Annotated in this window: 42 protein-coding genes and 1 other RNA gene (2 of these 43 running past the window's edge); 10 read left to right on the forward strand and 33 right to left on the reverse strand. The window is 72.1% G+C overall.

What is annotated here, in order from left to right:
• From OG927_RS12585 to OG927_RS12595, 3 genes are all read right to left on the reverse strand, one after another.
• Positions 1-308: the beginning of an extracellular solute-binding protein gene (locus OG927_RS12585; RefSeq protein ID WP_330320168.1), read on the reverse strand. 997 nt of this gene lie to the left of the window's left edge; the window shows 308 of its 1,305 coding nt (coding positions 1-308); it begins with the start codon at positions 306-308; its stop codon lies off the left edge, out of view.
• A gap of 278 nt (positions 309-586) precedes the next feature.
• On the reverse strand, positions 587-886 hold the full coding sequence (locus OG927_RS12590) for a DUF3039 domain-containing protein (RefSeq protein ID WP_079099505.1): 300 nt from the start codon (positions 884-886) through the stop codon (positions 587-589).
• 30 nt (positions 887-916) lie between these two features.
• The gene (locus tag OG927_RS12595; RefSeq protein WP_056798587.1) at positions 917-1,516 is read right to left on the reverse strand and encodes a YqgE/AlgH family protein; all 600 of its coding nucleotides are present in this window, start codon (positions 1,514-1,516) and stop codon (positions 917-919) included.
• A gap of 298 nt (positions 1,517-1,814) precedes the next feature.
• Between OG927_RS12595 and murA the strand changes: the two genes are divergently transcribed.
• A complete protein-coding gene (murA, locus tag OG927_RS12600; RefSeq protein WP_014155976.1) occupies positions 1,815-3,155 on the forward strand; it encodes a UDP-N-acetylglucosamine 1-carboxyvinyltransferase in 1,341 nt (446 codons plus the stop codon).
• 403 nt (positions 3,156-3,558) lie between these two features.
• Here the strand turns inward: murA and OG927_RS12605 are convergent, their stop codons facing one another.
• From OG927_RS12605 to OG927_RS12665, 13 genes are all read right to left on the reverse strand, one after another.
• Positions 3,559-3,840 (reverse strand): HU family DNA-binding protein, encoded by a 282-nt coding sequence (locus tag OG927_RS12605; protein WP_003968811.1) that lies wholly within the window; start codon positions 3,838-3,840, stop codon positions 3,559-3,561.
• 379 nt (positions 3,841-4,219) lie between these two features.
• Complete coding sequence (locus OG927_RS12610; protein WP_330320169.1) at positions 4,220-5,653, reverse strand: NAD-dependent malic enzyme; 1,434 nt, start codon at positions 5,651-5,653, stop codon at positions 4,220-4,222.
• Between the two features lie 429 nt (positions 5,654-6,082).
• Positions 6,083-8,458 carry a HelD family protein gene (locus tag OG927_RS12615; protein WP_319102394.1) on the reverse strand — a complete coding sequence of 792 codons (2,376 nt, stop codon included), beginning with the start codon at positions 8,456-8,458 and terminating at the stop codon, positions 6,083-6,085.
• Positions 8,459-8,594: 136 nt separating this feature from the next.
• Positions 8,595-9,461: an anti-sigma factor family protein gene (locus OG927_RS12620; RefSeq protein ID WP_209470405.1), complete on the reverse strand. Its 867-nt coding sequence runs from the start codon at positions 9,459-9,461 to the stop codon at positions 8,595-8,597.
• On the reverse strand, positions 9,458-10,045 hold the full coding sequence (locus OG927_RS12625) for a sigma-70 family RNA polymerase sigma factor (protein WP_056798600.1): 588 nt from the start codon (positions 10,043-10,045) through the stop codon (positions 9,458-9,460). The genes OG927_RS12620 and OG927_RS12625 overlap by 4 nt, the downstream gene beginning before the upstream one ends.
• 146 nt (positions 10,046-10,191) lie before the next feature.
• Positions 10,192-10,782 (reverse strand): CGNR zinc finger domain-containing protein, encoded by a 591-nt coding sequence (locus OG927_RS12630; protein WP_124282168.1) that lies wholly within the window; start codon positions 10,780-10,782, stop codon positions 10,192-10,194.
• A 190-nt stretch (positions 10,783-10,972) separates the two neighbouring features.
• Positions 10,973-11,536 (reverse strand): GNAT family N-acetyltransferase, encoded by a 564-nt coding sequence (locus OG927_RS12635; protein WP_209470403.1) that lies wholly within the window; start codon positions 11,534-11,536, stop codon positions 10,973-10,975.
• 20 nt (positions 11,537-11,556) lie between these two features.
• Positions 11,557-12,699 carry a uroporphyrinogen-III synthase gene (locus OG927_RS12640; RefSeq protein WP_330320170.1) on the reverse strand — a complete coding sequence of 381 codons (1,143 nt, stop codon included), beginning with the start codon at positions 12,697-12,699 and terminating at the stop codon, positions 11,557-11,559.
• A gap of 130 nt (positions 12,700-12,829) precedes the next feature.
• The gene (locus OG927_RS12645) at positions 12,830-14,161 is read right to left on the reverse strand and encodes a nitrate/nitrite transporter (protein ID WP_056798615.1); all 1,332 of its coding nucleotides are present in this window, start codon (positions 14,159-14,161) and stop codon (positions 12,830-12,832) included.
• 152 nt (positions 14,162-14,313) lie between these two features.
• Complete coding sequence (locus OG927_RS12650) at positions 14,314-15,780, reverse strand: acyltransferase family protein (protein WP_330320171.1); 1,467 nt, start codon at positions 15,778-15,780, stop codon at positions 14,314-14,316.
• Positions 15,777-17,906 (reverse strand): glycosyltransferase, encoded by a 2,130-nt coding sequence (locus tag OG927_RS12655; protein ID WP_206431847.1) that lies wholly within the window; start codon positions 17,904-17,906, stop codon positions 15,777-15,779. Before OG927_RS12655 ends, OG927_RS12650 begins: the two co-directional genes overlap by 4 nt.
• Positions 17,907-17,976: 70 nt before the next feature.
• A complete protein-coding gene (locus tag OG927_RS12660) occupies positions 17,977-18,630 on the reverse strand; it encodes a hypothetical protein (protein ID WP_056798629.1) in 654 nt (217 codons plus the stop codon).
• Positions 18,631-18,796: 166 nt separating this feature from the next.
• A complete protein-coding gene (locus OG927_RS12665) occupies positions 18,797-19,771 on the reverse strand; it encodes a LysR family transcriptional regulator (RefSeq protein ID WP_124282163.1) in 975 nt (324 codons plus the stop codon).
• 83 nt (positions 19,772-19,854) lie between these two features.
• On the opposite strand from OG927_RS12665, the gene OG927_RS12670 reads away from it, so the two are divergent.
• Positions 19,855-21,060, forward strand: a complete 1,206-nt coding sequence (locus tag OG927_RS12670; protein ID WP_330320172.1) for an MFS transporter — start codon at positions 19,855-19,857, stop codon at positions 21,058-21,060.
• 116 nt (positions 21,061-21,176) lie between these two features.
• Here OG927_RS12670 and ssrA read toward each other — a convergent pair.
• The 5 genes from ssrA to ftsE all read right to left on the reverse strand — a co-directional run bounded on the left by ssrA (position 21,177) and on the right by ftsE (position 25,083).
• Positions 21,177-21,564, reverse strand: a transfer-messenger RNA (tmRNA) gene (gene ssrA, locus OG927_RS12675).
• Positions 21,565-21,674: 110 nt separating this feature from the next.
• Positions 21,675-22,163 carry an SsrA-binding protein SmpB gene (smpB, locus tag OG927_RS12680; protein ID WP_056798638.1) on the reverse strand — a complete coding sequence of 163 codons (489 nt, stop codon included), beginning with the start codon at positions 22,161-22,163 and terminating at the stop codon, positions 21,675-21,677.
• Between the two features lie 18 nt (positions 22,164-22,181).
• Positions 22,182-23,369 (reverse strand): S41 family peptidase, encoded by a 1,188-nt coding sequence (locus OG927_RS12685; RefSeq protein WP_330320173.1) that lies wholly within the window; start codon positions 23,367-23,369, stop codon positions 22,182-22,184.
• 68 nt (positions 23,370-23,437) lie between these two features.
• Positions 23,438-24,358, reverse strand: coding sequence for a permease-like cell division protein FtsX (gene ftsX / locus OG927_RS12690; protein ID WP_056798644.1), 921 nt, complete (start codon positions 24,356-24,358; stop codon positions 23,438-23,440).
• 35 nt (positions 24,359-24,393) lie between these two features.
• Positions 24,394-25,083: a cell division ATP-binding protein FtsE gene (gene ftsE, locus OG927_RS12695; protein WP_014046319.1), complete on the reverse strand. Its 690-nt coding sequence runs from the start codon at positions 25,081-25,083 to the stop codon at positions 24,394-24,396.
• A 257-nt stretch (positions 25,084-25,340) separates the two neighbouring features.
• On the opposite strand from ftsE, the gene OG927_RS12700 reads away from it, so the two are divergent.
• Positions 25,341-25,532: a hypothetical protein gene (locus tag OG927_RS12700; protein ID WP_209470400.1), complete on the forward strand. Its 192-nt coding sequence runs from the start codon at positions 25,341-25,343 to the stop codon at positions 25,530-25,532.
• A gap of 128 nt (positions 25,533-25,660) precedes the next feature.
• On the opposite strand, the gene OG927_RS12705 is transcribed toward OG927_RS12700, so the two are convergent.
• The 5 genes from OG927_RS12705 to OG927_RS12725 all read right to left on the reverse strand — a co-directional run bounded on the left by OG927_RS12705 (position 25,661) and on the right by OG927_RS12725 (position 31,191).
• Complete coding sequence (locus OG927_RS12705) at positions 25,661-25,945, reverse strand: LPXTG cell wall anchor domain-containing protein (RefSeq protein ID WP_330320174.1); 285 nt, start codon at positions 25,943-25,945, stop codon at positions 25,661-25,663.
• Positions 25,942-26,379 (reverse strand): hypothetical protein, encoded by a 438-nt coding sequence (locus OG927_RS12710; protein ID WP_330320175.1) that lies wholly within the window; start codon positions 26,377-26,379, stop codon positions 25,942-25,944. Before OG927_RS12710 ends, OG927_RS12705 begins: the two co-directional genes overlap by 4 nt.
• Positions 26,380-26,953: 574 nt before the next feature.
• Positions 26,954-28,060, reverse strand: a complete 1,107-nt coding sequence (gene prfB / locus OG927_RS12715; protein ID WP_056798653.1) for a peptide chain release factor 2 — start codon at positions 28,058-28,060, stop codon at positions 26,954-26,956.
• 58 nt (positions 28,061-28,118) lie between these two features.
• Entirely contained in the window at positions 28,119-29,357 is a 1,239-nt protein-coding gene (locus OG927_RS12720) for a serine/threonine-protein kinase (protein WP_056798654.1), read from the reverse strand.
• A 145-nt stretch (positions 29,358-29,502) separates the two neighbouring features.
• Positions 29,503-31,191 (reverse strand): serine/threonine-protein kinase, encoded by a 1,689-nt coding sequence (locus OG927_RS12725; RefSeq protein WP_330320176.1) that lies wholly within the window; start codon positions 31,189-31,191, stop codon positions 29,503-29,505.
• A gap of 430 nt (positions 31,192-31,621) precedes the next feature.
• On the opposite strand from OG927_RS12725, the gene OG927_RS12730 reads away from it, so the two are divergent.
• From OG927_RS12730 to OG927_RS12750, 5 genes are all read left to right on the forward strand, one after another.
• Complete coding sequence (locus tag OG927_RS12730) at positions 31,622-34,984, forward strand: FHA domain-containing protein (RefSeq protein ID WP_330320177.1); 3,363 nt, start codon at positions 31,622-31,624, stop codon at positions 34,982-34,984.
• Positions 34,985-35,200: 216 nt separating this feature from the next.
• Positions 35,201-36,565, forward strand: a complete 1,365-nt coding sequence (locus tag OG927_RS12735; RefSeq protein WP_209470396.1) for an ABC transporter substrate-binding protein — start codon at positions 35,201-35,203, stop codon at positions 36,563-36,565.
• 4 nt (positions 36,566-36,569) lie between these two features.
• Positions 36,570-37,946: a carbohydrate ABC transporter permease gene (locus OG927_RS12740; protein ID WP_079099503.1), complete on the forward strand. Its 1,377-nt coding sequence runs from the start codon at positions 36,570-36,572 to the stop codon at positions 37,944-37,946.
• 100 nt (positions 37,947-38,046) lie between these two features.
• Positions 38,047-38,964, forward strand: a complete 918-nt coding sequence (locus tag OG927_RS12745; RefSeq protein ID WP_056798661.1) for a carbohydrate ABC transporter permease — start codon at positions 38,047-38,049, stop codon at positions 38,962-38,964.
• Positions 38,965-39,133: 169 nt separating this feature from the next.
• Entirely contained in the window at positions 39,134-41,368 is a 2,235-nt protein-coding gene (locus OG927_RS12750; RefSeq protein ID WP_056798665.1) for a bifunctional glycosyltransferase/CDP-glycerol:glycerophosphate glycerophosphotransferase, read from the forward strand.
• An 84-nt stretch (positions 41,369-41,452) separates the two neighbouring features.
• Here the strand turns inward: OG927_RS12750 and OG927_RS12755 are convergent, their stop codons facing one another.
• The 6 genes from OG927_RS12755 to OG927_RS12780 all read right to left on the reverse strand — a co-directional run bounded on the left by OG927_RS12755 (position 41,453) and on the right by OG927_RS12780 (position 52,869).
• Positions 41,453-42,598, reverse strand: a complete 1,146-nt coding sequence (locus OG927_RS12755) for a glycosyltransferase (RefSeq protein WP_124282160.1) — start codon at positions 42,596-42,598, stop codon at positions 41,453-41,455.
• Complete coding sequence (locus OG927_RS12760; RefSeq protein ID WP_124282159.1) at positions 42,595-45,447, reverse strand: bifunctional glycosyltransferase/CDP-glycerol:glycerophosphate glycerophosphotransferase; 2,853 nt, start codon at positions 45,445-45,447, stop codon at positions 42,595-42,597. The genes OG927_RS12755 and OG927_RS12760 overlap by 4 nt, the downstream gene beginning before the upstream one ends.
• Positions 45,444-48,902: a bifunctional glycosyltransferase/CDP-glycerol:glycerophosphate glycerophosphotransferase gene (locus OG927_RS12765; RefSeq protein ID WP_124282158.1), complete on the reverse strand. Its 3,459-nt coding sequence runs from the start codon at positions 48,900-48,902 to the stop codon at positions 45,444-45,446. Before OG927_RS12765 ends, OG927_RS12760 begins: the two co-directional genes overlap by 4 nt.
• A gap of 115 nt (positions 48,903-49,017) precedes the next feature.
• Positions 49,018-49,944, reverse strand: a complete 927-nt coding sequence (locus tag OG927_RS12770; RefSeq protein WP_199862827.1) for a TylF/MycF/NovP-related O-methyltransferase — start codon at positions 49,942-49,944, stop codon at positions 49,018-49,020.
• Between the two features lie 11 nt (positions 49,945-49,955).
• Positions 49,956-50,690 (reverse strand): methyltransferase domain-containing protein, encoded by a 735-nt coding sequence (locus OG927_RS12775; RefSeq protein WP_056798678.1) that lies wholly within the window; start codon positions 50,688-50,690, stop codon positions 49,956-49,958.
• 70 nt (positions 50,691-50,760) lie between these two features.
• On the reverse strand, positions 50,761-52,869 hold the full coding sequence (locus tag OG927_RS12780; protein WP_124282157.1) for a bifunctional glycosyltransferase/CDP-glycerol:glycerophosphate glycerophosphotransferase: 2,109 nt from the start codon (positions 52,867-52,869) through the stop codon (positions 50,761-50,763).
• A gap of 101 nt (positions 52,870-52,970) precedes the next feature.
• Here OG927_RS12780 and OG927_RS12785 point away from each other — a divergent pair, with 101 nt between their 5' ends.
• The gene (locus tag OG927_RS12785) at positions 52,971-56,360 is read left to right on the forward strand and encodes a bifunctional glycosyltransferase/CDP-glycerol:glycerophosphate glycerophosphotransferase (RefSeq protein ID WP_330320178.1); all 3,390 of its coding nucleotides are present in this window, start codon (positions 52,971-52,973) and stop codon (positions 56,358-56,360) included.
• A 34-nt stretch (positions 56,361-56,394) separates the two neighbouring features.
• On the opposite strand, the gene OG927_RS12790 is transcribed toward OG927_RS12785, so the two are convergent.
• On the reverse strand, positions 56,395-57,006 hold the full coding sequence (locus tag OG927_RS12790) for a TetR/AcrR family transcriptional regulator (RefSeq protein WP_056798688.1): 612 nt from the start codon (positions 57,004-57,006) through the stop codon (positions 56,395-56,397).
• 142 nt (positions 57,007-57,148) lie between these two features.
• On the opposite strand from OG927_RS12790, the gene OG927_RS12795 reads away from it, so the two are divergent.
• Positions 57,149-57,671, forward strand: the 5' portion of a protein-coding gene (locus tag OG927_RS12795; RefSeq protein ID WP_056798814.1) for an ABC transporter permease. The gene runs 419 nt beyond the window's last position; only the first 523 of its 942 coding nucleotides appear in the window; the start codon lies at positions 57,149-57,151; the stop codon falls past the right edge of the window.

The following is a 57,671-nucleotide window of genomic DNA, read 5'->3' on the forward strand; positions in this document are numbered from 1 at the left end:
ATGAGGTCGGGGGCGCTCTCCGGGTCGTTGAAGGCCGCCTTGATGCGCTGGGCGCGGGTGTCGACCGGTATGTACTCGACCTCGACCTTCGCGCCCTCGTGGGTCTTCTCGAAGTCGGCGACGGCCGCGTCGACGACCTTCTCCTTGGGCTTGTTGCCGACTTCCTGGAAGAGCCACACGCGGAGCGTGCCGGTCTTCTCGTCCCCCCCGGCACTGGTGTCGGAGGTCTGCGGCGCGCAGGCGGTGGCCGTGAGGCCCGCCAGCACCAGCGCAGCGGCCGGGGCGGCAATTCGGGCAGAAAGCTTCATCCGGGACCCTTACCGGTCAGTCGTTGCATTCTGTGCAACGCGCGTTTCGTTCTGCACAACTGGCAGGAGAGTAAGGGCGCGCCACCACCCGGACAAGTGGTCTCAACCACTCTGTGACCACCGGATGCAGCCCGTGCAACGCACCACGCACCCCCTCGCCCACCCGGCCGGCGGACGCGCAAATGATCTCCGGGCATGCAAAAGGTCCCCGGGACGCGCATCGCTGCGCGTCCCGGGGACCACGGACCCGAGGGCCCCGAGGACGGTGGGACCCAGAACTACTTCTTGCCGCCGTCCTTGCCGCCCTTGCCCTTGTCCTTGTCGCCGCCGGCGCCCATGGACTCGTAGATCTCCTTGCACATCGGACAGACCGGGTACTTCTTCGGGTCGCGCCCAGGGACCCAGACCTTGCCGCACAGTGCCACCACGGGAGTGCCCTCCAGGGCACTCGCCATGATCTTGTCCTTCTGGACGTAATGGGCGTAGCGCTCGTGGTCGCCGTCGCCGTTCGACACCTGCGGCGCCGGCTCTACGAGGGTCCCCGTACCTGCCCCGCGCTCGGGCTCAAGAGTGCTCATAACTGCCAAGCGTACTGAAAGCTCCGAGCATCAGTTCAGCGAAGGGTCGTCCGGATACGTCGCGATCATCGCGAGTTCGCTGCGCTGGCGTCGCAGAACGGCCCGCCAGAGGTTCTCCGGCCGCGGGGACGACACATCGCCCGGCTCCGACTCCACCACGTACCAGGCGCCGTCGGTCAGCTCCGTCTCCAGCTGGCCGGGCCCCCAGCCCGCGTACCCCGCGAAGATCCGCAGCGATCCGAGCGCCGCCGCCAGCAGCTCCGGCGGCGCGTCCAGGTCCACCAGGCAGATCGCCCCGTGCACACGGCGCCAGCCGATGGGCTCCCCGCCGCCCGTACGGAGCCGGGAACCGGGGGGAGCGCCCTCGTCCCCGGGGATCACCGCGACACCGAGCGCCGAGTCCAGCGAGACGGGGCCGCCCTGGAAGACGACGTCCGGTTCCCCGGTCAGGCCCGCCCAGGACGCGAGGATGTCGCCGACGCCGACCGGGGTCGGCCGGTTCAGGACGACACCGAGCGAGCCCTCCTCGTCGTGGTCGAGGAGCAGCACCACCGCACGGTCGAAATTCGGGTCCGCCAAGGCGGGTGTGGCCACGAGCAGTCGCCCTGTGAGCGAGGACACCTCGGTCATGGCAGAGATGATCCCGCATCTTGGCGTTCCGCGGGCCCCAACCGGCCCGTCCGGCCCCGGCCGGCTTCCGTGCGCAGCTCAGGGCGCACAGGAGCCGCACAGGCGCACGGGGAGCGCACGCCCACGGGCGCGTCGAACACCCCTTCCGGACGGTGACCCTCCGCAAGGGGTTCCCAGCAGAGCGTGCTGTGGCGGATTCATGACGTTCGTATACCCCCCTGTGCCTTACGGAAGGGGGGTGGGGGCCCATTACCCTTTTCGATGGCCCCCTGCCCGACCACTCCGGAACGCGAGATACATGACCGGCACAGACGATGTCCTGCTTGTCCACGGCGGCACCCCGCTGGAGGGCGAGATCCGCGTCCGAGGCGCCAAGAACCTGGTGCCGAAGGCAATGGTCGCCGCGCTGCTCGGCAGCGGGCCCAGCCGGCTCCGCAACGTGCCCGACATCCGCGATGTGCGGGTGGTCCGGGGACTGCTGCAGCTGCACGGCGTGACCGTCCGCCCCGGTGACGAGCCGGGCGAACTCATCCTCGACCCGTCGCACGTCGAGAGCGCGAACGTCGCCGACATCGACGCCCACGCGGGCTCGTCGCGCATCCCGATCCTCTTCTGCGGCCCGCTGCTGCACCGTCTGGGCCACGCCTTCATCCCGGGGCTCGGCGGCTGCGACATCGGCGGCCGGCCGATCGACTTCCACTTCGAGGTGCTGCGCCAGTTCGGCGCGACCATCGAGAAGCGGGCGGACGGCCAGTACCTGGAGGCCCCGCAGCGGCTGCGCGGCACCAAGATCCGGCTGCCGTACCCGTCGGTGGGCTCCACCGAGCAGGTGCTGCTCACCGCCGTCCTCGCCGAGGGCGTCACCGAGCTGTCCAACGCGGCCGTCGAGCCGGAGATCGAGGACCTCATCTGCGTACTGCAGAAGATGGGCGCGATCATCTCCATGGACACCGACCGGACGATCCGGATCACGGGTGTCGACAGGCTCGACGGCTACACCCACCGGGCCATCCCGGACCGCCTGGAGGCCGCCTCCTGGGCGTCCGCCGCCCTGGCGACCGAGGGCAACATCTACGTGCGCGGCGCCCAGCAGCGCTCGATGATGACGTTCCTCAACACCTTCCGCAGGGTCGGCGGCGCGTTCGAGATCGACGACGAGGGCATCCGCTTCTGGCACCCGGGCGGCGCGCTGAACGCCATCGCGCTGGAGACGGACGTCCACCCCGGTTTCCAGACCGACTGGCAGCAGCCGCTCGTGGTCGCCCTGACGCAGGCCGCCGGCCTGTCGATCGTCCACGAGACGGTGTACGAGTCCCGGCTCGGCTTCACCTCGGCGCTCAACCAGATGGGTGCGCACATCCAGCTCTACCGCGAGTGCCTCGGGGGCTCCGACTGCCGCTTCGGGCAGCGGAACTTCCTGCACTCGGCGGTCGTCTCGGGGCCCACCAAGCTCCAGGGCGCGGACCTGGTGATCCCGGACCTGCGCGGCGGGTTCTCGTACCTGATCGCCGCGTTGGCGGCCCAGGGCACGTCCCGGGTGCACGGCATCGACCTGATCAACCGCGGCTACGAGAACTTCATGGACAAGCTCGAGAAGCTCGGCGCCAAGGTCGAACTGCCGGGCGGCTCACTCGTCTGACGCCGCGCCGGACGCGCGCTCCGGCGCACGCACAGTGCTGCCGCACACAGCATTGCGCGACCCCGCACCACAGCCCGCCGCCCCGGTCCCCCGCGAGGGACCGGGGCGGCGGGCCTTTTCATCGGCGTGCCCACCGGGCCGGGAAGAGCCTGACCGTACGGTCCCGGGGGCCCGCCGGTGCCCTCCGTCGGTGCGCGCCCGCCCAGGGGAGCCGCGGTCGCGACCCCACAAGGCCCGCAGAGCGCCCTGACGGCCCCGTACGGGCCATGACGCCCCCTCGGGGCCCCCTCGGGTGCCCCGGCGCCTCACAGCGCCTGCGCGGGCGGTGTGCGCCATGGCCCCGGGTACGCCGAAGGGCGGCCGTCCCGGTCGGGACGGCCGCCCTTCTTGATGCCTCGGGGCCTTACTTGCCCTTGGCGGCTTCCTTGAGCTTCGAGCCCGCGGAGACCTTCACGCTGTAGCCGGCCGGGATGTTGATCGGGTCGCCGGTCTGCGGGTTACGAGCGGTGCGAGCGGCACGGTGGGTGCGCTCGAAGGTCAGGAAGCCGGGGATGGTGACCTTCTCGTCGCCCTTGGCGACGATCTCGCCAACGGTCTCGGCGAGGGCGGCCAGAACGGCGTCGGCGTCCTTGCGGGTCACCTCGGCACGGTCGGCCAGGGCGGCCACCAGCTCACTGCGGTTCATGTTGTTACTCCCGTGTTCTTCTTGCCTGTGAGGCGTGAGATCGAAGCCGATGCTGCCAGGGCCCTCTGACAGTCCCCGGACCCGGGTCTGATGTCAGACCCTCGCGCCCGAATACGCATCCTGCCCCCACCTGCGGCGCTAACGCCAATCCGGATCCCCTGGACGTCACACGAAAATCACCACTATTTTGCCCGTGGTGACGTTCCGTCGACTCCTTGAAGCGGTCCGCAGCGGATACCGGGCCTGTGGGGCTCGCTGCCCGCCCACCCTAAAGGGGCGTTTGGGACGCCGCGACCCGCGACGCGCCGTACGGGGCGCCCGGACGTGAGGTAGGGCACCGTCCGCGGGAGCCGTGGCCGACCCCCGCGGGCGGCGCGTGTTACGCGGGGCCCGCCGTGGCCTCGGAGACCCCGGCCGCCTTCGCGGCCTCGCGGACCGCCCCTGCGACGGCTCCGGCCACCTTGTCGTTGAAGACCGACGGGATGATGTAGTTCGCGTTCACCTCGTCCTCGGCGACGACGTCGGCGAGGGCGCGGGCCGCGGCGAGCATCATGTCCGAGTTGACCGCGCGGGACTGGGCGTCCAGCAGGCCGCGGAAGACACCCGGGAAGACCAGGACGTTGTTGATCTGGTTCGGGAAGTCGGAGCGCCCGGTGGCGACAACTGCCGCCGTCTCGCGGGCGATCGTCGGGTCGACCTCGGGGTCGGGGTTCGCGAGCGCGAACACGATCGCACCGTCGGCCATGGCGGCGACGTCGTCGCCGTTCAGGACGTTGGGGGCGGAGACACCGATGAAGACGTCGGCACCGACGACGGCCTCCTTGAGGGTGCCGGTGACACCCTCGGGGTTGGTGTTGTCGGCGATCCAGCGCAGCGGCGAGTCCGGGTCGGCGGAGACCAGGTCCTCGCGGCCCGCGTGCACCACGCCGTGGATGTCGGCGACGACGGCGTGCTTGACGCCGGCGTCGATGAGCAGCTTCAGGATGGCCGTGCCGGCCGCGCCGGCGCCGGACATGACGACCCGTACGTCACCGATCGCCTTGCCGACCACGCGCAGCGCGTTGGTGAGGGCGGCCAGGACGACGATCGCGGTGCCGTGCTGGTCGTCGTGGAAGACGGGGATGTCCAGGGCCTCGCGCAGCCGCGCCTCGATCTCGAAGCAGCGGGGGGCGGAGATGTCCTCCAGGTTGATGCCCGCGAAACCGGGGGCGATCGCACGGACGATCGCGACGATTTCATCGGTGTCCTGGGTGTCCAGGCAGATCGGCCACGCGTCGATGCCCGCGAAGCGCTTGAACAGGGCCGCCTTGCCCTCCATCACGGGGAGCGCCGCCATCGGGCCGATGTTGCCGAGGCCGAGCACCGCGGACCCGTCCGTCACGACTGCGACGGAGTTGCGCTTGATGGTGAGGCGGCGGGCGTCCTCGGGGTTCTCGGCGATCGCCATGCAGACCCGGGCCACACCGGGGGTGTAGATCATCGAGAGGTCGTCACGGTTGCGGATGGGGTGCTTGGACGCCATCTCGATCTTGCCGCCGAGGTGCATCAGGAACGTACGGTCGGAGACCTTGCCGAGGACGACGCCCTCGATGTCGCGCAGGCCTTCGACGATCTCGTCCGCGTGCGAGGTGGAGGACGCCGCGATCGTGACGTCGATCCGCAGCTTCTCGTGGCCGGAAGCGGTCACGTCGAGGCCGGTGACCGAACCTCCGGAGGACTCCACGGCCGTGGTCAGCTGGGAGACCGCTGTGCCGCTCGCGGGCACCTCCAGCCTGACCGTCATCGAGTACGAGACGCTGGGCGCCGTTGCCATGGCCGAGTCCTTCGCTTTCCTTAGCTTCATTGCTGCGCACCCAGCGGGGGGATGCCCCGTACGTGCGTTCCGATCGTCGCACCTACCGACCGGTAGCCGGTAATGAGCGGCATCTTTCGGAAACTTTTTTCCACCATACGAGAAGCTACAGGTCGACGGAACCCCTACCGGGCCGGCCGGCTCCCCCTGTGAACGCAGACAGACCCGCGCCACCAGGAGGTGACGCGGGTCTGTCCTCTTCGATTAAGTGGCACCGGCCCGCCATGCTCGCCTCGCGGCAAGTGGTCGCTCGAAGCGACGAAGGTTGGGCCCGGGGGCTTGGATCGAGCCGATGCCAACACCAGGCTAACAAACACCCCGGAGAAGTGATTCCTGTGCGACGGGTTGACTCGAAAAAAGGGGCTGCCCGGCTGCGGCAGCCCCTTCTTCTCAGTCCCTCAGCAGGTCGGGAACGCCGTCCCCGTCCGGCATGTCACGCTCCCCCGACACCACGGTCAGCTGTTGCGTCGCACGGGTGAGGGCCACGTACAGCACCCGCAGCCCCGCCGGTGACTCGTCCGCGATCTCCGCGGGCGAGACGACCACCGTGGCGTCGTACTCCAGCCCCTTCGCCTCCAGGCTCCCCAGCGCCACCACGCGCTCCCCGAGCTCCGCCAGCCAGGCGCGGGCCTCGGCACGGCGGTTCATCGCGACGACCACGCCCACGGTGCCGTCCACCTCGGTGAGCAGCCTGCGGGCCTCCTCGCGCACGGCGGCGGCCAGATCCCCGTCCCGTACGGTCTCGAAGCGCGGCTCCACCCCCGTCGAACGGACCGCTACCGGGGACTCCATCCCCGGCATGGCGAGCGCCAGCACCTTCGCCGCGAGCTCGGCGATCTCCGCCGGGTTGCGGTAGTTCACCGTGAGGGTGAACCGGCGCCTCGGCCGGCTGCCGAGCGCCTCGTCACGGGCGGCGGCCGCCTCGTCCGGGTCCGACCAGGAGGACTGCGCCGCGTCGCCGACGATCGTCCAGGTGGCGTGCCGCCCGCGACGGCCGACCATGCGCCACTGCATGGGCGTCAGGTCCTGTGCCTCGTCGACGATCACATGGGCGTACTCGGTGCGCTCCGCCGCCAGCCGTTCGGCCCGCTCCCACTGGGTCTCCTCGCGGTGCGGCATCAGCTCGTCCAGACCCGTGAGCTGGTCCAGCGGGTCGAGTTCACGCTTCTTCTTCGGGCGGTTCGGGGTGCCCAGAAGCGTCTGCAGCTCGTCCAGCAGGGCCACGTCGTGGACGGAGAGCGGGCCCTTGCCGTCCTCGTCCAGCCGCTTCAGCGCACGGGCCAGCCGGCGCACCTCGCCCTGGTTGAGAATCCGGCGCGCCCACCGGCTCAGCCGCCGCTCGTCGCCCATCGCGGCCAGGACCTTGCGCGGGGTGAGTTCCGGCCACCAGGCGTTCAGGAAGGCGAGGAAGGGAGTCTCCGTGGAGACGTCCTCGTCGAACGAGGAGCGGAGCTCCGCCGCCAGTTCGGGGTCCGTGTAGCGGCCCCGGCCCGACGACTTGCTCCACAGGGCGTCCAGGAGCAGTTTGCGGGCGCGCGGGCGCAGCAGGTTGACGGGCGCGGTGCCGCCGAGCACGTTGTGCCGGATGCGCCGGAGCTCGTCCGCGTTCAGCTCGACGCGGCCGCCGAACGCGACCACCCGCAACCGGGTCGGGGTGCCCCGGTCGTCCGGGGCCTGCGCCTCACCGAACGCCAGCTGCCCGTCCTGGGCGGCCGGCCGGGGCGCGGACTGCTCCAGCGCCCCGCGGGCCGCCTTGCGCAGCACGTGCAGCATCCGGGAGGAGCCCTTGATCCGGGCCACGGCCGGCTCGTCGTAGGTGGTCGCCCCCTCGGCCCCCGCCGCCTCGTCGGACAGCGAGCCGACCGCCCTGATCGCGACCTGGCCCTCCTCACCGAGCGAGGGCAGCACCCCTTCGGTGTACGCGACCAGCAGCGGGGTCGGCGAGACGACGAGGATGCCGCCCGCGTAACGGCGCCGGTCCTGGTACAGGAGGTACGCGGCCCGGTGCAGGGCCACCGCCGTCTTGCCGGTGCCCGGCCCGCCCGACACCTCCGTGACGGAGGCCGCAGGGGCCCGGATCACCAGGTCCTGCTCGGCCTGGATGGACGAGACGATGTCCCGCATGGTGTGGCTGCGGGCCTGACCCAGCGCCGCCATCAGGGCGCCGTCGCCGATGACGGGCAGCTTGTCGCCGCCGAGGTACGCCGTCAGCTCCGGGCGCATCAGGTCGTCCTCGACCCCCAGGACCCGGCGGCCCTTGGAACGGATGACGCGCCGGCGCACGACCCTGCCCGGGTCCTTCGGCGTCGACCGGTAGAACGGCGCGGCGGCCGGGGCACGCCAGTCGATCACCAGGGGCGCGTAGTCCGAATCGAGTACTCCTATGCGGCCGATGTGGAGCGTCTCCGCGATGTCGGCGGTGCTGTCCTCCCGTACGACGTCGTCGGCCGGCTCGACGGAGGTGAACGCGCCGTCCGGGCCGCGTTCACCGTCCTTGCCGAGCAGCAGGTCGATCCTGCCGAAGAGGAAGTCCTCGAACTCGCTGTTCAGCCGGTTGAGGTGGACACCGGCGCGGAAGACCTGGGCATCGCGCTCGGCGAGCGCCCCCGGTGTACCGACCTGGCCCCGTTTACTGGCGTCGTGCATGAGAAATTCCGCCTCGTGGATCTTCTCCTCGAGGCGGTGGTACACCCGGTCCAGATGTTCTTGCTCGACACCGATTTCCCGGTCCCGCAGCGAATCGACAGCGGCATCCTGCGCGGCCACCGAGGCCCCCTTCTGACGTGCATCAAGCAGCCGTCAACCGTACGCGAAAGGGGGCCCCTCGCGCACCTGCCGCCCCGATTGCCTTCCGGGGCCTTCGTTCGGATCGTGCCGGGCCGATCCGAACGGAGGATCCAGGTCAGGCATCGATCTCCACCAGCCGCTCGCCGTCGAAGGTCCGGACCTCGAAGTGGTCGATGTCATCACGGGCCATCGCCGTACCGCCGTGCACGTACAGCGGGTTCTTCGCACTCTCGCGTGAGGAGCCCTCGATCCCGTAACCCCAGGTCGGCACGGACCAGGAGGTGACGACCTCCTCCTCACCGGTCCGGGAGACGGCGATCAGGCTGCACTTCTGCGGGCCCTTGACGTTCGTCAGCTCCAGGACCGTGTGCGTGCCCCATGCCTTCGGCTCCAGGCCGACCGTCGCGCCGACCCGGGTGGTGGGGTCCGTCGCCCGCACCTTCTCGGTCATGTGGTGGAAGAAGGCGTCCTCGGCGGGACTCGTCGGGTGCGGGTCGGCGGCCTGGACCCGGGCGGCCGGCTTCCCGTCCGCCGTGGCGACGACCGCGATCACCGGGCCGCCGATCACGAGGACCGCCGCCGCCGCGAGGAGCAGCCTGCCGCGCCTCCGCCGCTGCGCCCGCTTCCGGGCGACCTCGTCGACCAGACCGGAGAGCAGCCGGGGCGCGGGGCGCTCCGGGACGTGCGGGACGGGGCGGCCGCCCGGGTCGGCCGCGGGGGCCTCCGCGAGCATCGCCAGCATGGGTTCCATCCCGGCGAACTCGTCGAGGTGGGCGCTGCACAGCGCACAGCCCGCCAGGTGCGCCTCGAAGGCGCTCGCCTCGGCGTCGTCGAGGATGCCCAGGACGTACGCACCGGCCGCGTCGTGCTCCGGCCCTTCCCGGGGGAAGTCGAAGGGACCGGGGGTGGGGCCCGGGGGTCCCGAGGGGCCGCGGGCACCGGTCGGCCGGGGCCCGAAGGGCAGCCACTCGTGGTCGCTCATGCCGTGATCCCCCTCTCTTCGAGTGCGAGCTTCATGGAACGGAGTGCGTAGAACACCCGGGACCGCACGGTCCCGCTGGGTACGCCGAGCACCTCGGCGGCCTCGTTGACCGTACGGCCCTTGAAGTAGGTCTCGACCAATGCTTCCCGGTGAGCCGGGGTCAAATCGTCGAGCGCGTCCGAGAGCGTCATCAGCCACAACGCCTTGTCAATCTCGTCCTCCGCGGGAATGACCTCCAGCGGCGACGGATCGACCTCGCGCGGCCGGGCCTGCCGGCTGCGGTGGCCGTCGATGACGATGCGCCGGGCGACCGTCACCAGCCAGGGGCGGACGGAGCCGGTCGCCCGATTGAGCGAACCGGCGTTCTTCCAGGCACGGATGAGCGTTTCCTGCACCACGTCCTCGGCCCGCTGGCGGTCACCCGCGACGAGTCGGAGCACGTAGGCCAGCAAAGGACCGGCATGTTCGCGGTAGAGCGCCCGCATCAGCTCCTCGTCGGGGACGTCGGAGGCGGAGCGGGGCGGTTCACTGCGATGTCGAGCCCTGTGCGGACGGTCATCGGCCACGGCCGCATCCTTGCGCACCCGAACCTCCCGGTCGAGACCCTGTCGAGCTCTGTGACCATCGATACGGGCCCCGCCGGAGGATCATTCAACGGACGCGGAACTTTTTCGCGCGGCCGGACGGCGGCGCACCGCGGTCACGCGCGCGGCCGGACGGCGCCCGGCGGTCAGGTGACGGCCTTCACCCGGCGGCGGTGCCGGGCCACCCGCTCCCGGTTGCCGCAGACCTCGCTGGAACACCAGCGCCGCCGGCGCCCCCGCGACGTGTCCAGGTAGAGCCGTCGGCAGGCGTCGCCCTCGCAACGACGCAGCCCGGCCCGGGCCACCGGGTCCGTCAGCAGCTCCACCGCGTCCCTGGCCACCGCGGCCAGCAGCGCCCCGCACGCGGGTTCCTCACTCAGCACCCGTACGAGCACGCCGCCCTTCCCCCGTACCGCCCGCAGGCCCGGAGTCGCTCCGGCCGCACGGGTGTTGACGCCTTCCAGGGCTCCGTCGGCGCGGCCTCCGGACAGCTCCGCCGTCATCAGCCGGTCGATGCCCGTACGCAACTGCCGGAAGCGCGCCACCCAGGTGTCGTCCACGGACGTCAGCGGCGTCCCCTCCGGGACCAGCCGCGACGCCACCAGCCACTCGGCGAGCCGTGCGGGGCCGTCCAGTTGCTCGCAGGCACCGGAGACCCCCGCGGCCGTCGCCACCAGGTCCAGGCAGATCCGACCGGAGTCGAACCGCCGGCCGTACGAGCCCGTGCCCGCCGCCATGAGCCTGCCACCGCCTCGGGGTCACCGGTAGGAAGTCACCGCCACCAGAGTGCCCGTCCCCGGGCCGCCCCGGAACCCCTCCTGCCGCCCGGGACACCGCCGTGGCCTGCCCGCAGGAACGACGGAGCAGCCCCCCGCGGAGCCGCGCCTGCGGCACGGGCCCGGACGCGCCCCTCGCGCCGCGGGCCGCTCAGCTGTGCGGCGGGCCGTCGTGCAGGATCCGCTGGAACATCCGGTGGTCCTGCCACGCACCGTCGATGTGGAGGTAGCGCGGCGCCGTGCCGATCTGCTCGAACCCGGCCTTCGTCAGGACCCGTTGCGAGGCCGTGTTGTCCACGACCGTCGCGGCCTCCACCCGGTGCAGTCCGAGCCCGTCCCGCGCCGCCTCGCAGACCCGGCCGACGGCGGCGGTCGCCAGACCCCGGCCCGCCCGCTCGACGTCGATCCAGTAGCCGAGCCGGGCGTTGCGGAACGGCCCGCGCTCGATCGAGGCGAGCGTCATCGCCCCCACCACCCGGTCCTCGTCGTCGGCCAGCACCCAGGGCATGGCACGCCCGGCGTCCCGGTCCGCCAGCAGCCCGGCCAGGCGCTGGGCCTGGCCCTGCGGAGTGTAGAAGGCCTCGGGCCGCACGGGTTCCCAGCGGCGCATGTACGCACGGCTCCGGGTCAGGGCCTCGGCGAAGGACCCGGCGTCGCCGAGCGTCGCGGGCCTCAGCCGGACACCGGCGGCCAACGGACGGATGTCATTGATCATCCCCGCACGGTACCGACCGCTCAGGAATCGACGTACTTGGTGTCCGCCGACGGGTCCAGCGCCAGCCGGTAGCCGCGCTTGACGACGGTCTGGATCAGCCTCGGCGCGCCCAGCGCCGTGCGCAGCCGGGCCATCGCCGTCTCCACCGCGTGCTCGTCCGTCCCGCTGCCGGGCAGGGCCCGCAGCAGATCGGCGCGCGACACCACCCAGCCCGGCCTGCGGGCCAGGGTGTGCAGCAGGGCCATTCCGGCGGGCGGCACGGGGCGCAGGGCACCGTCGACCAGGACGGCGTGACCGCGGATCTCGACCAGGTGTCCGGCGACCGGGAGCGTACGGGCACGGGCCGGCAGCTGGGCGCAGAGCAGCTGGACGAGCGGGCCGAGCCGGAAGCGCTCCGGCTGGACGGTGTCGATGCCCCGGGCCTGCAGGGGCAGGGCGGTGACGGGCCCCACGCAGGCCGTGACGACGTCGTGGCGCAGGGCGGACAGCACCTCGGGGAGGAGTCCGCGGGCCTCGGCACGGTTCAGGTACGAGGCGGCGGCGGGGGCACTGGTGAAGGTGACCGCGTCCAGGCCGCGGGCGACCGTGACGTCCAGCATCCGGTCGAGCGGAGCGATGTCCTCGGGCGGCATCCAGCGGTAGACCGGTACGCCGACGACCTCGGCGCCCGCCTCACGGAGCGACTCGACGAAGCCGGGCAGTGGTTCGCCGTGCAGCTGGAGAGCGATCCGGCGGCCGTCGACCCCCTCGCCGAGCAGCCGGTCCAGGACCTCGGCCATCGATTCGGACCCGGGAGACCAGGCCTCCGTGAGTCCGGCGGCCCGGATGGAGCCCTTGACCTTCGGGCCGCGGGCGAGGAGCTCGACCCCGCGCAACAGGTCCAGGAGCCGGTCCCCGATGCCCCAGCCGTCGGCGGCCTCCACCCAGCCCCTGAAGCCGATGGCGGTGGTGGCGATCACGACGTCGGGTGCGTCGTCGATCAGTTCCTTGGTGGCGGCGAGCAGTTCGCTGTCGTCCGCGAGCGGAACGATCCGCAGCGCGGGTGCGTGCAGCACTGCGGCGCCCCGGCGCCGGAGGAGCGTCCCGAGCTCCTCCGCGCGACGGGCTGCGGTCACCCCGACCGTGAAGCCCGCGAGGGGCCCGTGCTGTTCGTCGTCGTGCATGGCGTGATACCCGGCTCTCGTCCCGCTGCTGCTCGATGGTGCGGAGGACCGAGACTGCCAACCCTGCGTGACAGACTCGGTTCACTCATATTTCCCGCCCGTTACGTCACATGACGCCCGGTGGTCATCCTCACACCTCGGCATAGCTGAGCTGGGGCTTCGCCGACACGGCCGCGGTCCGGCGAAGGTATACCGACCAGGTGACGGTGAAGCAGACGGCGTAGAAGGCCAGGAAGGTCCAGAAGGCGGCCGTCCCGGTGCCCGAGGTCGCGAAGGACTGGCGGAAGGCGAGGTTGATCGCGAGGCCGCCGAGTGCTCCGACCGCCCCGATGAGGCCCATGGCCGCGCCGGACAGCCGGCGCCCGTAGGCCGCCGCCTCCTCGCCGCGCAGACCCTTGCTGATCGCCTTGGCGTGGAAGATGCCGGGGATCATCTTGAACGTCGAGCCGTTGCCGAGTCCCGTCAGCACGAACAGCGCGATGAATCCGACGAGGAAGACACCGAGCGACTCGATCCCCGAGGCGTATACGACGACACCGGTCGCGGCGGCCATCGCCGCGAAGTTCCACAGCGTGATCCGGGCGCCGCCGTACCGGTCGGCGAGCCAGCCGCCCGCGGGCCGGATCAGGGAGCCGAGCAGCGGACCGATGAAGGTGAGCGAGGCGGCCTGCAGCGGGGTGCGGCCGAACTGCGTCTGCAGGACGAGGCCGAAGGCGAAGCTGTAGCCGATGAACGAGCCGAAGGTGCCGATGTAGAGCACCGACATGATCCAGGTGTGCGGATCGCGTACGGCCTGGAGCGCGGCCCCGGTGTCGTTCTGGACGGGCCGGAGGTTGTCCATGCGGAAGGCCGCGCAGAGCGCGGCGACGATGATCAGGGGTATGTAGACCCCGAGCACGATCCGCGGGTACGCGGCACCGGCCGTACCGATCACCAACAGGCCGACGAGCTGCACGACCGGCACCCCGATGTTGCCGCCGCCCGCGTTCAGCCCGAGCGCCCAGCCCTTCTTGCGCAGCGGGAAGAACGCGTTGATGTTCGTCATCGACGAGGCGAAGTTGCCGCCGCCGATACCGGTGAGCCCGGCGACGACGAGGAACGTGGTGTACGAGGTCCCGGGCTCCATCACCACGAGGGCGGCGACGGTCGGCACCAGCAGCGTCAGTGCGCTGATCACGGTCCAGTTGCGCCCGCCGAACAGCGCGACCGCGAAGGTGTACGGCACCCGGACGACGGCACCGACCAGGGTGGCCGTGGAGATCAGGAAGAACTTCCCGGCCGGGTCGATCCCGTACTCCGGTCCCATGAACAGCACCATCACGGACCACAGGGACCAGATGGAGAATCCGATGTGCTCCGAGAGCACGGAGAACCACAGGTTCCGCCGGGCCACGCGCTCGCCCGACTCGCGCCAGAAGGTCTCGTCCTCCGGCTCCCACTGCTCGATCCAACGACCGGCCATCACGCGCCTCCACAGGGGTCGGGGTGTTGTGCCGCCGACGCTAGGGAACGCGCGTTTCGGTGCGGTGCCGCGAGGTGACCGGTGCGCAACCTTGCTCTCACTCGGCCGCCGGGGGCGCGGTGAGCCGGAGCTCCGCCGCGCCCCCGCCGGGCTCAGGCCCGCTTGCCGCGCCGGTCCGCCCCGTTGGGCCACAGGCGCGGCCGGCGCTTGGCCGCGGTGTCCTCGACCCAGCCGAACGCCAGGATCGCCAGTCCTATCAGCGGCCAGATCGCGATCAGGACGAGCGCGTCGTACGACTTCTCGATGTACGAGCCGAACGCGTCGCCGAACCACGGGATCGTCCACAGCTCGTCGACGAGCTGGGCGGCCGCCATCAGCAGCAGGTTGTGCCAGAGGTAGATCGTCACGGCCCGGTTGTTGGCCAGGGTGATCAGACCGTCCCACCCGGCGAGCTTCCCGGGGAGCTTCTGCCAGGACGGGGCGTAGATCAGCAGGATCGCGCAGAAGCCGAGGGACCAGGTGGCCTGGGCGAGCGGGATCTCGTCCAGGTTCCAGCCCTCCTCGGTGAGGTGGCCGGACGCCCACCACAGGCCGAAGCCCATGACGATCGCGGCGGACGACACCGCCAGATAGCGCGGGATCTCCTTGAGCAGCCCGTCGTTGTGGGCGAAGCCCAGGATCCAGCAGGAACCGAACACCGCGAAGTCGACGAGCCCGTCGCCGAGCATTCCGTCCACGGTCACCAGGCCCGTTCCGATCACGGCCGTGAGGCCGATCGGCGCCAGGAGCGTCACCCACGGCAGCCTGCGGAAGGCCCTGAGCAGCAGGGGCGAGGCGAGCACGAACCAGAGGTAGGCCCGGATGTACCAGAGCGGTCCCACCGCCTGGTCCGCCCAGGTCAGCTCCAGCCATCCGCCGGTCGAGCCGCTCTCCTCGGGGTACGGCGGGGAGCCGATGGGGAAGAGGTAGCAGCCGATCTTGACGAACCACCACAGCCCCTCCTCCCGGACGGGCTTCCAGCTCAGCGCGAACATCACCGGCACGACGAGGAGCGAGAACGCCCACATCGGAGGGAGCAGCCTGCGCAGCCGGCCACGGATCACGCCGCCCGCGGGGCGCGCCAGCGATCGGGCCATCAGCGAACCGGCCAGGGCGAACATCACGCCCATGGACGGGAAGAGGACGGTCAGCCAGGCCCAGCCGAAGAGGTGGAAGAAGACGACGCGGACGAGCGCGACGGCCCGGAGGAGGTCGAGATAGCGGTCCCGCCCCGGCCGGGCGGGGGGCACGGGGGCTTCCGGCGCCGCAGGAGGGGCGGTGGTGCCGGCGGCGATGTCCGGGGCGGTCCGGGTCTGCCCGGGGAGGGTTCCGGCGTACGCCGGGTACGGGCCGCCCCGTCCCGCAGCGGCGTCCTCCCGCACCGGGGACGGGCCGTCCTGCGCCGGAGGCGCGCCGGTCCGGCCCGCGTACGTGCCGTCCTGTTCCGGGTATGCGCTCCCCCGTCCGGGGAGGGCGCCGCTCTCCGGCATCCAGGTGCCGTCGTGCGGAGGCCGGGTGCCGCTCTGCGGAGGCCGGGTGCCGTCGTGGCCGTCATGCCGGGGCTGATTCGGGTAGGTCATGCGACCGGCCTCCGGTCCTTCTCCGCGTCCTTGCGCCGGTTCGGTGTCCCGCCCGGCGCCTCGACCACGCCCGTACGGCGCAGCTTCTGCCAGCGCAGCCGGCCACCGGTGAGAGCGGTGATCCAGGACTGGAGCAGCACGACGTACATCAGCTGCCGGTAGAGGATCTGCTGGAGCGGCAGGGAGATCAGGTGGGTCATGCGCTCCCGGTCGAGCCGGAACGCGTACGCGGCGCAGACGGCCTGCACCATCAGGACGCCGAACCAGGCGGCGACGGTCTTGCCCGTCGGGCCGAAGACCAGTCCGTACAGCAGGAAGACGTCGATGAGGGGGGCCAGCAGCGGGGCGACCACCATGAACAGGGAGACGAACGGCAGTCCGACACGTCCGAAGCGGCCCGAGGGCCCGCGCTCGATCACGGCGCGGCGGTGCTTCCAGATGGCCTGCATGGTGCCGTACGACCACCGGTAGCGCTGCGACCACAGCTGCTGCACGGACTCCGGGGCCTCGGTCCACGCCCGGGCGTCCTCCGCGTAGACGACGCGCCATCCGTCGCGGTGCAGCCCCATGGTGACGTCGGTGTCCTCGGCGAGGGTGTCCTCGCTCATGCCGCCGATCCGGTCCAGCGCCTCCCGGCGGAAGGCGCCGACCGCTCCGGGGATGGTGGGCATGCAGCCCAGGAGGTCGTACATCCGGCGGTCGAGGTTGAAGCCCATCACGTACTCGATGTGCTGCCAGGCGCCGATCAGCGAGTCGCGGTTGCCGACCTTGGCGTTGCCCGCGACCGCCCCGACCCGGGGGTCGGCGAAGGGCTGGACGAGCTCGCGCACGGTGGAGGGTTCGAACACCGTGTCGCCGTCCATCATCACGACGATGTCGTAGCGGGCGTTCGCGATGCCGTTGTTCAGCGCTGCGGGCTTGCCCGCGTTCTGCTGGCGGACGACACGGACGTTCGGGATCCACATCGCGTCGACGAGGTCGGCCGTACCGTCCGTCGAGCCGTCGTCGATGACGATGACCTCGATCGGGTAGTCGCTGGCCACCAGGGACCGGACGGTGGCCTCAATGCACTCGCGCTCGTTGTACGCGGGGACCAGGACCGTCACCGGGCGGGTGAACGGCTCGCCCCAGCTGAAGTCCTTGCGGCGGACCTTCCTGGCGTGCAGGAAGGAGAGCAGCAGCATCAGCCCGAAGCGGACGAGCACCAGGGCGCCGATCACCGCGAGACCGACCACCAGCACACCGGTGATCCGCTCGGAGATGTCCACGGCGAAGACGAACGCCTTCCCCTTCCAGAGCGCGAACCCGGTGACCGGGGTGTGCGCGCTGGGGGCGCCGAGGGCCGCCGTGAGGTGGGTGAACTCGTAGCCCTCCTCCTGCATCTGCGGGAGGAACCTGCCCAGGGCGGCCACGGTCTGGGACCGGTCGCCGCCGGAGTCGTGCATCAGGATGATGGCGCCCTTGCCGCCCTTGGGCGTGGCCCGCTCCAGGATGGCGCGGACACCGGGGCGCTTCCAGTCCTCACTGTCGGTGTTGTTCACGACGGTGAGGTAGCCACGGCTGCCGATGTACTGCGTGACCGGCCAGGACTTGTTGTCCATGGCGTCGGAGAACGAGGAGTAGGGCGGGCGGAAGAGGGACGTGCGGATGCCCGCCGCGCCCGCCAGCACGAGCTGGTTCTGGGAGAGCTCCCAGTCGATGCGGCTGGTGGACTGGAAGGACAGGTCGGGGTGGTTGAACGTGTGGAGCCCGATCTCGTGCCCCTCGTCGACCATGCGCTTCACGAGGCCCGGGTAGCGCGAGGCCATGGTCCCGGTGACGAAGAAGACGCCGTGCGCGTCGTGCTTCTTGAGCTCGTCCAGGACCCGCGGGGTCCAGACCGGGTCCGGGCCGTCGTCGAAGGTCAGGACGATCTTGTGGTCGGGTATCCGGAGCGTCTTGGCCGGCTCTCCGGCCTTGCGGGCGTCTATGACCGGACCGCCGTCGAGCACGTCGGCGGGCACCTGTGTGGTGGGTGCCGGGGCCTGAATGCGGTGGTCGGCGAGGATTTCGCTGTGCACGTATCCGCGCAGCATCAGCATGGCGAGCAGGGCGACGAGGAGGAGTGAAGGAAGCAGGTAGCGCATCGGAAGCCTGCGCCTGACGGTCCGCTTCTTCCTACGGTTGTGCCTGCCCCGCTGGACGGGGATTGTCATCTTACGGAGCGCCTTCTTCTTCCACCGGCGGAACCGGAGGTTCCTCGGACGGGGACGGACTCACCACGACCGGGCCGCCGGTGTCCACCGACGGCGAGGGGCTGCCGGCCGGCGGTTCGGGCACCGACGCGCCGGGATCGGGCTGTGTGGCGCCGGCACCCCTGGAGGGCGTCGCGGAGGCCGAGGCGGACACGGACGCACCGGACGGGGCCGGGGCCGCTGCCGAGACGCCGGCGGACGGGGGTGCGGCACTGCCTGCGGCCGGGACGGAGGCAGAGGCGGCGGGTGTGGCCCCGGGGCTCTCGGGCACCTCGTCGGCGTCCGTCGGCCCGGGCCGTACCTCGATGTCGCCGGCCTGCTTCTCCTCCTGCCCGGAGAGGGGCAGCCAGGGTGCGCTGGAGTTCCCGCCGAGCACGGCGACCACCAGCGTCGCCGCGTAGACGGCGCAGATGGCGGCGAGGACCCAGCCCAGACGCCGGTACGTCTTGCTGCGGCGACCGCTCTCGTCGACGAAGACCGGGCCGTCGGAGGGGTCCGGAGGGCCGGGTTCCACGGGTAGCTCGGTCAGCTGCCGACCGAGGCCGTCCAGCTCGACGGTGACGTCGTTCGGCTCATGCGTGTGCCCTGTACGGGTACCTTCACGCCAATTGTCCACAGGTGTTCGCACATCCCCCACTCAATGAAACAGGTGCGCGAAAATGACTGGATCCTTGCCATCGAACAGGGCCCCCACCCCGTTCGAACGCGCCATGTCCCCGTGCACCCGGAATGTCGAATGTAGCGCACGACCGCGCCCGACAGGCCCCCATGGCACGTCCGTCTCATGAACGGTGACACATGCGTGACGCATCGGTTTCGGGCAGCCATGATCCAGATGGCCGTTGCATCCATCCTTGCGCCGCAGCTAGTTCGCGCACCGCGGCGCGCAGCGCGGCCAGACCGGGATGGTCCGGCCCGGTCCGCCACACCATCATGAGCGGGGACAACGGCACCGGTCGCACCAAGGGGCGGACCACCGTCCCGGGAAGCGGAACGAAGTCCACGACGGCCAGTACCGGGTTCCCGGACTTCGCCATCACCCGTTGGAATTCGGCCACGCCCACGGCCAGCGGAGCGGGTGGAGCCAGCACGATGCCCCACTCGGCGAACAGCTGTGCGGCAAGATCGGTCCACTCCCGCGTGCGCGCATTGCCTGCCCCCGCGTAGACGGTTTCCCCGGACAGGTCGGCCATGGCGACGACCTCGCGCCCGGCCAGCGGATGATCGTGCGGCAGCAGGACGGCCATCGGTTCGTACCGCACGGGCTGTACCGAGAGCCGGGCCAGCACGGCGGGGTCGAGTCCGGCGGCCCGCCCGAAGGAGACGTCGAGGCGGCCCGCGAGCACCTCGCCGGCCGCCCAGGTCAGTCCGCTCTCGAAACGTGCCATCAGCTCGCACTCCGGTGCGAGCTCCCGCGCCCTCGCCAGGACCCGGGCCGCGGTCATCCCGTCGGTGTTGAGGTCGACTAGCAGTGGGCGGGCGGCGGGGTCGGCGAAGGCGGCGGCCAGCTCGGTGTGCGCGTCGAGCACCTGCCGGGCGTACGGGAGGAGCCGCTCCCCGTCCGGTGTGAGCGACACCTGCCGGGTCGTACGCACGAAGAGTTCCCTGCCGAGCTCGCGCTCCAGCCGGCGGATGTCCCGGCTCAGCGCCTGCTGCGCGACGTAGAGCCCGGCCGCGGCCCGGGTGAAGTGCAGTTCCTCGGCCACGGCGGCGAAAGCGCGCAGGAGCCGGGGATCGATGTCGGAGGAGGAGGGCACGCGCCGAATTTACAACAGGGGTGCGTGAATCGGTACGCAGAAGGTGTTGGACGGTCCGGGCCCCTCCCCCCGAAGCTTGGCCCGTGTCCCATGAAACCGCTCTCGCCCCCACCACCGCCCCCGGTGGAACATCTGCGGGCAACCCGTACCGCAGGCTGCTCGCCACTCCCGGCGCCCGCGCCTTCACCGCGGGCAATCTCCTCGCCCGGCTGCCGATGGGGATGTTCAGCGTCAGCGCCGTCATCATGATCGCCGGCGCCCACGGCTCGTACGCCCTCGCCGGCGCCGTCACCGCCACCGGGCTCGCCGCGACCGCCGTGGTCGCCCCCTGGACGGCACGGCTCGTCGACCGGTACGGCCAGGCCCGGATCGCCGTGCCCGCCACCGCGCTCGCCGTGCTCGGCTCGCTCGCCCTGCTGCTCTGCGTGCACTACGAGGCGCCGGTCTGGACGCTCTTCGCCGCGTACGCGGCCACAGCCACCACCCCGAACACCGGCGGTATGTCCCGGGCCCGGTGGGCCCATCTGCACCGGGGCGACCCGGCGGCCCTGCACACCGCGAACTCCTTCGAGCAGGCCGTCGACGAACTGTGCTTCATGCTCGGCCCGGTCCTGGCCGCCACCCTGTGCGGGGCACTGTTCCCGGAGGCCGGCACCCTCACCGGCGCGATCCTCCTGATGACCGGCGTCCTGATCTTCGCCGCGCAACGGGCGACCGAGCCGCCGGTGGCGCCCCGCACCCGCGCAGCCTCACCCCTGCGGACCCCCGGCATGCCCGCCCTGCTCGCCGCCTTCCTCGCGACGGGCGCGGTGTTCGGCGCCATGGAGGTCGCCTCGATCGCCCACGCCGGCGGTGCGATCCTCGCCCTCCAGGCGGGTGGGTCCTGCGTGGCCGGACTGCTGTACGGGTCGCTGCGCCCCGCCGCGGACGTCCGGCGCCGGCTGCTGCTCTGCCTCGTGGGGATGACCGCCCTGATGTCCCTCCCGCTGATCGCCGCGGCCACGACCGGTTCCCTGCTCGTCCTGGCGGGCTGCCTGCTGCTCGCCGGTGCGGCCACGGCGCCCACCATGGTCACGGGCATGACGCTGGTGCAGCGCCTCACCCCGCAGGCGCAGCTCAACGAGGGCATGACGCTCGCGGTCACCGCACTGCTGGGCGGGATAGCCGTGGGCTCGGCGGCCGGCGGCTGGCTGGTGGAGCACTCCGGGACGGTGACCGGATACGTGGCGCCGATGTGCGCGGCGGCCGTGGCCATGGTCGTGGCAGCGGCAGGCACGCGCAGGGCCTGAATCCCGGATCGCACGGCCCGGACCCGGGCGGGCGGGCGGGCGGGCGGGCGGGCGGGCGGGCACAAAAAACGAGGACCCCGCTGCCAGGGGCAACGGGGTCCTCGTTCACATGGGAATTGTGGAGATGGCGGGAATCGAACCCGCGTCCAACGGTGCGGAACCAGGGCTTCTCCGAGTGCAGTTCGCTACGCTTTTCTCGGCCCCGGAGGTCACGCGAACAAGCCTCCGACAGGCCCAGTCACTGTTAGATTTCCTTCAGGGCCCCGTGACCGGGCTCAGAAGTTTAGATCCCTTGTTGATGCCAGGATCCGGGTCGGGATCACCCCCGGGCTGACACTCCGCAGAGTCTTCGCTTAGCTGCTGATTAGGCAGCGAGGGCGAAGGCGGAGGAATCGCGCTTGGAATTGGCGATTATTGGTTGCGACATATGGTTAACGAGATCATTGCCGCTTCCTCGACTCGCTTCCCCTGCTTCGACATCCGCTGTCGAAACCGATCATCCCCATGTTGTTTTTTCAATCCGCGCACCTTCGCTGAGGTGCACGGCCCATCGTACGTGACCAACGCACGCCGGTGCCACCGTATTCCGGCTGCTCCGGGGGCGGGGCCCGCGGCTACGCGCTCCGCTGGCGCCGACGGGCCGCCGAGATCGCACGGTTCGTCTCCCGCGTGTCCTGCTTCTCACGCAGCGTCTGCCGCTTGTCGAACTCCTTCTTGCCCTTGGCGAGCGCGATCTCGACCTTCACCCGGCCGTCCTTGAAGTACAGGGCGAGGGGCACGATGGTGTGGCCCGTCTCCTGGGACTTCGACTCCAGCTTGTCGATCTCGGCCCGGTGCAGGAGCAGCTTGCGCTTGCGCTTGGCCGCGTGGTTGGTCCACGTGCCCTGCACGTACTCCGGTACGTGGATGTTGTGCAGCCACGCCTCGTGGTCGTCGATCTGGACGAAGCCGTCGACCAGCGACGCCCGGCCCATCCGCAGCGACTTGACCTCCGTACCCATGAGCACGAGGCCGCACTCGTAGGTGTCGAGGACGTGGTAGTCGTGCCGCGCCTTCTTGTTCTGCGCAATCATCTTGCGCCCGGTGTCTTTTTCCTTGGCCATAGTGCGGTCATTTTCGCACTACGACCCACCCCCGAGGCCACTCAATACCGTCTCGGCCCTCTGCTGGGCCTCCGGACCCGCCCCGACGTCGGGTGTGATGCCGCTTCCCTCGACGCTCCGGCCCGCCGGAGTGCGGTACTGCCCGACGGTCAGCTCGGCCACGGAACCGCCCGGGAGCTTGCTGGGCATCTGCACGGAGCCCTTGCCGAAGGTGCGCGATCCGACGGTGACGGCCCTCCCCCGGTCCTGCAGCGCTCCGGTCAGCAGTTCGGCGGCGCTCATGGTGCCGCCGTCCACCAGGACGACCAAGGGCCGGCCGGTGTCGCCGCCGGCATCGGCGTACAGGGCCCGCTGGTCGCCGTGCACGTCGTAGGTGGCGACCAGGCCGCCGTCCAGGAAGGCGGAGGAGGCGGTGACGGCCTCGGTGACCAGGCCGCCCGCGTTGGCCCGGAGGTCCAGGAGGATCCCGGCGTCCCCGGGAGCGGCGTCCACGGCCTCGCGGACCGCGGTGCCCGCGCCCTTGGTGAAGGCGGCGACCTTGATCAGTACGGCGGAGGAGGGGGCGTCGCCCAGCCGCCGGACGGTGACCGCCTCGGTGCTGAGCCGGGCCCGCCGCAGGGTCGCGGTCCAGGTGTGGCCGCCGCGCCGGAGCCCGAGGACGACCGGGGTGCCCTCGGCCGCCCCCGTACGGTCGCCGCGCAGCAGCGCGACCACTTCGGCGACGGGACGCCCGCCGACGGCTCGGCCGTCGACCGTGCGCAGCAGGTCGCCCTCCCGCACACCCGCCAGGTCCGCGGGACCGCCTGCCTGGACGCCGGTCACGGCGATCACTCCGCGGGAGGAGCGGCGCGCGGAGATGCCCACACCGGTGTACGAGCCGTCGAGAGCCTGCTCGAACTCCTTGTACTCCCGCTCGTCGTACACCGCGCCCCAGCGGTCCCCGCTGCGGCTGACGACCTCTTCGGCGGCGGCGGTGCCGGACTTCCCGTCGGCCTCGGCGTCGGCCGCGGCGTCCGCGATCTCCTCGCCGTCCACGGACCCGACGGTGGAGGAGACGGCACGGGTCTTTATCTCCGCGTCCTTGTCGTCCTGGCGCGGCAGCGAGCCGGTGGCCGCGGCGGTGGCCAGCACACTCGCGAAGACCAATGTCAGGGCCGCCCCGCGGTGGACACCGCGGGGCACCCAACGGTGCGTGAGGCCCGGCATGGCGACGAGTCTAGGACAACGCCCCGACGGCGCACGGCTGGTCGGCCGCACGCCGCACGGGGCGCTCGTCACACCTTCAGGTACTTGCGCAACGCGAAGAGAGCGGCAACAGCCGGCATCAGCAACCCGATCGCGAGGACCAGCGGAAGCTTGGTGAGCACCGCTTCCCATCCGATGAAGTCGATCAGGTTCAGCTTCTCCTGGAGCGCCAGACCGCCGTCGATCAGGAAGTACCGGGCCGCGAGCAGGATCACGCAGGCGAGCAGGCCGCCGATCAGACCGGCGAACGCGGCCTCCATGATGAACGGCATCTGGATGTAGAACCCGGACGCCCCCACCAGCCGCATGATGCCCGTCTCCCGTCTCCGGCTGAACGCCGAGACGCGGACGGTGTTGACGATGAGCATCAGCGCGATGACGAGCATCAGCACCATCAGGAAGACGGCGGCCACGTTCATGCCGTTCATCAGCCCGAAGAGGTTGTCCAGGATGCTCCGCTGGTCCTGGACGGACTGCACCCCGTCACGGCCGGCGAAGGCCGTCGCGACGACCTTGTACTTCTGCGGGTCCTTCAGCTTGACCCGGAACGACTCCTGCATCTGGTCCGGCGTGATGTTGCCGGCCATCGGGGAATCGCCGAACTGCTCCTGGTAGTGCTTGTACGCCTCGTCGACCGTCTCGAAGAGGACCGGCTTCTCGACGGCGTCCATCTTCTCGAGATCGGCCTTGATCTCCTTCTTCTGCTGTGCGGTGACGGCACCCTTGGCGCACTTGGGAACGTCCTTGGCGTCGTTCTTGTTGCAGAGGAAGATCGAGACGTTGACCTTGTCGTACCAGTAGGTCTTCATCGAGCTGACCTGCTCGCGCATCAACAGCGCACCGCCGAACAGGGCGAGCGAGAGGGCGACGGAGACCACGACCGCGAAGGTCATCGTGAGGTTGCGACGAAGACCGACGCCGATCTCCGACAGGACGAACTGGGCGCGCATGGCGTCCTTTCAGTACTCGATGCTCGTGCAGGTGCTCAGTGCTGGTAGCCGTAGACGCCGCGCGCCTGGTCACGTACGAGACGGCCCTGCTCGAGCTCGATGACGCGCTTGCGCATCTGGTCGACGATGTTCTGGTCGTGGGTCGCCATGATCACGGTGGTGCCGGTCCGGTTGATCCGGTCCAGCAGCTTCATGATGCCCACGGAGGTCTGGGGGTCGAGGTTGCCGGTCGGCTCGTCCGCGATCAGCAGCATGGGGCGGTTGACGAACGCGCGGGCGATCGCGACGCGTTGCTGCTCACCACCGGAGAGCTCGCCGGGCATGCGGTCCTCCTTGCCCCCGAGACCGACGAGGTCGAGCACCTGCGGAACGGCCTTGCGGATCTCACCGCGGGGCTTGCCGATGACCTCCTGCGCGAAGGCCACGTTCTCGGCGACGGTCTTGTTGGGCAGGAGCCGGAAGTCCTGGAAGACCGTGCCCAGCTGGCGGCGCATCTGCGGCACCTTCCAGTTGGACAGGCGCGCGAGGTCCTTGCCGAGCACATGGACCATGCCCTGACTGGCGCGCTCCTCGCGGAGGATGAGCCGCATGAAGGTGGACTTGCCGGAGCCGGAGGAGCCCACCAGGAAGACGAACTCGCCCTTCTCGATGTCGAGTGAGACGTCCCGGAGAGCTGGGCGGCTCTGCTTCGGGTAGGTCTTGGAGACGTTGTCGAATCGGATCACGGATGCACCACGGTCGGCCGGGAGTAGGTGTGCGTGACCATACGCGAACCGGGCTGACGCGTGCAGTCGGCGTCCGGCAATGAGGGATTTGTGACGGAACACGGCGGGGAACGAAACGGGGCGTGCCGGACCTTGTCCGGCGGGCCGCGCCGAAATCGGTGCGAGCTGGCACAGTGGTAGGGGGAACGGTTGCGTTTCCCTGAGCGTTGTGCGGAGAGAACGTGATGCGGCTCCGCCGCGCGGGAGGAGGAATGCGCATGACCTATGACCGACTGGTGTGCGCGAACTGCGCGGCGCCCGTGGCCGAGGGACGCTGCCGCGTCTGCCGGGCGAGCCGGGAGCGGATGCAGGACCAGGGTCCGTTCGCGGGCCTGAACCCGGCCATGCTGATAGCGCTCATGGTGATCCTCGTGGCCGCTCTGGCGCTGCTGGCGCACCAAGCCGTCTGACGGGGCGACGCGCCGGGCCTGACACGGCCGAGACGTGCGCGTACGGGCCGCTGGAGCAGTTCGGGTACGCGTAAGGGCCCGGGAGGCCGTCACGGCCTCCCGGGCCCTCATTCGTGCACGTACGGCCTCTAGGCGACCGTACGACCGCCGCCGACCAGACGCGGCAGCAGGCGGAAGCCGATACCGCCGGCGATCATCGTCGCGGCGCCGACCAGCAGGAACGTGGTCTCGGCCGCACCGGTCTCGGCGAGCTCGTCCTTGCCCTGGCTCTGCTCGACCGGCTTGTTGCCGACGCTGTCGGTGTCGGTGTTGTCGGCGCACGCGGCACCGTCGAGGTCGACGGTGCAGGTGCCGGCGCCACCGTCGGTGTCACCCGTCGTGGAACCGGTGGCGCCGGTGTCACCACCGGTCACACCGCCGTTGGTGGTCGAGCCGCCGTCAGTACCGCCGTCAGTACCGCCATCGGTACCGCCGTCGGTACCGCCGTCGGTGCCACCGTCAGTGCCACCATCGGTACCGCCGTCGGTCCCACCATCGGTGCCACCGTCAGTACCGCCATCGGTACCACCATCGGTACCACCATCGGTCCCACCATCGGTGCCACCGTCAGTACCGCCATCGGTACCGCCGTCGGTCCCACCATCGGTACCACCGTCGGTCCCACCATCGGTACCACCGTCGGTACCGCCGTCGGTCCCACCATCGGTACCACCGTCAGTACCGCCATCGGCACCGCCGTCAGTGCCACCATCGGTACCACCGTCGACACCACCATCGGTGCCACCGTCAGTACCGCCGTCGACACCGCCGTCAGTGCCGCCGTCAGTCCCACCATCGGTACCGCCATCGGTACCACCGTCAGTGGCACCGCCGTCGGCGCCCGCGTCGACTCCACCGAGGAGGCCGCCGATGAGCTCGGGCTCGTCCTGGACCATGGTCTCGCTGCTCGAGTTCTCCTCGAGCGTGTAACCGGCGGCCTGTGCCGCACCGGCGACGGTGAGCGAGGCACCCGCGGCAATAACCGCACCGGCGGCTATCCGCGCGACGCGGATTCGCGTCTTCTTCGTCATCTGTTGCTACCCCCAGTAGCTGATCTCGTCAGAGGAGCAGCCGTACGCGGTCCACGGCCCTGCGGGGTCACACTCTCTGCAGGGCCACGCCGTACCGTGGTCATCCCGCCCGCCCCCGATCACACCTGTCCCAGACATACGCATGCTGCTCCAGCACCCTGTCCAGAGTTAAGGACTACGTCAAGGCCGTTCCGGGTCATACGCGGCGCTATGGGGGTTCTTGACGGCTAATCGGAACCACGACTGTGACGCATTCGCCACACGGGCCGCCAACTCCCCCGCGCGGGGCGGGACAAGCGAACGGGCCCGGGCAGGATTCCCTGCCCGGGCCCGACTGCCGTACGGATACGGCTACTTCTCGCTCTGCTTGCGCCAACGGATGCCGGCCTCGATGAAGCCGTCGATCTCTCCGTTGAAGACCGCCTCCGGGTTGCCCATCTCGAAGTCCGTACGCAGGTCCTTGACCATCTGGTACGGGTGAAGGACGTACGAACGCATCTGGTTGCCCCAGGAGTTGCCGCCGTCGCCCTTGAGCGCGTTCATCTTGGCCTGCTCCTCCTGGCGGCGGCGCTCGAGGAGCTTCGCCTGGAGGACGTTCATCGCGGACGCCTTGTTCTGGATCTGCGAGCGCTCGTTCTGGCAGGAGACGACGATGCCGGTGGGCAGGTGGGTCAGACGCACCGCGGAGTCCGTGGTGTTGACGCCCTGGCCGCCGGGGCCCGAGGAGCGGTACACGTCGACGCGGAGCTCGGACTCGTCGATCTCGACGTGGTCCGTCTGCTCGACCACGGGCAGCACCTCGACACCCGCGAAGGACGTCTGGCGCCTGCCCTGGTTGTCGAACGGCGAGATGCGGACGAGCCGGTGGGTGCCCTGCTCGACGGAGAGCGTGCCGTAGGCGTACGGGACCTCCACGGCGAAGGTGGTCGACTTGATGCCGGCCTCTTCGGCGTACGCCGTCTCGTAGACCTCGGTCTTGTAGTTGTGGCGCTCGGCCCAGCGGAGGTACATGCGCTGGAGCTTCTCGGCGAAGTCCGCGGCATCCACTCCGCCGGCCTCGGCCCGGATGGTGACCAGGGCCTCGCGCGCGTCGTACTCGCCGGAGAGGAGCGTGCGGACCTCCATCTCGTCCAGCGCCTTCCGGACGGACTCCAGCTCTGTCTCCGCCTCCGCGAGTGCGTCGGCGTCACCCTCGTCCTCGGCGAGCTCGAAGAGGACCTCGAGGTCGTCGATGCGACCGCGCAGGGCCTCGGTCTTTCGCACCTCGGCCTGGAGGTGCGAAAGCTTGCTGGTGATCTTCTGCGCCGCATCCGGGTCGTCCCAGAGGGACGGCGCCGCCGCCTGCTCTTCGAGCGCGGCGATGTCGACCCTCAGCGCATCCAGGTCCAGGACGGCCTCGATCGACCCCATGGTCGAGGAGAGGGACTTCAGCTCTTCGGAAATATCGACGACTGCCACGGGTCCAGCCTAACGGCTGGACGGATGAACCTGTCCCTCCCCCGGCCCAGCGGGGCTCTCAGGGCGCCGACGGCGCCGAATTCTTCGTGTCCTGGGGCGTGGCGCCCGCGTCGTCGCCGCTGGTCGCGAGCCAGCCGGCCACCCCTACGGCCGCACACAGGACGAGCGCGGCCGCACCGAGCGTGATGCGGCGCTTACGGACGGCCGCCGACTTGTTACGGGCGGATCCGGGCCGCGGCCGGCCCGGGGCGCGCGGGGCGCGGGCGGTGCCCAGGGGGCCGCCGGCCAGCTCGTCGGGGGCCGGGACGCGCATGCTCGTGTGGGTGTCCCGGTTGGAGTCCGGGGAGGAGCCGGGGACCAGCGGGACCGCGCCGCGCCGACGGGGCTCCTCGGGGGCCGGGGTGTACTGCTGCTCGTCGTACGTCTGCTGTTCGGCCTCGGTATCCGGCTCGTCGACGTCGAGCGGGGGTATCCCGGACAGGAGCGGGAGCAGCTCCCGCAGGCGGGTCGCGAGCTCGGAGGCGCGCAGCCGGGAGGCCGGGGCCTTGGCCAGGCACTGGATCAGGAGCTGCCAGAGCTCCTCGGGAATGCCCGGGAGCGGCACGACGGTCTCGGTGACGTGACGGCGCAGTACGGCGCCCGGATGGCCTCCACCGAAGGGAGTGAAGCCCGCGAGGAGCTCGTACAGCACCGTGGCGAGGGCGTAGATGTCCACGGCGGCGCGCGGCGGGAGGCCCTCGACGATCTCGGGGGCCAGGTAGTCCGGGGTGCCGATGATCTTGGTGGCCTTGGTGCGGCGCGGGGTGTCGATCAGCTTGGCGACGCCGAAGTCGGTGAGCAGGGCGGGGTGTGAGCCGCCGGGCCCCTGCGGGCCCTCCATGTCGAGCAGGATGTTCTCCGGCTTGACGTCGCGGTGGACCACTCCGGCGCGGTGCGCCGCGGCGAGCCCGTCGGCGACGTCGGCGATGATCGCCGCGGCGGCCTCGGGCGCGAGGCGGCGTTCCCGGTCGAGCCGGGTGCGCAGATCGGTGCCGCGCACCAGATCCATGACCAGCGCCAGGTCGGTGCCGTCCACCACGAGGTCGCGGACGGCGACCACGTGCGGATGGTCGAGCCCGAGCAGAGCGGTCCGCTCCTGTACGAAGCGGCCCACGAGCTCCTGGTCGGACGCGAGGTCCTCGCGGAGCAGCTTGATGGCGACGGGGCCCTCGGGCCCCTCGCCGAGCCACACCGTGCCGGCGCTGCCGCGCCCCAGGATCTGGTGGGCGGTGTACCGGCTGCCGATATTCCGTGCCAAGACTGCTCCCTCAGCGGCTGGCGTTGACCCCCGGTCGACAAAGTTACGCGGCGATCGGGGTACTGCGTGCCCTGGACGGCGCCAACCTCGACTTCTGCGGGCGAATTGGGCCCGCAGAAGTCGACAAAGGTACAGAGTCGGGGCGTTACTGCCCTGTCGTGTCGCTGGGGCTGCTCCCGCCCAGGTCCTCGAACCACTGCGTGACCGTGGAGATCCCGTCCCCTATGGCCTCCCAGTACCCCTTGCCCTGAGCGACCCAGTCCTGGAGCGGTGTCAGCTCCCAGATCAGCCAGCTGGCGATGACCAGCAGCAGCACGGTGAACAGGCATCCCTTGAGACAACCGAGACCGGGGATGCGCATCGGGTTGGAGCTGCGCTGCCGGGGCGGGCGCGGGGCCGGCGGCTGCGGTGCCGGCTGCTGCGGGGGCGCGTACTGCTGCCGCTGGGGCTGGTGTTGCGGCTGGTGCTGCTGGGGTTGGTGCTGCTGCGGCTGGTAGCGCTGCGGCTGCTGCTGCGGGTACTGCTGAGCACGCTGGGGCTGCGGGCGCTGCTGCCTCTGCGGTGGCTGTTGGGGCTGTTGGTGCTGCTGGCGCTGCGGGGGCTGCTGGTCCTGCGAGGGCTGCTGCTGGCGCTGCGGACGGCGGCGCAGCGGGTCCTGGCTCGGGTCGAGGTACTGGACCTGCGTCTGCTCGTTGCGGTCGCGGGCCGCCTGGAGCTGGGACTGCCAGGGGTGCGGGTCGTCGGGTCGCGGCGGGCCGTCGGGGCGCGGCGGCACGGGCGGCATGACCGAGGTCGCGTCGGCGTGGCCGCCCGGGGTCTGCTGCATGACGCTGGTCGCGGCCGACGGATCGTACGAGCCCGCGTTGCTCGGCAGCACCTGCGTGGGGTCCGCCGCGCCCGGGGTCTCCGGTACGGCGGCGGGCGCCGGGTCCGGTGCGAGCAGGGCACCCACGCCCTCGGCGGCAGCGATCTGCGCCGAGTTCGCGTGCACTCCGATGCCCGCGCCGACGGTGCGCAGCGCACGGGCCAGGTTCACGGCGCTGGGCCGCTGGTCCGGGTCCTTGCGCAGGCAGCGCTCTATGACCGTCCACAGCGGTTCGGGGACGGTGGTGGGGCGCCGGGGCTCCTCGCTGAGGTGCCGGTGCAGGACTTCCAGGGCGGTGCCCCCGGCGAACGGCGGGCGGCCGGTGACCAGCTCGTACAGCAGGATGCCCGCGCCGTAGATGTCCACGGCGGAGGTCTGCGGACGGCCTTCGGCGGACTCGGGCGCCACATAGGCGGGCGTGCCCACGAACTCGTGGGTCCGGGTCAGTCCCGGCGAGTCCGCGAGGCGCGCGATGCCGAAGTCCGTGAGCATCGGGTGCATCTCGCCGTTGCGCTCGTCGAGCAGCACGTTGGCGGGCTTCAGGTCCCGGTGGACGACACCGTCCGCGTGGCTGGCCGCGAGCGCGTCCGCGATCTGGGCGGTCAGCAGAGCGGCGGCCACCGGGGTGAACGCGCCGTTCTCGCGGAGGTAGCGGTGCAGGTCGGGGCCGTCGACGAGGTCCATCACGAGGGCGAGGAGATCGCCCTCGACGACGAGGTCCCGGGTGCGCACGATGTTCGCGTGGGTGAGCCGCAGGAGCACGGAACGCTCACGCAGGAACCGCATCACGACATCCGCGTCGTTGGCGAGCTCCTCCTTGAGCACCTTGATCGCAACGGTCTCGCCGGGCTGCCCGGCGACGGCCGCCTCGGCGCCCGCGGTCTCCCGCTGGCGGGCTCGCCAGACGGTGCCCGTGGCGCCGCGTCCGAGCGGCTCCTCGAGCAGGTACTTGCTGCCTACCGGCCGCACGTCATGCGCTCCCTGCTGATCGTTGTGCTTGCGGTCCCCCCGGCCCGCCCGGATGTTCCGGCCCACTCTAGTGCCGCCGTACGGGGCACCGGCCGGTCGCCGTGAGGTCGTGCTGCCGCGGTCCGCCGCCCTGTCCGGGGGAAGACGCTCACACCGAAGGGTTGGTTGCCGATCGAGTGTGCAGCACTCCCCGTTCAGGACCAAGCAGGCACTTTTGCACGCACAGTCGGCCATTCAAGATCACTAAGCGGTCACCCCCGGGCGTGTTGTCAGTGGCAGGTGCGAGGATGCCTCCAGCACGGAACTCCGAGGTCGTGGAACCTCGCACTCCGTGACGACCTGTACCGGACGACGCGTCCGTGCCGGGTGGGGGGAATCACAGGGCATTTCCCCTGCCGGGCGCCCCGCGCAGAAGGGACCGCTGACGGCGATGCAGATCCGGCTGACCGTCCTCGCGCCGCGCAGCGGCCAGACCCCGGCACGCACCTGCGACGTGCTCGTCACCGCCCCCGCGGGGACGGCCCTCGCGGCCGTGGCCTCGAGCCTGGCCGCTGCGGTGACCGGCCCCGAGGGCTCCCAGGGCGGCGGTGCCGTGGTGCTGTACGCCGGGCGTGACCGCCTCGACCCGCAGCGCTGCTCCCTGGGCGAGCCGCCCCTGGTGGACGGCGCGGTCCTCTCGCTGCAGCTGCCCGGTGAGGACGAGGCCGCGGACGACGCCGTCCCGGCGCGGCTGCACGTGATCGCGGGCCCCGATGCCGGCGGGGTCCACCTGCTGCACGGCGGACAGATCCGCATCGGACGCTCCACCGACGCGGACGTCCCCCTCGACGACCCCGACGTGTCGCGGCTCCACTGCGCGGTGACGGTCTCCGAGGACGGCCGGGTGTCGGTCGCCGACCTGGGCTCCACCAACGGCACCTCCCTGGACGGCACGGAGATCGACGGGCGCCCGGTCCGGCTGGCCCCGGGCGCCCTGCTGCGCCTCGGCGAGTCGACGCTCCGGCTGACGACGGGCACCCGCACGCCCACGCTCACCACGGCGCCCGACGGCGAGGGCCACCTGCGCGTGAACCGGGCGGACGCCAGGAGCACCCGCGGGGCGGGCCCGCACGAGGACGCGCAGGAGACCGGCGGCGAGGGCCGGGCCGGCGGATCGCACAGCCGCGCCTACAGCCCGGAGCCCTCCCGCCACGACACCCACGGCGGACACGCCCCGTACGACGGCGGACCCGCCGGGCACGACACCCACGGCGGACACGGCCCGTACGACGGCGGGCCCGCCGGGCACGACGAGCACCGCGGCGGTACCGACGGGCGCCCGCAGCAGGCTTCCCACGGGCGCGGCACCCACCTCGCGGGGGGCGAGCCCCCGCGGCGCGGCGGCATAGGCGCCTGGGCGCGGCGTCTGGCAGGCGGCAAGGGCGAGCCGGAGACCTCGGAGCCGGCCGGTACCTCCCCCTCCCCCTCCCTCCCGGCTCCGTCACCCTCGGCCCCCGCGGGGACCTGGCCGGATCCCGCCACCGTGCTCCTCACCGCGCTCGGCCCCGGCCCCCGGCTGTGGGAGCGCGACACCTCGCACCCGGAGTCCCTGGTCGTGCGCCTGGGCACGACGGAGCGGGCCGACCTGTCCGCCGTACCGGTCACCGTGGGGCTGCGGGAGGCCGGCTCCCTCGGGCTCGCCGGGCCCCGGGCGCGGCTGTCCGGACTGGCCCGCTCGACGGTGGCGCAGCTCGCCGCGCTGCACTCCCCCTTCGACCTGGAGATCGTGCTGATCGCCACGGACCGGGCCCGCGGCACGGAGGAGCGGCGGCGCGAGTGGTCCTGGCTCGGGTGGCTGCCGCATCTGCGCCCCATGCACGGCCAGGACTGCAGACTGCTGCTGGCGTACGACCGGGAGCAGGCGGACGCCCGTGCCGCGGAGCTGGTCCGGCGTCTGGAGGAGGGGCCGCTGGGCCCCGGCTGGGCGAGCGCGGACCGGGCCGCGGTGGCCGAGGCCGCCCGCCGCCACGAGGGACCCCGCACGGTGGTGATCGTGGACGGCGACCCCGGTTCCGCCGCCCTGCGTGAGACCACCGCGGCCCTGGCCGGCGCCGGAGCGGCTGCCGGAATCCACCTCATCTGCCTGGCCGAGACCCCGGCCGCGTCGCCCACGTCCCCGGTCGCCGCGACCTACGACACGGCGTGCCGGGCCTCGATCGCCTTCCGTGAGTGCGGGGCGGTCGCGATGCTGAGCGGCGATGTGGCGACCGCGCTGCGGCTGCTGCGTACGGCGGGCGGCCGGACGGCCGGACACGGCACCGTCGCCGCGGTGGACGCGGTGTCGGTGGCCTGGGCCGAGCGGTTCGCGCGCGCCCTGGCCCCGCTGCGCGACGAGGGCTCGGCCGCCCTGCCCGGGAGACCCATGGCCGCGGCCCTGCCCCCGTCCGCCCGGTTGCTGGACGAGCTGGGCCTGGCCAGAGCCACCCCGGCCTCCCTGATGGCCCGTTGGGCCTCCACCGCGGAGGAGCAGCCCGGTGCGTCGGTGCGCACGGCGGCCCCGGCCGGTGCGGACCTGCACACCACGAGTTCCGGCCGCACCCTGAGCACCGGTCCCCGGGTGGGCCAGCAGCGCGAGGCCCCCGGCCCCGGCCGTACGCCGTTCCGGGACAGCGGTCCCACCGGCGCCGGCTCGGGCCACTCCTCCTACGCCCAGGCCGGCGAGGTGCCCGGACAGCGGCGCGAGGTACCGGCCCCCGCCGCCTCCGGTTACGCGGGACGCCCGGTGATCGTCCTCGGTGCCGGGCCGCACGGCCCCCTGTCCGTCGATCTGGCCGACGAGGGACCGCACCTGCTGATCGAGGGACCGGCGGGCAGCGGCCGTACGGAGCTGCTGCGGGCCGTCGCCGCCTCGCTCGCCTCCGCCGCCCGGCCCGACCGGCTCGGCATCCTGCTGATCGACGGCGCGGGGGGTGAGCGCGGGGAGCGCGGCGAGGGCCTGGGCCCCTGCGCGGAGCTGCCGCACGTCTTCACCCACCTGGTCGCCTCCGACCCCGTACGGATGCGGGAGTTCGCCCAGGCGCTCGGCGGCGAGCTGAAGCGCCGCGCGGAGCTGCTCGGCCGGCTGGACTTCACCGAATGGCACGCACGGTACGAGCGATCGCAGACGCTCACCGGGAGACGCGCCTCCGGAGCGGCCGAACAGCGCGGCGACCTCGACTCCCCCGCCAGCGGCACCCTGCGGCTCCGTCCCGCAGCCGCGCGGCCCCTGGACCCCGGCCCCTCTCCGCTGCCCAGGCTCGTCGTCCTGGCCGACGATTTCGACGCCCTGGTCGCCCCGGCTCTCGGCAGCCCCGGCCGGCCGTCCGCCGGGTCCGTCGTGCGCGTGCTGGAGGCCGTGGCCAGGGACGGCGGACGGCTCGGCGTCCATCTGGTCGCCACCTCCGCCCGCCCCGACCGCACCGAGGACACGGAGCTGGCCCGCGGAGCCAGGCTGCGCATCATCCTGGACCCGCCCGTCGTACCGCCGTCCCCGGACGAGACGGCACCGGGACGCGGACGCCTGGGGCATCCCGACGGCCGGGTGACGCCGTTCCAGGGCGGCAGGGTCACGGGCCGCATCCCGCGCACGGCGACCCTGCGTCCCACCGTCGTCCCGCTGGAGTGGGAGCGCATGGGCGATCCTCCGGCCCGCCGGCAGGTCCGCGAGCTGGGCAACGGGCCCACCGACCTGGCCCTGCTCGCCAGCGCCCTGGAGCGGGCGGCCCGTTCGGTGAACGCGGAGCGGCTGCCCCCGCTGGCCCCCTCCCACCCGTGAATTCCGCTCCGTCTCCCTGTCGCTGACGCCACGTCACGAGCCGATCACGATCTCCGTGGTGGGGGTGATCGCGGTATTGCGGCACCTGTTGACCCGGCGTAGGACTGTGCGGACGAACGGCAAGTCGAACCGCACGATGTGAGACGCGACCAGCACCGAACAGCCCCACCGTCGGTGCCGGTCCGTGCACACACGCACAGGAGAGACGGGGCAGAGATGCGCACAACCCTTCGCATGCGCAGGGCCGCACTGGTGTTCACCGCGATCGGGGCGCTGGCCCTCACCGGCTGCGGTGGAGGCGATGACGGCAAGGACGGAGCGGACGCGGGATCCGGTCCGGACAAGGACAGTTCGCCGACCGTCGTCCTGCCGAAACTGGACGGTGAGAAGGTCTCGGTCGCCGCGGTCTGGACGGGCCCCGAGCAGGCCAACTTCACCAAGGTGCTGGACGAGTTCGAGAAGCGCACGGGGGCCACGGTCACCTTCGTCCCGGCGCAGGACCCGATCGTCAACTTCCTCGGTACGAAGATAGCGGGCGGCCAGCCGCCGGACGTCGCGATGATCCCGCAGGTGGGCGCGATCCAGCAGGCCGTGGCCAAGAAGTGGGCCAAGCCGGTCGGCGACGAGGCCAGGGCCCAGCTCGGCCAGAACTACGCGCAGGTCTGGCAGGACCTCGGCGCGGTGGACGGCACCCAGTACGGCGTCTACTTCAAGGCCGCCAACAAGTCCCTGATCTGGTACAACGCCCAGGCGTTCGAGAACGCGGGCGCGAGCGAGCCGAAGACCTGGAAGGACTTCATCGCCACGGCCGAGACCGTCTCCGCCTCCGGTGTCACCCCGGTCTCGGTCGGCGGCGCGGACGGCTGGACGCTCACCGACTGGTTCGAGAACATCTACCTCTCCCAGGCGGGCCCGGAGAAGTACGACCAGCTGGCCAAGCACGAGATCAAGTGGACGGACCCGTCCGTGAAGGACGCTCTCACCACCCTCGCCGAGCTCTTCGGCAAGCCGGAGCTCATCGCGGGCGGCGCCGACGGCGCGCTGCAGACGGAATTCCCGACCTCCGTGACGCAGACGTTCACCGGGGGCGACCAGCCCAAGGGGGCGATGGTGTTCGAGGGCGACTTCGTCTCCGTCAACATCGCGCAGACCGAGGCGAAGATCGGCACGGACGCCAAGGTGTTCCCGTTCCCGGCGGTCGGCGCGGACTCCCCCGTGGTGACGGGCGGCGACGCGGCCGTGGCGCTCAAGGACAGCAAGGGCGCCCAGGCGCTGCTGACCTGGCTCGCCTCGGTCGACGCGGCGAAGATCTGGGCCGAGCAGGGCGGGTTCATCTCGCCCAACAAGGCGCTGGACGCGGCCGCCTACCCGAACGATGTGCAGCGCACCATGGCCGAGGCGCTGATCGCGGCCGGGGACGACGTCCGGTTCGACATGTCCGACCAGGCCCCGCAGTCGTTCGGCGGGACGCCCGGGAAGGGCGAGTGGAAGATCCTCCAGGACTTCCTGAAGAACCCGAAGGACATCGCGGGGGCCCAGGCGAAGCTGGAGTCCGACGCGGCCGCGGCGTACAAGAGCTGACGGGATGAGCACAACGACAGCGGGGGGCCCCGCCCCGGTGCCTCCCGCCGCCCGGCGTCCTGACGAGCCCCCGCGCGTCCGCACGCGCAGGAGCGTGACCGGCACCCGGAGGGTCATCGCGGCGGCGTTCCTGCTGCCGGCCCTGGTGCTGCTCGGCGCACTCGTCGTCTATCCGATCGTGTACTCCGTGTACCGGTCCTTCCTCGACCAGTCGGGGACCGGTTTCGCGGGCCTCGACAACTACAAGGCGCTGTTCACCGACGACACCATCCGCACGGCGGTGCGGAACAACGCGATCTGGGTCGTGTTCGCACCGACGGTCGCCACCGCGCTGGGGCTGATCTTCGCGGTGCTGACCGAACGCATCCGGTGGGGTACGGCGTTCAAACTGATCGTCTTCATGCCGATGGCGATCTCGATGCTCGCCGCGGGCATCATCTTCCGGCTGGTGTACGACCAGGCCCCGGAGCGCGGGGTCGCCAACGCGGTGGCCGTGGGCGTGCACGACACCTTCGCCGCGTCCTCGGGCTTCCCGAAGGCGCACCCGCTGCCGGTCCACCCGCTGAAGGCGGGCGGCGGCGGTTCCTTCGTGACGAAGGAACCGGTCCGGGCCGGTGAGCCGGTGCGGCTGCCGCTGGTGGGGGTGGCCCCGGCGAAGATGCCGGACGGCGCCCGGCCGGCGAAGGCCGTGACGGCGGCGGCGGACGGGAGGATCACCGGCACCGCGTGGCTGGACTTCACCAAGGGGGGAGGCGGGAAGCCCAACGTCGTCGACCCGAAGGAGCTCGGCCTCGACGGCATCACGGTCGAGGCGGTCAGGGACGGCAAGGTCGTCGCCTCGGCCACGGCGGGCGCGGACGGCGTGTTCACCCTGCCCGCGTCGGCGGACGGCGCGCAGATCCGGCTCCCGGCGGAGAACTTCCGGGAGCCGTACAACGGCGTCGACTGGCTCGGACCGTCCCTGGTGACACCGGGGATCATCGGCAGCTACGTGTGGATGTGGGCGGGCTTCGCGATGGTGCTGATAGCGGCGGGCCTGGCGGGCCTGCCGCGCGAACTCCTGGAAGCGGCCCGGGTGGACGGTGCGAACGAGTGGCAGGTGTTCCGCCGGATCACGGTCCCGATGCTCGCGCCGGTCCTGGCGGTGGTGCTGGTCACCCTGATGATCAACGTCCTGAAGATCTTCGACCTGGTCTTCATCATCGCGCCGGGCTCCTCGCAGGACGACGCGAACGTCCTGGCACTCCAGCTGTACCGGTCCTCGTTCGGCACGGACGCGGACCTGGGGGTCGGCAGCGCCATCGCGGTACTCCTGCTGCTGCTGGTGATCCCGGTGATGCTCTTCAACATCCGCCGGATGCGGAGGGAGGGCCGCCGATGACCACGCCGGACACCACAGCGACGGCCCCCTCCCGGGGGTACGGGGGCCGCCCCCCGGAAGAACACAGCAACATCCGCCGGATGCGGAAGGAGGGCCGACGATGACGACGACCGAGCCGGTGAAGGCGGGCCCCGCCCCGGATGCCGGGCCCGGGCCCGTGAAAGCCCGGCGGCCCCTCGGCGCGCGGATCGCCGCCCGTGCGGGCGGCGGTGTCATGCGGGTCTTCCTCGTGCTCGTCGCCCTGTTCTGGCTGATGCCTACCATCGGGCTGCTGCTCTCCTCGCTGCGCGGGGCGGAGGACATCGCGGCGACCGGCTGGTGGAAGATATTCACCGCGCCGTCGGAGCTCACCTTCGAGAACTACCAGCGGCTGCTCGACAATTCGACGATCACCGATTCCCTGTACAGCACGGTTCTGATCACCGTGCCGTCCACCCTCCTGGTGGTGGTGATCGGCTCGCTCGCCGGATACGCCTTCGCCTGGATGGAGTTCCCCGGCCGCGACTGGTGGTTCCTGGTCGTCGTCGGGCTGCTGGTGGTCCCCGTGCAGGTCGCCCTGATCCCGGTCTCCGAACTCTTCGGCACGATCGGGATCTTCGAGACGACCTTCGGCGTGATCATGTTCCACACGGCGTTCGGCCTGCCGTTCGCCATCTTCCTGCTGCGGAACTTCTTCGCCGAGATCCCCCGCGAGCTCCTGGAGGCCGCGCGGCTGGACGGGGCGGGCGAGATCCGGCTCTTCACCCGGGTCGTGATGCCGCTCGGGGGTCCCGCGATCGCCTCGCTGGGAATCTTCCAGTTCCTCTGGGTGTGGAACGACATGCTCGTCGCGTTGATCTTCGCGGATTCCGAGTCGCCTCCGATCACCGTGGCGCTGCAGCAGCAGGTCCGCCAGTTCGGCAACAACATCGACGTGCTGGCGCCCGGGGCCTTCGTGTCGATGGTGATTCCGCTGGCGGTGTTCTTCGCCTTCCAACGACAGTTCGTCTCCGGCGTGATGGCGGGCGCCGTCAAGTAACGCACTCCGGCACAGCACATGCGTACGTCAACACCAGGGCGGCCCGTTCACTCGTGCACGGGCCGCCCTACCTCGTCGTTCCCCCGAATGCCACATCCGGCGTAACCATGTCACTCCATCGGCCGTTTGCGGGCCACCTGCCCGCCCGCGAGCGACCCCTGGATGTGTTGTGCCCCGGTTCAGTGTCATCGTGCCCGCGTACCGGGTCCAGGCGTATCTGCACGCGTGTCTCGACTCCGTGCTGAACCAGTCCTTCAAGGACTACGAGATCATCGTGGTCGACGACTGTTCACCGGACGCCTGCGGCCCGATCGCCGACGAGTACGCCGCCCGTGATCCCCGGGTCGGCGTCGTCCACCTCCCGCACAACTCCGGCCTCGGTCCCGCGCGCAACGCCGGAGTGGCCAGGGCGAGCGGGGACTACCTGCTCTTCCTGGACGGCGACGACACGTTCACCCCCGAGGCCCTGCAGACCATCGCCGACCGGCTGGAGGCGACCGCCGACCCCGACGTCCTGGTCTACGACTACGCCCGTACGTACTGGTCGGGCGAGAGCGAACGCAACACCTTCGCCCACCACCTCGCGGAGACGGGCCCCGGCTCCTTCCGGCTGGCGGAGCGCCCCGAGCTCCTGAAGGTCCTGATGGTCGTCTGGAACAAGGCGTACCGCCGCGAGTTCATCGAGGCGGAGGGCTTCACCTTCCCGCCCGGCTACTACGAGGACACCCCCTGGACCTATCCGGTGCTGATGGCCGCCGGATCGATCGCCGTCCTGGACGCCGTCTGCGTGGGCTACCGCCAGCGGCGCCGGGGAAACATCCTCTCCACCACCACCCGCAGGCACTTCGACGTCTTCGACCAGTACGACCGGGTCTTCGCCTTCATCGACGCGCGTCCCGAACTCGCCCTCTGGCGACCGGTGATGTTCCGCCGGATGCTCGACCACTTCTCGACGCTGTACACCTCCCAGGCCCGGCTGCCGCGCGGCACCCGGGCCCCGTTCTTCCGCCGGGCCCGCGCCCACTGCCGCCGCTACCGCGCCCCGGGCGCCCCCGTACCCGGCCGTACCCGGTTGCGGCACGCCCTGTTCCGGCTGGGCGCCCACCGCACCTACCGCGCCCTGTGGGCGGCGCAGCAGCTGCGCCGCCGGCTGCGCCGCGGCAACGCGACGCTGCGGCGCGCCGTGCGTGGCACCGCCCTCCAGGTGCACTACCGGGTCCAGCTGCGGCTGCCGGTACGGCCCGGGGAGGCGGTGTTCGCCGCCTACTGGAACCGCGGCTACACGTGCAGTCCCGCAGCCCTGGAGGCCACGGCCCGCGCACTCGTCCCCGGACTGCGCACCTCCTGGATCTGCCGCCCCGAGGACGCGCACACCGTGCCGGCGGCCACCCGGGTGCTGCACCCGGGGACATTCGCGTACTGGACGGCCCTGGCGCGCTCCAAGTACCTCGTGAACAACGTCAACTTCGATCGCAGGCTGGTGAAGAGACGGGGTCAGGTACTGCTGCAGACCCATCACGGGACGCCCCTGAAGACCATGGGGACCGACCTCGTGCACCGCCCCGCGGCAGCCGGATCCATGGACTTCGCACAGCTGCTCCGCAACATCGACAAGTGGGACTTCTCGCTCTCCGCCAACCAGCACTCCACGCTCGTGTGGGAGCGCGCCTACCCCTCCGGCTACACCACGCTGGAGTACGGCAGTCCCCGCAACGACGTCTTCCACCGCGTGGACGCCGCCGAGACCGCACGGCTGCGCGAGCGCCTGGCCATCCCGGCCGGGAGCACCGCCCTGCTGTACGCGCCCACCCACCGGGACTACCGGCGCGACCAGCGCCACCCCCTGGACCTGGACCGGCTGGTCCGGGTCCTGGGCCCGCGCTTCGTCGTGCTGGCCCGCTCGCACTACCTGGACGAGACGGCCCGGACGACGGCCGGGCGCACCCGGCATCCGCGGATCATCGACGTCAGCGCCCATCCGTCCGTCGAGGAACTGTGCCTCGCCTCGGACGCGTTGATCACGGACTACTCGTCGCTGATGTTCGACTACGTCAATCTGGACCGGCCCGTCGTCCTCCATCTGGAGGACAGGCAGGCGTACGAGGCGGCGCGCGGCACGTACTTCGATCTGGAGGCGTTCCCGCCCGGGGCGGTGGCGCGCGACCCGGAGGAGCTGCACGAGATCTTCGCCACGGACCACTGGCGCGGCCCCCGGTCGACGCAGCGACGGGCGGCGTTCCGGGCCCGGTTCTGTCCGTACGACGACGGGCACGCGGCGGAGCGGGTGGTGCGCCGGATCTTCCTGGACGACACCTCCGGGCTGCCGCTGCCCGTGCCGCTCACCAGCCGGGGGCCCACCGGGGTGCCCCGGCAGGTGCCGGTGCGGGAGTACACCAACGGGTGAGGCCCGGGGCGCGAGGGGAGATCCCGCGTCCCGGGCCCGGCTTCCGCGGGGCGCCGGGCGGTCCCGGAGCACCGCGCCCTCTGCTCAGCGTTCCAGGAACGCGAACAGCTCCTCCCAGCGGGACATGATCTCCGCCTCCGAGAACCGCTGGACGTTGACCCTGGCCCGCGCCCCCATCGCGTCCCGCAGCCGGGGACTGCCGGTGAGCCGCAGCAGCCGGTCGGCGAGCGCCCCGATGTCCCCGGCGGGGGCGAGGAGTCCGTCCTCGCCGTCGCGCACGATCTCCCGCACGCCGGGCGCGCAGTCGAAGGCCGCGCACGGCACGCCGCTCGCCATCGCCTCCATCAGCGCGAGCGGGAAGCCCTCGCCGCGCGAGGACTGGACGAAGACGGAGGAGGCGGCGAGCGCACCCGGGACATCGTCCGTACGCCCCCGCCAACGGACCGATCCGTCCAGCCCCAGGCCGGTGCACCGGGCCCGGAGGTCCGCCTCGTCCTCGCCCGCCCCGTACACGTCCAGGTGCCAGTCGGGGCGCTGCGGGGCCACCAGGGCCCAGGCGTCCAGGAGCATGTCGATGCCCTTCTGGTCGGAGAGCCTGCCGATGCTCGCCACCGACTTCTCGCACCGCGGGGAGGGCACGTCGGGCAGGGCGGCCAGCGCGTTCGGCAGGAAGCCGACGTTGTTCATCCCGTCGCCCGCCCAGGTGTCGGCGTCCTCCTCGGTGAGGACGAGCCACCGGTCGAGCCCCGTGTAGTGCCTCTTGATCCAGCGGTAGCGGTGGCCGGCCCGGGAGTAGGCGTACGACTCGTGGCTCATCCCGATGACCCGCAGGCCGGTGGTGTCCGCCTCCGAGACCCACTCCATGGCCCAGACCTGGCTGACGATCACCACCCCGCCGGGCCGTGCGGTGCGGAAGACCTCCGAGAGCCGGTCGACGGCCCGGCGCTTCTCCGCGACCCGCGCAGCCTCGTTCCGGCGGGCGGTGATCCGGAAGCGGTCCCGCAGCCCCCGGGGGGCCCAGGGGGTCGGCGGGTGCGCCGGGTACAGCGCGGTGACGGGGTATCCGGGCGGGTCCGGCAGGGCCATCTTCAGTTCGGCGGCGTGGATGCCGACGGTGTGCACCCGGTGGCCCCGCTGCTGGAAGAGCTGGGCGGTCCGGTGCATCCAGCCGGTCACCCCGCCGAGCTCGTCGGTGCTGTTGGAGACGATGAAGACGTCACGGCTGCTCATCGGCCGGCCTCCCCGCCACCGGTGGTCCGGGCCGCGGGCGCGTGCCGGGCGAACACGGTGTCGACGACCGCCCGTGCCGCGTCCCCCCGGTCGTACGCACCGAACTCCCGGGCGAACCTGCTGCGCCGTTCCTGGAAGTCGCAGTCCACGGCCTTCAGCCGGGCCAGCACGGCGAACAGTTCGTCCTCGGTGGCCACCACCGGCCCGGGCGCCTTCTCCCGCAGGTCGAAATAGCTGCCCCGGTCGGCCGCGTACTCCTCGAGGTCGGGTGCGAACAGGACGATCGGCCGGTCCAGGAGCGCGAAGTCGAACATGATCGACGAGTAGTCGGTGACCAGGACGTCGGAGAGCGCCAGGAGTTCACTCACGTCGTGGTGGCGCGAGACGTCCACGACCGTCCCCGGCGGGCACACGGGCAGGCTCGCCGCCTCCAGGTAGTGCGCCCGGACCAGCAGCGTGTACCGGTCGCCGAAGCGCTCCGCGAAGCGTGCGGCGTCCAGCAGCAGCCGTCGCCGCCTCTGCCTGCCGGGCCCGCCGCGGAACGTCGGCGCGTAGAGGACGGTCTTGCGGTGGTCGGGCAGGCCGAGCTCCGCCGCGAGCGCCGGGCGGGGCAGCCGCCCCTCCGTCTCGTCCCGGACCCGGGCCGCCAGGAGGGCGTCGTTGCGCGGGTACCCGGTGCGCAGCAGGGCGCGCTCGGGAAGCCGGTAGGCGCGGGCCAGGGTGCGGACGTCGTGCTCGGAGCGCACGAGGAAGTGGTCGAAGCGGTCCACGGCCTGCTGGAGCCGTTCGCGCTGCGGGGCGTTCTGCAGGCGCACCCGGGTCTCGTCGAAGCCCATGCGCTTGTACGCCGAACCGTGCCAGGTCTGCAGGTAGGTGGTGCCGGACGGTTTGGCCAGCTGCTGCGGGAAACCCTGGTTGTCGACCCAGAACTCGGCCCTGGCGAGCGCCCACAGATAGCGCCAGGACCAGCGGCGCACGAGCCGTGAGCCGTCGGCCGGGAAACCCTCGGGCGAACCGTCGTACGACCAGACGCAGCGCAGGGGGAGCCCCCTTCCGCGTACCTCCTCGTGGATGGCCCGGGGGCTGTCGCCGTAGCAGGTGCCCATGTGGCTCTCGAAGACCACCGACCCCCTGCGCACGGGCAGCCGGAGGAGCCAGGAGTGGTAGACGGAGACCTTGAACCCGCGCGCGTGCAGCCCGTCGCGGCGGGTGCGCAGGCTCCGCAGCAGGACCCTGGCCCGGCGCGCGGGGCGGAAGTGGGTGGCGTAGTGGACGAGCCGCCCGGCCGTGCGGGCGGGGCGGCGGTGCGCTTCGAGGCGCAGCGCGAGATGGTCCTTGAGCGTGACGTAGGGCTGCCAGGTGTCGCCGGCCGCCGGGCCGAGCCTGGGCAGGGCGGGGAAGCGGTCCGCCGGGCCGACGAGGTCACGGGCGGCGAAGAGGTCACTGACCGCGCGGATCCGGCCGTCGTCCACCACCATCCGCACGTCCCACACGGTGTCCCGGACGCCGAGGGGGCGCAGGACACGGGTGAGGTCGGCCCGGGTGCGCCAGCCGATCCCGGTGGCGTCGCGCCGCAGGTCGTCGACGGGTACGCGGAAGGTGCGGGCGCCGTCCCGTACGCGGAATTCCAGATGGGCCGCCACCGACGGCCCCGGCCCCGTGTGCGAGGGCAGCACGAGGCGCCCCTCCAGCAGGACCCGGCCCCCGTCCGGCTCGCAGCGGGTGAGCCGGTTCATCAGCCGCAGCTCGCCGAACGTGCGGTGCTGGTGGCCGAGCTCGGTGACGTCGAGCGCGGGGTCGGCCCCCTCGCCCTGCCAGTACACCCGCCCGTCGTCCGCCACGGTGAGCGGCGCGGCCACCGCGCCCCGTCTGCGCAGCGCGTACGCCACCGCCAGCACACCGTCCGCGTCGCCGCGCTCCAGCAGCCGCACGCCGGCGCGTTCGACGGGCGGCAGGGTGAGCAGGACCGGCTCGGGAACGCTGTCCGGGAGCACCCGGGCGGCCGTCGCGGCGATCCGGTCCCGCTCGGCGGCGGGCAGCAGCGGGAAGGTCCGCACCAGCGGTACGAGGTGGTCGAGCGGGAACGCCCCGTCCCGCTCCTCACGCAGTCCGGCCTGCCCGCACGCCTCGAGGAGGTGGCCCGCCCTGCGGTGCGCCTCGACGAGTCCGGCGACGTCCCGGCCGTCGTCGGGGGCGGCACGCCCGGAGACGATCCGGCGGCGTACGAGCGCGATACGGCCCACCGCCGCAGCGGCCTCGATGCCGAACAGGATCTCGCTGCGGGTGAGGTCCTCCCCGTAGCGCAGGGCGTGCCGTTCCCGTGCCTCACGGCGCAGGCAGAAGCCGGTCACCAGGGCGTCGTGCACGACGAGTCCGGGGGCGTCGGCGAACCGCTCGACGCAGCGTGACCGCGCGAACAGCGGCTGCTGCCACGGCGGTTCCTGTTCCTTCTCGCCGTCCCCGGTGAGGCGGCTCCAGCGCCCGGCGACCAGGTCGGCACCAGTGCGCGCACCGGCCTCCCAGAGGTTGCGGCAGGCGTGCTGCTGGAGTCGTTCGCCGTCGTCGAGCACGAGGACGTACGTGCCCCGGGCCGCGTCCAGACCCGTGTTGCGCAGGGCCGCCACGCAGTCCGCCCGGGCACCGGCGTCGAGGAGGCGGACGCGGTCCGGGGAACGCCCGGCGAGCGAGGCGGCTGCTGCGCGCAGGGCCGCGCCGCCGTCCGCCGGCAGGACGACGAGGGCCTCCACGGCCCGAAGCGTCTGGTCGAGCACGGACTCCACGGAGGCGCGGAGGGCGGCCTCCCCTCCCGGGGCCGCGGTGACGACGCAGCTGAAGTCGGGGGTGCTCATACCCGCGCCCCCTTCAGCATGCGGTCCACGACCCGCACCGCGGCGGTCCCGTCGTCCAGGTCGCAGAACGCCTCGCGGAAGCGGGCGTACGCCTCCTGGTGGGACGTGGCCGCCGACGCGTCGCGCAGGGCCTCGACGACCCCGGCCGAGGTCGGGACCAGCGGACCGGGCGCCCGGCTCTCGAAGTCGAAGCAGAAGCCACGCAGGGTGTCGCGGTAGTGCTCCAGGTCGTAGGTGTGGAAGACCATCGGCCGGCCGGTCTGCGCGAAGTCGAACATCAGGGACGAGTAGTCCGTGACCAGCACATCGCTGATCAGCATCAGCTCGGCCACATCCGGGTAGCGCGACACGTCGCGGACGAAGTCGCTCTCCGGGACGCTCCCGCCGACCAGGTAGTGGCGGCGCACCAGCAGGACGTGGTCGTCGCCGAGTGCCCTCCGGGCCTGTTCCAGGTCCAGTCGCAGATCGAGTCCGTACCGGCCGCTCCGCTTGGGGCGGTCCTCGCGCCAGGTGGGGGCGTACAGGACGACTCGGCGGCCCTCGGGCACGTCGAGCGACCGGCGTACGGCGGCTGCGGTCTTGGCCCGGTCGGGGGCGTGCAGCAGGTCGTTGCGCGGGTATCCGCACTCCAGGACCTCGCCGGTGTGTCCGAGGGCGCGGCGCAGGACGGGTGTGGAGAAGCTGTTCGGCGAGACGAGCACGCTCCACTGGGCGGCACGCCGGGGCATGGACGCCATGTACGCGGTGTCCGCGCACCGGCTGCCCTCCAGGTCGCGGCCGATGCGCTTGAGCGGGGTGCCGTGCCAGGTCTGGACGACGAACTGGCCGTCGGCCCGTTCGAACCACTCAGGCAGCTGGGTGTTGGTGACGACCCAGCGGCTGCGGGCCAGGGCCTCGTGCCACTCGGCGCTGTACAGGGCCACGGCACGGGCCCCGGCGGGCACGGCGGCCTGCTGGTCGCGCACCACCCACAGGTGCTCGACGCCGGTGGCCCGGCGGGCCAGTTCCTCGTGGACGGCGCGGGGCGAGTCCGAGTACTGGCGGCCGTCGAAGCTGGAGTACAGCACCGCGTCCCGCAGCTCGCCGCCGCGCGCGGCGGCGTACCCGGCGCGCAGCCGGCGCTGCCCGTACGCCCCCCTGTCGCGTACCGGCAGGGCGCTGCCGGACTCCAGGCAGAGCCGGTCGTGGAAGCGCCGCCCCAGCGTGAAGCGACGCCCGCCGGACTCCTGGTGCAACGGCATTCCGGCGTGCAGCTGATGCACCACGCGCACCGGGAGGTAGCGCTCCGGGTCCCGCTCGCCCCGCTCGCGGAGGGAGGGGTACCAGCGGCCCTCGGCGAGCGGGAGGGTCCCGCCGATGCCGTCGACCGCCCAGGGAACGAGCTCCGCGCGGAAGGCGTCCCCCGTCCGCTCCACGGCGAAGGCCGACTCCTCCTGATGGCCGCTGTGCCGCAGGACGAGCTCCAGCGCCCGTCCCGTGCCGGCCGGGCAGCTCCCCTCGATGACGAGGGGCCCGCCGTCGGGCCACACCACGCGTCCGACGACGGGCTGCACCGTTCGGTCCGTGAGGACCAGGTCGCCGGAGGGGTTGGCCGCGGCGTACACCTCGCGGCCCCCGGCCAGCGGATACCGTCCGGCATCGGTCTCCGGGCGGGCCGCCACCGTCACCCGGCGTCCCCCGGTGACCAGTTGGACGCCCCAGTCGCCGTCGGAGCGCCGGAACGCGTCGAGCGGCACCTCGGCGACGACCGTGCGGCCGTCCGTGCGGCCGTCCGTGTCACCGCCGGCCACCAGGGGGAACTCCCTGGTCTCCTTGGTGCGCCACTCCTGGATCCGCAGGGCCGTCGGTGCGCTGCCGTCCAGGACCCGCACCGCGATCCGCACCCCGCTCCCGGCCGCCGTCGCCCGGTGCCCGGCGAGCACGGCGTCGACCGGCTCCGCGCGCAGCTCCAGCTTGTTGCCGGAGAGCACGGGGACGATCCGGGTGCGCTCGTCGACGTACCGCACGGCGGGTGCGGCCGGATGGCCGAGCAGCCTCATGGGGCCCCGGCGCGGGCGCCCCGCGCCGATCACGACGGACTCCAGCTTCCAGACCTTCCGGGCGCCCCGCGCCGTCCCCCCGGTGAGCCGGACCGGGTCGACCACGGTCTCGAAACCGGAGCGCTCGTAGTGGTGCAGCGAGCGGCCGGACGCGGCCGCGGCTTCGTCCGTCACCGTCCTGCGCAGCCGGAGCGGCACCAGCCGCCTGCCCGACCGCAGCCAGCCCGTCCCGGCCGACCTGCCCGGGGCGTTGCGGACGTACGCGTACCCCTTGAGGTGCAGCTTCCCGTCCCGCCACACCGCCTCGGTGAGGTGCGCGTGCACGGGGAGGTCCTCGGCGGACAGGGCGGCCGCCCGGCGCGGGAGCGGGCCCTCGACCCCCGGGTGCTGGGCCCGTGGCCGCAGGAGGCCCCGGACGTGGAAGGTGTCGCGGTCGGCCGACTCGTGGGCGAGCAGGGCCAGCAGTTCCGGCATCCTGCGTTCCCGGATGAGCTGCCACTTGACGCGCAGATGCAGCGGCAGCCCGTCGAGGACCGCCGGGTCGACGGTGTCGGCGAAGGCGTTCGCATGGGTGAGGAAGGCCTCGTGGTACTCCGCGTCGCCGTCCGGGAGCGCCTCCATGAACAGCCACAGGTCCCCGGAGAGCGCGTGCGCGTCGTAGTCCCTCCGGGCCTCCGGCATGCCCCGCTCCGCGAGGAAGCGGCTGACGGTGGTGACCGCAGTGACCCGGTCACGGATGCCCCGGGCCACGGCGCGCCGGGTGGTGATCGAGCCGTCCCGGTCCCGCCAGTGGTAGACGGGCTCCTCGACGACGTCCACACCGGCGGCCAGGAAGTGGGCGGGGAGGACGACGGCGATGTCCTCGTACAGGACCCCGGTCGGGAAGGCGAAGGAGTGCAGCTCCCAGAAGGTCCTGCGGAACACCTTGTTGCACGCGATGCGGTCGCCGAGCAGGAGCCCGTCCCGGGTGACGTGGGTGGCCCGGCGGGACCTCTCCATGGTCTTGCGGAACATCGGGGACTGTTCGAGCGCACCGTCCGCCCGGAGCCTGAGCACGTTGCCGGTGACGAAGTCGGAGCCGGACGCGTCGAGTTCACCGAGCATCCGGCGGTACGCGCCGGGCGGCACGACGTCGTCGCTGTCGACGAACGCCAGGAACTCCCCCTCCGGGTGCGCCTGCGCGGCCCCGGCGTTGCGCGCGGCGCCGAGCCCGGCGTTCTCCTGCCGGATCAGCCGGAAGCGCGGGTCCCTGCGGGAGAACTCCAGGGCCACGTCCGCGCTGCGGTCCGTCGAACCGTCGTCGACCATGACGACTTCGAGGTCCGCCATGGTCTGCGCTGCGAGCGAGTCCAGGCAGGCTCCGAGGTACTCCTCGACGTTGTAGAGCGGGACGACGACGGTGAGTCGGGGTGCCATGCGCTGCGCACGATCCTTCCGGGCGGACGACATCGGTCAACTGGTCTGCTGCTTAACGAACGAGCCCCGTGCCGGGGAGGCAACGGGGCTCACAGCGACCACTGTCCGGGGAGGCTCAGGGCTTGACCGCGATGCGGCCCTCGTCCATGCGCAGGAGGAGCAGCTGCTCACCGGTCTCCTCCAGGAATTCGTCCACGGCCTGACGGGATCCCTGCCAGTAGCCGTAGTCGTCGATCAGGAGCACACCGCCGCTGACCAGGCGCGAGTAGAGGTGCCGCAGCTCGTGCCTCGTCGACGCGTACCAGTCGGTGTCCAGCCGCAGGATCGAGATCCGGTCCGGTGCCTGCTCCGGAACGGTGTCCTCGACCTTGCCCCGTACGTAGTGGACGCGCTCCTTCGGGTACGGCACGTCCTCGAATCCGGCCCGTACGTCCTCCAGCGAGGCCACGGCCCAGATCGGCCGGTCCCTGCCCTGGGCGTCCAGCAGCTCCCGGGCCGGCTTGCCGTCACGGCGCAGGTCCTCGGCGGTGGGCGGGGTCATGCCCTCGTACGTGTCGAAGAGGTACAGGTCGCGCCCGGTCTCGCCGAGGGACAGCAGGGTCTTCGCGCAGGCCTGCATGGAACCGCCACGCCAGACGCCGCACTCCACGATGTCGCCGGGAATGCCGTGCCTGACGATGTGCCGGGTCGCGAGGACGAGGGCGTTGAGGCGCTCGGGGGAGGTCATCGTGTACGGCTTGACCGCACGGATGATGTCCTTCGCCTCGTCGTCGTAGTCGGCCGGGAACTGCGTGCCGGACTTCGGCGCGGGCTTCTTCGCAGGCTTCTTCGCGGTGGCCGGCTCCGGCGGGGCCTGCGCCGCGGCCTCCGTCCCTGCGGGCTTCCCCGGAGGGGCCGCCGCCGTCGCTCCCGGTGCCGGGGCGGTCCGGGGAGCGGGCACGGCCGCGCGCCTGAGCTGGTAGCCGGTGAGTTGCTGAAGGACGCCGTTGACGGCGTTGCGCCAAGCCATGGAGCCGGAGGGTACGCGCGCTTTGCGGCTCATGTCACCTTTCGTCAACCTGCTGTTGATGCGGCCTCGGGGGCCTCCGGCCGTCCGCACCGCTCCCGGCCCGCGAGCGGGCGCGGCAGCGGCACCCGGTCCACTCCGCCGACGTGGTTGGCCCACCACACCGCCGTCTCCCGCACGGCGAACGCGGCCAGCCGCCCCTTCAGCCGCGCCACCGGCCGCGCGGGGCGCTGCGGCTTCCGGAAGACACCGACGGAGTCGCCCCAGTAGGCGGCCTTCTCGTCGATGGACCGGTAGTCGTGCCAGATGCCCTTCCTGGGCGGGAAGTCCGTGTACGCCTCGCAGAGTTCGAGGCGGGAGTGGGCGGCCAACGCCCGGAACCCGTCGGGGTAGTAGCGCCAGCAGTCCTGCGCGTCGTGGGCGTGACCGCGCGACGGAGCGGTGATGAAGGCGTAGCCACCGGGCTTCAGCACCCGGGCGATCTCCAGCATCGACACCCAGAAGAAGGGAATGTGCTCGAACGCCTGCCCGGACAGGACGACATCGGCGCTGCCAGACCCGGCGGGGATCCGGTAGGGCCGGGTCATCACGGCGTCGACGTTGGGGCCGTCGAGCACATCGACCCCGAGGTAGTCGATGTCGTGTCCGGCCAGCAGCGCCCGGTGTGTACGGGCCTGCTTGCCGGAGACGCGCGAGCCGAGGTCCACCACGCGGTGCCTGCGGGACGTCGGCAGGTACTCCCGGACGCAGAGTTCCATCTGCTCATAGGCGGACCGGTGCATAAGTTCTCCCGACGTTGCGATGGGCGCGCGCTGTTGAACACAACGAGGGCGGGATGCGGAGGGGGGCGCCTCATACGGGTGATGCGGGGCCTCGGCCGGGGCCGACGGGGAACACCCGACGCACCACGCGTTCCGCCGCGTGCCCGTCGTCGTACGGGCAGAACCGGCTGCGGAACGCGGCGCGCAGCGCGGCCGCCCCGGACGAGCGCCAGGCTCCCGTCCGCAGCAGTTCGCGCAGTTCGTCCTCCGTCGTGGCGACGGCTCCGGGGGTGTCGCCGGGGCGCCCGGAGAGCAGGTCGACATAGGTGCCACGCGCGGCCCGGTAGGCGGCCCAGTCCGGCGCGTAGGTGACGATCGGGCGGTCCAGGCAGGCGTAGTCGAACATCAGGGACGAGTAATCGGTGATCAACGCGTCCGAGGCCAGGCAGAGTTCCTCGACCCTCGGGTGCGCGGTGACGTCGACGACCCGCCCCCCGGCGGCCTCCCCGGCCGAGCGCCCGTAGAAGTAGTGCGCCCGCACCAGCAGCACGTACTCCTCGCCGAGATCGCGGGCCAGGCGCTCCAGGTCGAGGCGGGGGAGGAAGCCCCTGCGGTAGTCGCGGTGGGTCGGCGCGTACAGCAGGACGGTCCGGCCGGGCCCGATGCCGAGATCCGCGCGGATCTTCCCGGTCAGCTCCGGGGTGGCGGTGCAGAGGACGTCGTTGCGCGGGTAGCCGAGCGGCAGGTGCTCGTACGCGGACGGGTAGGCCCGGTCCCACACCTCGGTGGTGTGCGGGTTGGCGGAGAGGCTGAAGTCCCACTGGTCGGCGTGGGCGACGACCCGTTCGAAGCTGACACCGTTGGTGAGGGCGGGGTACGGGCGCTGGTCGAGGCCCATGGTCTTGAGCGGGGTCCCGTGGTGGGTCTGCAGGTAGATCTGGCCCGGGCGTTTGGTGAAGCCCCCGGGGAAGCTGGAGTTGTTGACCAGGTAGGTGGCGGTGGCCATGGTCCGCCAGTAGGCGCGGGAGCCCTCGATCACGTACGGCACCCCCGGTGGCATCCGGTCGAGGTGGCGCGAGGAGACGACCCAGACACCGCGGATGTGCGGGACGAGTTCGCGGGCCTTGGCGTAGACGGCAGCGGGATTGCAGGCGACACCGCGGTTCCAGTACGCCCCGTAGACGGCGAGGCAGGGGTCCAGCGGACGGTGCAGGTCCGCGCGGTAGGCGGCCCGCATCACGCGGGCGCGCAGGGACTTCTTCCCCGCGCGCAGGGCGCTGTGCGCCCGGGTGCGCAGGGAGCGTACGGCCTGCCGGGCGCGGTGCGCGGCATGGCTGCCGAGGAGCCCGGCGGCGCGGAAGAAGGCCGCGCGGTCACCGGGTGCGATCCGGCCCGGGTCGTCGAGGACGGCCCGCAGGTGTGCGGTGCGGGCGGTAAGGACGCGCGGGTCGCCGCCGGTCTCGGCGATCAGGTGCGCGTACGCGTCGATGACGGCGAAGTGGGCGCGGCCGGGTGTCGTCGCGAAGGTGCCGGTACGGCGCAGGCGGTGGCGTACGCAGACCCGGTCCAGCACGGCGAGGGTGCCGGCGTCGGAGCTGAGGAGGGCCGCACGGTGGACGGGCACGACGTCGTCGTAGGGGCCGTCGGTGAAGCGGAGCCCGTGGGCGGTCCAGAAGGCGCGGCGGAAGATCTGGTTCCGCGCGGCGGGCAGGTCGTCTCCCGGCCGGGTCTCGCCCCACCAGTCGACGCGGTCGTGCCCGAGGCGCAGCACGTCCGGACGGTCCGCCGCCACCCTGGCAGCGATCTCCGACAGCGCGCCGGGCAGCAGCAGGTCGTCCCCGTCGAGGAAGAGCAGGTACGCCCCGCGCGCCTCGGCGGCCCCGGCGTTGCGGGCCGCGCCGAGGTGCGGGGAGGGCTGCGGCACCCCGGAGGGGGCGGCCGGGGTGCCGGGGGGCAGGGGGGTTCCGGGCTCCGCCGGGGCGCCGGGGTCCGGCTCCCCGGGACTTCCTCCCGGGTGCAGCACCCGGACCCGGGGGTCGCGTTCGGCGAACTCCCGGGCGATGTCCGGGCCACCGTCCGGCGGGCCGGCGTCGACGGCGATCAGCTCCCAGTCCCGTGAGGACTGGTCGGTCACGGACTCCAACGCCGCCCTCAGGTACCCCTGAACGCGGTGGACGGGCACGACGACACTGAGGAGCATGGCAGCCGAGCGTAGTGCGGACCACGCTCCGCACCCCTCCTGCATTCACCCGTTCGGGTCAGCGTCGGTGACCCGGGGCGCTCACCCGGGTTGAGCCGTACATGAAGCCACTCCTCAGCGTCGTCGTCCCCGTGCACAACGTCGAGGAGTATCTGGAGGAGTGCCTCCTCTCCCTCGCCGGCCAGTCCCTGAGGGCCATCGAGGTGATCCTCGTCGACGACGGCTCGACGGACGGCAGCCGCCGGATCGCGGAGGGGTTCGCCGCCCGGGACAGCCGCTTCCGCTGTGTCCACCAGCGCAACGCGGGCCTGAGCGCCGCACGCAACGCAGGGGTCGCGCACACCTCTCCCGGCGTTCCGTACCTCGCGTTCGCGGACAGCGACGACATCGTCGTCCACGACGCGTACGAACGGATGCTGGCCTCCCTGGAGTCGACGGGCTCGGACCTGGTGACGGGCAATGTGTGGCGGCTCACCGCCCAAGGACGCCAACAGGCCTGGCAGTACCGATGGCTGACCGCCGACCACCCCCGCACCCACATCACCCGCGACGCCCGGCTGCTGGCCGACCGGGTCGCCTGGAACAAGGTGTTCCGGCGCTCCTTCTGGGACCGGCACGGATTCGTCTTCCCGGTGGGCAGGCTCTACGAGGACACGCCCGTGATGATCCCGGCGCACCACCTCGCCGGATCGGTGGACGTCCTGAGCGGGCACGTCTACTGCTGGCGGGTGCGGGAGGGCTCGATCACCCGGCGGCGCACGGACGTGCGGGGCGTGCGGGACCGGATCGCGGCCTGCGAGCAGGTCAGCGCCTTCCTGGCGGACCACGGCCCCGACCAGCGGCGCCGGTACGACACGTCCTGTCTGCGCGACGACTTCGTGTACTTCCTGGAAGGGCTGCCGATGGGCGGCCCCGCCTACCGCTCGGCCTTCATGGCGGGCGCGGGCGCCTTCCTCGACCGGGCGGGCGGCGCGGCGCTGGACGGGCTGCCCGCCGAGGCGCGCATCAGGTGGCGGCTGGTGCGGGAGCGCAGGCTGGACGACCTGCTGGCCGTCCTCGCGTTCGAACGGGCCAACGGGGCGGGCACGTTCGCGGTCGAAGGGCCGCCCGGCAGGCGCCGGGCGGTGCACCCGGGGGTAGCGGGCGCCGGTGCGCGGCTCGGCCGGGGTGATCTGCCGGCCGTGGCACGGCTGACGGAGGCCTCGTGGGGCGCGGACGGGAAGCTGCGGCTGCGCGGATACGCGTACATCCGCAATCTCCCTGCCGGGACGGCCCGTCGCGCGCTGAAGGCGGGGCTGGTGCGGGAAGCGGGGGGCCGACGGCTGAGGCCCGTGCCGGTACGCACGGTCCGGATGCCGGGAGCGACCGCGGACTCCGGTCAGGAGCTGCACTGTTACGACCACGCGGGCTTCGAGATGGTCCTCGACCCGGAACGCATCGGTCCGGGCACCTGGCAGGTGGGCGTGGTGGTGGCCGCGCACGGCGTCGTACGGCGGGCGGCCCTGCGCGCGGTGGGGGCCGCCGCCGCCCAGCCGCTCGTCCACGACCTGGGCCGCGGGCGGCGCGCGGTGCTCGACTACGGGGACGGCCGGCTCCGGCTGACCGTGGCACAGCTGCCCGCCCTGGTCCTCGCGCACGACGGCGGACCCGGAACCCTGGAACTGGCCGGCCGGCTGTACGGGGCCGCCCGGCCGACCGCCCTCGCACTGACCCGCGCCGGGGCCGAGGAGCTCACCGTCCCCGTGCGCTGCGGCGAGGACGGGCACTTCACCGTGAGCGTGCCCCTCGCGGAACTCGCCGGACGCGGGGGGCCCGCCGAACCCGCGACCGCACCGGATCCGGGGGCGGCCCGGCCGGCCGCACTCGTGACGGGCGACGACCGCGCCCCGCTGGCCGCAGGCCCGGACCTGCCCCCGCCGGCCCGCGCGGACGCGTCCGGCCACCTGGTGCTGGAGGTGGCCGCTCACCCGTTCGTGGACCGCGTCGGCGAGGCACCGCACGGCGGACTGCGCGTCGAGGGGGCACCGTACGCCCCGGGCACGCTCGTCCTGCGGCACAGCACCCTGGGCGAGACCCTGACCGTTCCCGTGGAGCGGACGGGGGCACGCGGGGGGAACCGGTTCGCCGTGCGGCTCCCCCGCCCGCCGTGCGAGGGCGACTGGGAGGTGTACCTGGACGGCCGGCCGGTACGGGTGACGGGCGCCCTCGCCGCCCGGCTCCCTGTCCGCTCCGCCGCCGGGTTCCGTGTCGACCGCCGTCACGGCGACCGGCTGACGGTGCACGCGGAGCCCGTGCTCGACGATGCCGAACGGGGCGCGTACCGCCAGGGCCGCCTGCGCACGGCTCACTATCCGGCCCGGCGCCGGCTCCCGCTCCGCGACGCCGTCCTCTACGCGGGCGGGCGCGCGGGGGGAGACGCACCACGCGCCGTGCACGCCGAGCTCGTACGCCGGAGCGCGGAGGTCGAACACCTCTGGGTCACCGACGGTTCCGCGGGCGCCGCCGCGCAGGTCCCGCCCACCGCCGTGCCCGTCGTGGCGCACAGCACCGCCTGGTACGAGGCGCTGGCGCGGGCCCGCCGCATCGTCACGGCGGGCCAGCTGCCCGTCTGGTTCGAGCGGCGCCCGGACCAGACGGTCGTGCAGACCTGGCACGGTGCCCCGCTCGGCCGGTTCGGCCTGGACCTCACCGGCACGCTGTACGCCGACCACCAGTACCTCGCCTCGCTGCCGCACCGGTCCGCCCAGTGGTCGGTCCTGGTCTCCCCCAGCGCCTTCGCCACCCCGCACCTGCGCCGCGCACTGGCCTACGGCGGCGAGGTCCTGGAGGCGGGCTCACCCGCGGCCGACCTGCTGTGCGCGCCCGGCCGTGACAAGTCGGCCGAGCGGGTACGCGGCCGGCTCGGCATCCCGGACGGCCACCGGGTCGTGCTCTACGCGCCCACGTACCGCGACCAGCTCGCGCACGCGCCGGGCAGCGTCCCCGGCGGCTCGCCCCGGCTGTACCGCTGGGAGCCCGCACTCGACCTGCCCGCGCTGGTGCGTTCGCTCGACGACCACACCACGGTGCTGGTCCGCAGGCACCCGCGGGTCACGGGCAGCGTGCCGGAGGGGCCCACCCTGCGGGACGTCTCCGCGCACCCGGTCACCGCCGAACTGCTGCTGATCGCGGACGTGCTGGTCACCGACTACACGGGCCTGGTGTTCGACTTCGCGCACACCGGCCGCCCCGTGCTGTTCCACACACCCGACCTGGAGCACTACCGGGACACCGTGCGCGGCTTCTGCCTGGACTTCGAGACCCGCGCACCCGGTCCCCTGCTCATCAGCACGGACGAAGTGGCCGAAGCCCTGCGGTGCGCCCGGGAGGCCCCGCACGGGAAGGCCCTCCACGCCGAGGCGTACGCCGCCTTCCGGCAGGACCTCTGCGGCCCCGGCGACGGTGGTGCCGCGGGCCGGGTGGTGGACCGGCTGCTCGGCGACCGCTCCTGAGCGCGCCGGGACCGGCGGTCGACGGGCCGACCGCTCAGCGACCGCTCCTGAGGGCGGCGACGGCCGACTCGGCGAGGTCGTCCAGATACCCCTTCGGCAGGTCGCCGCGGACCACGACGAGGCGCCAGTAGAGCGGTCCGACGATCAGGTCCAGTGCCCGGTCCGGGTCGCTGCCCTCGGGGAGTTCCCCGCGGGCCACCGCCGCGCGTACGACCACGGCCGCCACCCCCTGCTGCTGGTCGAGCAGGGCGGCCTTGATGGCGTCGGAGATCTCCGGGTTGCGCGCCGCCTCGACCAGCAGGTCCGGGATCACCTGCGAGGCGACGGGGTGGCGCAGGGCGTACGCGGCCAGTTCGAGCACGGCGCGCACGTCCCCGTACAGCGAACCGGTCGCCGGGGCGGGCATGCCCTGGGCGGCGACGGCCGCGACCAGGTCCAGCACGAGGTGGAGCTTGGACTTCCACCGGCGGTAGACGGCGGTCTTGCCCACCCCCGCCCGGCGGGCGATGCCCTCGATCGACATCCGCGCGAACCCCACCGCGGCCAGCTCCTCGAAGACGGCCCCGCGGATCGCGTCGGTGACGTCCTCGCGCAGCACCGCGGCACCTGCCGGGGTGCGGCGCCCGGTTCGCCGTTCGGTGGTCATGGCCCGAATGATAGACCGTAACGACGAAACGGTTGCGTTGCGACGTACAAACGTCCTACTGTCTGCGTTGCGACGATACGGTGCCGTCCCATCGGTCCGGATGCGTGCGCCCTCGTTCCTTCTGCCCCCGTCGAAAGCGATCGTGGTGAGCCAGACAGCAGCACCGCCGGCCCCGGTGGACCCCTCTTCCTCCCCCCTCCTCCCGGCCTACGGACCGGGTGAGCTGGCCGCTCTCGCCGCCCGGCACGGGCTGACCGTCAGCGGGGCCCGGCCCTCGCTCGGGGAGTACATCCGGCAGCTCTGGGGGCGCAGGCACTTCATCACGGCGTTCGCCACCGCCAAACTGACCGCCCAGTACAGCCAGGCGAAGCTCGGCCAGATCTGGCAGATCATGACCCCGCTGCTGAACGCGACGGTCTACTACTTCATCTTCGGCGTCCTGATGAACACCAAGCACGGGGTCCCCGACTACGTGCCCTTCCTCGTCACCGGCGTCTTCATCTGGACCTTCACCGCCAGCTCGATCACGGCCGGGACCCGGGCCATCAGCGGCAACACCGGGCTCGTGCGCGCCCTGCACTTCCCGCGCGCGTCCCTGCCGATCGCCCTGGCCCTCCAGCAGCTGCAGCAGCTGCTGTTCTCGCTGGGCGCGCTCTTCGTGATCC

The sequence above is a fragment of the Streptomyces clavifer genome, assembly GCF_036345975.1.
Classification (GTDB): domain Bacteria; phylum Actinomycetota; class Actinomycetes; order Streptomycetales; family Streptomycetaceae; genus Streptomyces; species Streptomyces clavifer.

Bases quoted from the DNA above. Each gene is read 5' to 3' on its own strand.
- OG927_RS12590 (WP_079099505.1), bottom strand. From the start codon at position 886: ATGAGCACTCTTGAGCCCGAGCGCGGGGCAGGTACGGGGACCCTCGTA.
- OG927_RS12595 (WP_056798587.1), bottom strand. From the start codon at position 1,516: ATGACCGAGGTGTCCTCGCTCACAGGGCGACTGCTCGTGGCCACACCC.
- murA (WP_014155976.1), top strand. From the start codon at position 1,815: ATGACCGGCACAGACGATGTCCTGCTTGTCCACGGCGGCACCCCGCTG.
- OG927_RS12605 (WP_003968811.1), bottom strand. From the start codon at position 3,840: ATGAACCGCAGTGAGCTGGTGGCCGCCCTGGCCGACCGTGCCGAGGTG.
- OG927_RS12610 (WP_330320169.1), bottom strand. From the start codon at position 5,653: ATGGCAACGGCGCCCAGCGTCTCGTACTCGATGACGGTCAGGCTGGAG.
- OG927_RS12620 (WP_209470405.1), bottom strand. From the start codon at position 9,461: ATGAGCGACCACGAGTGGCTGCCCTTCGGGCCCCGGCCGACCGGTGCC.
- OG927_RS12630 (WP_124282168.1), bottom strand. From the start codon at position 10,782: ATGGCGGCGGGCACGGGCTCGTACGGCCGGCGGTTCGACTCCGGTCGG.
- OG927_RS12635 (WP_209470403.1), bottom strand. From the start codon at position 11,536: ATGATCAATGACATCCGTCCGTTGGCCGCCGGTGTCCGGCTGAGGCCC.
- OG927_RS12640 (WP_330320170.1), bottom strand. From the start codon at position 12,699: ATGCACGACGACGAACAGCACGGGCCCCTCGCGGGCTTCACGGTCGGG.
- OG927_RS12645 (WP_056798615.1), bottom strand. From the start codon at position 14,161: ATGGCCGGTCGTTGGATCGAGCAGTGGGAGCCGGAGGACGAGACCTTC.
- OG927_RS12650 (WP_330320171.1), bottom strand. From the start codon at position 15,780: ATGACCTACCCGAATCAGCCCCGGCATGACGGCCACGACGGCACCCGG.
- OG927_RS12655 (WP_206431847.1), bottom strand. From the start codon at position 17,906: ATGCGCTACCTGCTTCCTTCACTCCTCCTCGTCGCCCTGCTCGCCATG.
- smpB (WP_056798638.1), bottom strand. From the start codon at position 22,163: ATGGCCAAGGAAAAAGACACCGGGCGCAAGATGATTGCGCAGAACAAG.
- OG927_RS12685 (WP_330320173.1), bottom strand. From the start codon at position 23,369: ATGCCGGGCCTCACGCACCGTTGGGTGCCCCGCGGTGTCCACCGCGGG.
- ftsX (WP_056798644.1), bottom strand. From the start codon at position 24,358: ATGCGCGCCCAGTTCGTCCTGTCGGAGATCGGCGTCGGTCTTCGTCGC.
- OG927_RS12700 (WP_209470400.1), top strand. From the start codon at position 25,341: ATGACCTATGACCGACTGGTGTGCGCGAACTGCGCGGCGCCCGTGGCC.
- OG927_RS12710 (WP_330320175.1), bottom strand. From the start codon at position 26,379: ATGGCGGTACCGATGGTGGGACTGACGGCGGCACTGACGGCGGTGTCG.
- OG927_RS12730 (WP_330320177.1), top strand. From the start codon at position 31,622: ATGCAGATCCGGCTGACCGTCCTCGCGCCGCGCAGCGGCCAGACCCCG.
- OG927_RS12735 (WP_209470396.1), top strand. From the start codon at position 35,201: ATGCGCACAACCCTTCGCATGCGCAGGGCCGCACTGGTGTTCACCGCG.
- OG927_RS12740 (WP_079099503.1), top strand. From the start codon at position 36,570: ATGAGCACAACGACAGCGGGGGGCCCCGCCCCGGTGCCTCCCGCCGCC.
- OG927_RS12745 (WP_056798661.1), top strand. From the start codon at position 38,047: ATGACGACGACCGAGCCGGTGAAGGCGGGCCCCGCCCCGGATGCCGGG.
- OG927_RS12755 (WP_124282160.1), bottom strand. From the start codon at position 42,598: ATGAGCAGCCGTGACGTCTTCATCGTCTCCAACAGCACCGACGAGCTC.
- OG927_RS12760 (WP_124282159.1), bottom strand. From the start codon at position 45,447: ATGAGCACCCCCGACTTCAGCTGCGTCGTCACCGCGGCCCCGGGAGGG.
- OG927_RS12765 (WP_124282158.1), bottom strand. From the start codon at position 48,902: ATGGCACCCCGACTCACCGTCGTCGTCCCGCTCTACAACGTCGAGGAG.
- OG927_RS12770 (WP_199862827.1), bottom strand. From the start codon at position 49,944: ATGAGCCGCAAAGCGCGCGTACCCTCCGGCTCCATGGCTTGGCGCAAC.
- OG927_RS12775 (WP_056798678.1), bottom strand. From the start codon at position 50,690: ATGCACCGGTCCGCCTATGAGCAGATGGAACTCTGCGTCCGGGAGTAC.
- OG927_RS12780 (WP_124282157.1), bottom strand. From the start codon at position 52,869: ATGCTCCTCAGTGTCGTCGTGCCCGTCCACCGCGTTCAGGGGTACCTG.
- OG927_RS12785 (WP_330320178.1), top strand. From the start codon at position 52,971: ATGAAGCCACTCCTCAGCGTCGTCGTCCCCGTGCACAACGTCGAGGAG.
- OG927_RS12790 (WP_056798688.1), bottom strand. From the start codon at position 57,006: ATGACCACCGAACGGCGAACCGGGCGCCGCACCCCGGCAGGTGCCGCG.